The sequence below is a fragment of the Pseudomonas sp. 910_21 genome (assembly GCF_052850735.1).
Map to the genome: position 1 here is coordinate 284,372 of NZ_VXCY01000010.1, position 42,092 is coordinate 326,463.

A 42,092-nucleotide genomic window follows, 5' to 3' on the forward strand; every position below is an offset into this window, starting at 1 on the left:
CGATTCTCAATACCTGGAACCGCTTCTCGGTGCCGGCGTTCGTGCCGACCCTGCTCAACGTCAGCATGATCATCTTTGCGGTGTTCCTGACGCCTTACTTCGATCCGCCGGTCATGGCCCTGGGCTGGGCGGTGCTGGCCGGTGGCCTGGCGCAGTTGCTCTATCAACTGCCGCATCTGAAGAAGATCGGCATGCTGGTGCTGCCACGCCTGAATTTGCGCGATACCGGCGTCTGGCGGGTGCTGAAGCAAATGTTGCCGGCGATCCTCGGGGTCTCGGTGAGCCAGATTTCGCTGATTATCAACACTATCTTCGCCTCCTTTCTGGTGGCCGGTTCGGTGTCCTGGATGTATTACGCCGACCGCCTGATGGAGTTGCCGTCCGGTGTGCTGGGGGTGGCGCTGGGCACCATTCTGCTGCCGACCCTGGCCAAAACCTACGCTAGCAAGGACCGTCAAGAGTATTCGCGGATTCTCGATTGGGGCCTGCGCCTGTGTTTCATCCTGGTGTTGCCGTGCTCCCTGGCGCTGGGCATCCTCGCCGAGCCGCTGACCGTGTCACTGTTTCAGTACGGTGAATTCAGCGCTTTCGACGCGTCCATGACCCAGCGTGCCCTGGTGGCTTACGCCGTAGGTTTGCTGGGGATCATTGTGATCAAGGTGCTGGCGCCGGGGTTCTATGCGCAGCAGAACATTCGCACGCCGGTGAAGATCGCCATCTTTACGCTGATCGTCACCCAACTGCTCAACCTGGCGTTTATCGGTCCCTTGAAGCATGCGGGCCTGGCTCTGGCCATCAGTGCCGGGGCATGTATCAATGCCGGTCTTCTGTTCTATCAGTTGCGCAAGCAGCAGATGTTCCAGCCGCAACCCGGCTGGGGGGGATTCACCTTGAAGTTGCTGCTGGCGGTAGCCGTCATGTCCGCGGTATTGCTGGGCCTGATGCACTTCATGCCGGCTTGGGACCAGGGCCACATGCTCCAGCGTTTTCTGCGCCTGGGCATGCTAGTGGTGGCTGGGGTGGTGGCGTATTTCGGCATGTTGGCACTGCTGGGCTTCCGTTTGCGCGACTTCAATCGCAAGGCCTTGAACTGACGGCTGTTTAGCTACCAGGGCAGGGCAGGCATCGGTTTTGTCGGTTCAACCACATTGGGTGCGGTGCTGCCTGTCGTCGGCCGCCGGGTGTGGTTATAATCGACCACTTTATGAGCAAGAAGCGCGTTATGCAGCTGGTTCGAGGCCTCCACAATCTGCGCCCCCAGCATCGGGGCTGCGTCGCCACTATTGGCAACTTTGACGGTGTTCACCGTGGTCACCAGGCTATCCTGGGCCGGCTGCGTGAACGTGCGCTCGAGTTGGGCGTGCCCAGCTGCGTGGTGATTTTCGAGCCCCAGCCGCGGGAGTTCTTTGCCCCCGAGACGGCCCCGGCGCGTCTGGCCCGCCTGCGTGACAAGCTGCAGTTGCTGGCTGATGCCGGTGTCGACCGGGTGTTATGCCTGGCCTTCAACCAGCGCCTGAGCAAGCTCAGCGCCAGCGAATTTGTCGAGCGAATCCTGGTAGACGGCCTCGGTGTACAGCACCTGGAAGTGGGTGATGACTTCCGCTTCGGTTGCGACCGGGTCGGCGATTTCGACTTCCTGCAGCAGGCCGGCGCGACCCACGGTTTTACCGTCGAGGCGGCGCAGACCGTCGAACTCGATGGCCTGCGCGTCAGCAGCACCCAGGTTCGCAATGCCCTGGCCGCTGCCGATTTCGATCTGGCCGAGCGTCTGCTGGGCCGTCCGTACCGGATTGCCGGTCGGGTACTGCACGGCCAGAAACTGGCGCGCCAGCTGGGAACGCCCACGGCCAATGTGCAGTTGAAACGCCGTCGCGTGCCGCTTTCCGGGGTGTACCTGGTGAGTGTCGAGATCGACGGCAAGACCTGGCCCGGCGTCGCCAATATCGGCGTGCGGCCCACGGTCGCAGGTGATGGCAAGGCCCACCTGGAAGTCCATCTTTTAGATTTTGCCGGCGATCTGTATGACCGGCGTTTGACGGTGGTTTTCCACCACAAGCTGCGTGAAGAGCAGCGTTTCGCCTCCCTGGAGGCGTTGAAGACGGCGATCAATGCGGATGTTGCCGCCGCCCGTGCCCAAGTGGCACGTATCCATAGCGCCAATCGCTAATGAAGAGCCTTAAATGACCGACTATAAAGCCACGTTAAACCTTCCGGACACCGCCTTCCCAATGAAGGCCGGCCTGCCTCAGCGCGAACCACAGATTCTGCAGCGTTGGGACAGCATTGGCCTGTACGGAAAGTTGCGCGAGATTGGCAAGGATCGTCCGAAATTCGTCCTGCACGACGGCCCTCCTTATGCCAACGGCACGATTCACATCGGTCATGCGCTGAACAAAATTCTCAAGGACATGATCCTGCGCTCGAAAACCCTGTCGGGTTTCGACGCGCCTTATGTTCCGGGCTGGGACTGCCACGGGCTGCCGATCGAGCACAAAGTCGAAGTGACCTACGGCAAGAACCTGGGCGCGGATAAAACCCGCGAACTGTGCCGTGCCTACGCCACCGAACAGATCGAGGGGCAGAAGTCCGAATTCATCCGTCTGGGCGTTTTGGGCGAGTGGGACAACCCCTACAAGACCATGAACTTCAAGAACGAGGCCGGTGAAATCCGCGCCTTGGCCGAAATCGTCAAGGGCGGTTTCGTGTTCAAGGGCCTCAAGCCTGTGAACTGGTGCTTCGACTGCGGTTCGGCCTTGGCCGAAGCGGAAGTCGAGTACGAAGACAAGAAGTCCTCGACCATCGACGTGGCCTTCCCGGTCGCTGACGACGTAAAGCTGGCTGAGGCCTTTGGTCTGGCAAGCCTGCCCAAGCCGGCCGCCATCGTCATCTGGACCACCACCCCATGGACCATCCCGGCCAACCAGGCGCTGAACGTGCACCCGGAATTCACCTACGCCCTGGTGGACGTCGGCGATCGCCTGCTGTTGCTGGCCGAGGAGATGGTCGAGGCGTGCCTGGCTCGCTACGAACTGCAAGGTTCGGTGATCGCCACCACTACCGGTACCGCGCTGGAACTGATCAACTTCCGTCACCCGTTCTATGACCGTCTGTCGCCGGTGTACCTGGCTGACTACGTGGAGCTGGGTTCGGGCACCGGCATTGTTCACTGCTCGCCCGCCTACGGCGTGGATGACTTTGTCATCTGCAAGAAGTACGGCATGGTGAATGACGACATCATCAACCCGGTGCAGAGCAATGGTGTTTACGCGCCTTCGCTGGAGTTCTTCGGCGGCCAGTTCATCTTCAAGGCCGACCCGTCGATCATCGAGAAGCTGCGCGAAGTCGGTGCACTGGTGCAATCCGACACTATCAAGCACAGCTACATGCACTGCTGGCGTCACAAGAGTCCGTTGATCTACCGTGCCACCGCGCAGTGGTTCATCGGCATGGACAAAGAGCCAGTCAGCGGAGACACCCTGCGTGCGCGCTCGCTCAAAGCGATCGAAGACACCAAGTTCGTCCCGGCCTGGGGGCAGGCGCGCCTGCATTCGATGATCGCCAACCGTCCGGACTGGTGCATTTCCCGCCAGCGCAATTGGGGCGTGCCGATCCCGTTCTTCCTGAACAAGGAAAGCGGCGAGCTGCACCCACGCACTGTCGAGCTGATGGAAGAAGTGGCTCAGCGTGTTGAGCAGGAAGGCATCGAAGCCTGGTTCAAGCTGGATGCCGCCGAGCTGCTGGGCGACGAAGCGCCGCTGTACGACAAGATCAGCGACACCCTCGACGTGTGGTTCGATTCCGGCACCACTCACTGGCACGTGCTGCGCGGATCGCACCCGATGGGCCACGTGAACGGCCCACGTGCCGACCTGTACCTGGAAGGCTCTGACCAACACCGCGGCTGGTTCCACTCTTCGCTGCTGACCGGTTGTGCCATCGACAACCACGCGCCGTACCGCGAACTGCTGACCCACGGTTTCACCGTCGACGAGACGGGCCGCAAGATGTCCAAGTCGCTGAAGAACGTGATCGAGCCGAAAAAGATCAACGACACCTTGGGCGCCGACATCATGCGTCTGTGGGTAGCTTCGACCGATTACTCGGGCGAAATCGCCGTGTCGGACCAGATCCTGGCCCGTAGCGCCGACGCCTACCGCCGTATCCGCAATACCGCACGCTTCCTGCTGTCGAACCTGACCGGCTTCAACCCGGCCACTGACATCCTGCCGGCCGAGGACATGCTTGCTCTGGACCGTTGGGCCGTGGACCGTACCCTGTTGCTGCAGCGCGAGTTGCAGGAGCACTACGGCGAATACCGCTTCTGGAACGTGTACTCGAAGATCCACAACTTCTGCGTGCAGGAGTTGGGTGGTTTCTATCTCGACATCATCAAGGACCGCCAGTACACCACCGGCGCCAACAGCAAGGCACGTCGTTCGGCGCAGACCGCGCTGTATCACATCTCTGAAGCGCTGGTGCGCTGGATCGCTCCGATCCTGGCCTTCACCGCCGACGAGCTGTGGGAATACCTGCCGGGCGAGCGCAACGAGTCTGTGATGCTCAACACCTGGTACGAAGGCCTGACCGAACTGCCGGCCGACTTCGAGCTGGGCCGCGAGTATTGGGAAGGCGTGATGGCGGTCAAGGTAGCGGTGAACAAGGAGCTGGAAGTTCAGCGTGCGGCCAAGGCCGTCGGTGGCAACCTGCAAGCCGAAGTCACCCTGTTTGCCGAGGATGGTCTGACCGCCGACTTGGCCAAACTGAGCAACGAGCTGCGTTTCGTACTGATCACCTCGACCGCCAGCCTGGCACCGTTTGCCCAGGCACCAGCAGACGCCGTGGCTACCGAAGTACCAGGCCTCAAGCTCAAAGTCGTCAAGTCGGCCTTCCCTAAGTGCGCCCGTTGCTGGCACTGCCGTGAAGACGTCGGCGTGAACCCTGAGCACCCGGAAATCTGCGGTCGTTGTGTGGATAACATCAGCGGTTCGGGCGAGGTTCGTCACTATGCCTAACGCCGCAGGCCGTTTTGGCCGTTTGGGCTGGCTGTGGTTGAGCGTGCTGGTCCTGGTCATTGACCAGGTCAGCAAGCTGCACTTCGAAAGTTCGCTGACCATGTACCAGCAGATCGTGGTGATCCCTGAGTACTTCAGCTGGACCCTGGCCTATAACACCGGTGCAGCCTTCAGCTTCCTTGCGGACAGCTCCGGCTGGCAGCGCTGGCTGTTCGCCCTGATCGCGATCGTGGTCAGCGCGGTGCTGGTGGTCTGGCTCAAGCGCCTGGGGCGTAACGAAACCTGGCTGGCCATCGCCCTGGCCCTGGTGCTGGGCGGTGCCCTGGGCAACCTGTATGACCGCATTGCCCTGGGCCATGTGATCGATTTCATCCTGGTGCACTGGCAGAACCGCTGGTACTTCCCGGCATTCAACTTCGCCGACAGTGCTATCACTGTTGGTGCAGTGATGCTGGCCCTGGATATGTTCAAGAGCAAGAAAACCGGAGAAGCCGTTCATGACTGAACAGGTATTGACTGAGCAACGCATCGGTCAGAACACGGAAGTCACTTTGCACTTCGCATTGCGCCTGGAGAACGGCGATACCGTAGACAGCACTTTCGACAAGGCCCCGGCGACCTTCAAGGTCGGCGATGGCAACCTGCTCCCTGGTTTCGAGGCGGCGCTGTTCGGCTTCAAGACCGGTGACAAGCGCAACCTGACGATTGAGCCGGAAAACGCCTTTGGCCAGCCCAACCCGCAGAACGTGCAGGTCATCCCGCGTTCGCAGTTCCAGGACATGGAGTTGTCGGAAGGTTTGCTGGTGATCTTCAATGACGCGGCGAACACTGAGTTGCCGGGTGTGGTCAAAGCCTTCGATGATGCTCAAGTCACCGTCGACTTCAACCACCCGCTGGCCGGCAAGACCTTGACCTTCGACGTGGAAATCATCGACGTCAAAGCGCTTTAACCGTATCGCTGGCATGCCGTGCCCTATTCTGTAGGAGCCGGCTTGCTGGCGATCGGCTGTCTACAACGATCTAACTTCTTGCGCGCAAGACACGAGGCACAGCATGCAAATCAAACTCGCCAACCCCCGTGGCTTCTGCGCCGGTGTGGACCGGGCGATTGAAATCGTCAATCGCGCCCTGGAAGTCTTCGGGCCGCCGATCTACGTCCGGCATGAAGTGGTGCACAACAAATTTGTCGTGGAGGATCTGCGCAATCGTGGCGCGATCTTCGTCGAAGAGCTGGAGCAGGTGCCGGACGACGTCATCGTCATCTTCAGCGCCCACGGTGTCTCCCAGGCGGTGCGCAGCGAAGCCGCCGGCCGCGGTCTCAAGGTGTTCGATGCCACTTGCCCTTTGGTAACCAAGGTGCATATCGAGGTGGCGCGCTACAGCCGCGACGGTCGTGAGTGCATCCTCATCGGACACGCCGGCCACCCTGAAGTCGAAGGCACCATGGGACAGTACGACGCCAGCAACGGCGGCGCCATCTACCTGGTGGAAGACGAAAAGGATGTAGCCGAGCTGCAGGTGCAGAACCCCGAGCGCCTGGCGTTCGTGACCCAGACCACCTTGTCCATGGACGACACCAGCCGGGTGATCGATGCCCTGCGCACGCGTTTCCCGGCCATCGGCGGGCCGCGCAAGGACGATATCTGCTACGCCACGCAAAACCGTCAGGATGCGGTCAAGCAACTGGCCGACGAGTGCGATGTCGTGCTGGTGGTGGGCAGTCCCAACAGTTCGAACTCCAACCGCCTGCGCGAGCTGGCCGAGCGCATGGCCACTCCCGCCTACCTGATCGACGGTGCCGAGGACCTGCAGCGCAGCTGGTTCGATGGTGTCGAACGCATCGGTATCACTGCGGGGGCTTCGGCGCCGGAAGTCCTGGTGCGTGGGGTGATCCAGCAGTTGCAGGCCTGGGGCGCCACGGGTGCCGACGAGTTGGCCGGTCGCGAAGAGAACATCACCTTCTCCATGCCCAAAGAGCTGCGGGTTCGTTCCCTGCTCTGATCAGCCCACTCCCGCGCAAAGGGCCTGCTCAGCGGTTTCGCTGCGCAGGCTGACCCGCCCGCTGCGCGACAGCACCACTTGATGGCGACTGTGTTCCTGGTCGGCCTGGCAGATATGCAAGGTGCCGGCCTGGAAAGCGCCACTCGGTAGCAACGGATTGCCCTGGGCACTGAAACGCACGAAGTGCTGTACCGGACGGTTGCCCACAATCAGCACTTGCCCACCGCTCTGGCGTTCGATCAGCAGCGGATTCTTCGGGTCCTCCAAACCCTTGCCACTGACATCCAGAATGACGCGCCAGCCCTGGCTCCAGTCGTCGTTCAGGCTGTGTATCAGCGCGGTGCGCTGATACAGGATGGCCGCCGCCCGTGCATTGCGCAGGCCGCTGGCGAGTACCTGCGCCGCGTCCTGCTGTCGATTGGTACGCAATAGTTCACTGAGCGCAGCCGTGGACAGCGGCAGCAAAAGTGCCAGCAAGGCCAGCGCGGTCAGCAGTTCAATCAGGCTGAAGCCCTTTTCATGCATGGTGTCTCCTCCCTGGAGATGAGGCTTTCACGCTATCCGTGCGTAGGCGCTGAGCACATGATCAAAGCGCCTTTCTGGGATGGATCGAGTCGCAGCCCGTTATAGCCGATGCCTGTTCCAGGGCGGGTGGTGTATTTGCGTACAAAGGGTTTCAAGCCGTTGAAGCTGCTCGGCGCCTGGGCCGTTGCGGCTGTGTCTCAAGGGCGTGGGTTGTCGGCAAGGGGGCAGGGGGCAATGTATTGCGGGTTGTTCCGCGAGGCAGCCTGGGGCTGACTCTGGCACTAACCTTTGAAGTCGAGGGCATTGGCTTCCATCGTTTCTGCGGGCTCACACGAGCCCCCTTCATCGGCGATCGGTGGTTGCTTCCATGGACCGAGGGGCGTGACGGAGATTGAAAGATGAGGGAGCGGCATGCACAGGATGGCATGACCCTGATCGAGGTGCTGGTGGCGCTGTTGATTCTCGCGGTGGGGTTGCTGGGGGCCGCTGCGGTCCAGATCAAGGCCCTGCAGTACACCGACAGTTCACGGATGAGCACCCAGGCCAGCTTTATCGCCTACGACATGCTTGACCGGATCCGTGCCAATGCGCTGGCCGACTATGGTGTTGTCACGCCCACCGTGGGCAGCCCGGGCAATGTGCGGGATCAGGACCTGCATGATTTTACCGGCAACGTGGCGAACTTCGGTGGCCCGAGCGCCAAGGGCAGTATCGGTGTCAACCATCAGGTCTACACCATCCGCATCACGTGGGACGATTCCCGGGCCGAGGGTCATCCGGAGAGTGAGCGCAGTCTGGTGCTCAGCAGCCGTGTGGCCGTGGATTCGGGAGGTGTTCGATGAGGTCGGGCAGCCATGGCTTTGGCCTGGTGGAGATAATGCTGGCGCTGGCTTTGAGCCTGGTACTGGTGCTGGGTGTGGCTCAGGTATTTATCGCGGCAAAGGCTACTTACCTTAGCCAGAACGCCTCGGCCTACCTGCAGGAGGATGCGCGTTTTGTTCTGAGCAAGATGCTCCAGGAAATTCGCATGACGGGACTTTTCGGTTGCCTGCGCACCGTCAGTGATCGCAGTACGGCAAAGGAGTTTTCCCGCTACGCAGCCACCCCGATTCAGTGGAGCAATGTCGAGCGCAAGCTGACCTTGGTCACCGCCGACATCGGTGATGATGGTGGGGCGCCGACCTGGAGCCTGGTCACCGACTGTCGGCGCAGCGCCGTGGTCTATTCGGGGGCTCATCAAGGGGGTAGCGGGCAACAGGTCCTGGCCTTGCGTCGGCTTTTCTATAGCTTCCAGGACCATCAACTAATGCTGGGCAGCGGCTTGGGCAGGCAGCAGGCGGTGCTGTTGGATAATGTCGAGGCCTTCGATGTTAGTTTCGGCATGGCCCGTACCGCAACGGATAATGCCGCCTCCAGCTACAGCCGCAACCCGGTAGATCCAGCACGTATCCGCAGCGTGCGGCTGCAACTGATCTTGGCTGATCCCCAGAAGCGTGTGCGTCCACAGCGCTTTACGCTAGTGGCGGCCTTGCGTAACAGGTTGCCCTGATGCCTGGCGTCAATGGAGCAGGGCGCTCCAGGGAGAGAGGCATGGCGCTGTTGGTGAGCCTGGTGTTCTTGCTGCTGCTGACCATGATCGGCCTGTCATCGCTGCAGAACGCCATCCTCCAGGAAAAGATGAGCGCCAGCCTGACCTTGAACAACCGCGCATTCCAGGCTGCAGAAACCGCCTTGCGCCTGGGGGAAAACGCAGTGCGCATGGATGACTATCGTTTGCCGGTATGCGCCGGTCCTTCTCAATGTGTCCCTCCCGCTGAGTCTGCAGCGGTCAGCAGCGCAGGCTTCAACAGTGTTTCCGCCGTGACCTGGATCGCCACCGGAGAGGGTTTCTATGGGGTACAGAACCTGGGTGCTTCTGCGGATGCGGTCAACTTGCCGATCAATACCGCCGCCACCTTGTATCGAGTGACTGCAGTGGGTTTGGCCGGTCATTCGCGCAGCGTGTTGGAGAGCATTTATGCCAAGTATTGAACCCGGCTCGAAAGGTCGTCGGCTTTTGCTCGCCGTTGCCGCTACGTTGCTGGGCAGTTTGTGGCAGGGGGCACCTGCTCAGGCTTGCTGCCCCGCCGATAGCCCGCTCCCAGGCGCGGTTGCAGTGGCGCCTGAAGTCGTAACCAGCATTCCTTATGTTCGGCAGTTAACTGCGCCCGTAGCACGCAGACCGGTCTGGCCTTGTGCAGCAGTAGGTAGTACCGGCCAGCCCATGGGTGTGATTCCGTGGCGGTTGGAGCATGTTCGTGACACTAGGCGGGTGGCCTGCACGCCCCTGAAGTTCAAGGCCAGTGGCCCCGACTCAAACACTGGCGGCGGGAAATTGATCGAGCTGCAAGCGTTCAGCGGTAAGATGCTCGACGCTGCGGTTGCGGATACCCATGGCACCCGCAAGAGCATCCGCGATTCCAGTGCTGGCATCAGCGCTCGGGTGGAAAAAACCGGCGGTGGCAGCCGGCGCATCCTGTGGCGACAAATTCAGTAAGCGAGATTCTTGACCATGCGCAGATTCAACCAAGGGCTCACCCTGATCGAAATCATGATCGTGATTGCGATCATCGGTCTGGTCCTTACCTTGAGCCTTCCCAGCATCACCGAATACACGAAGAAGCCCCATCGCAGTGAAATTGCCGTGCTGCTCACCGAGCAGGCGCAGCAGCTTGAGCGCCACTTCTCCAAGACCGGTGCTTACAGCAACGCCCCGGATCTGAGTGCCGGTAATGATTACTACAGCATCACTCCGACTCTGAGCGACAGCGGGTTCTCGCTGACCGCGACGCCAAAAGCCGATGGAGTGATGGCGGGTGACAAATGCGGCAACTTCAGCATCGATCAGACAGGTGCCACCAGCATCAGCGGTCAGGCCGACGGTCTGGCGGCGAAGGATTGCTGGGGACGCTGAGTCCCTGTATCGGGGAGCTGCGGCGCCCACTGTCTTTCTCATGATTGGATCGGATTATGGCTAAGCAACAGCAAGTGCTGGTGGTGGGCGGCGGAGTGATCGGCCTGCTCACTGCTTTCAATCTGGCATCCCAGGGTCAGCAGGTGCGGCTTGTAGAGCGTTCGGACCTGGGACGCGAGTCGTCGTGGGCCGGCGGAGGCATCGTCTCGCCGCTGTACCCTTGGCGCTACAGCCCGGCAGTCACGGCGCTGGCTCATTGGTCCCAGGACTTTTATCCACAGCTGGCGGAGCAATTGCTGGGGGCCACCGGGGTCGACCCCGAGGTGCATACCACCGGGCTCTACTGGCTGGACCTGGACGATGAGGCTCAGGCCTTGCAATGGGCGCAGCGTGAGGGGCGGCCACTGAGTGCTGTGGATATCTCGGCGGTACATGATGGGGTGCCGGTGCTGGGCAGCGGCTACCAGCGGGCGATCTACATGGCCGATGTGGCCAATGTGCGTAATCCGCGGCTGGTCAAATCCCTCAAGGCCGCTTTGCAGGCTTTGCCCAACGTGCACATCGACGAGCAGTGCAGCGTCAGCGGCTTTATTTGTGAAGGCCGGCAGGTGGTAGGCGTGCACAGTTCGCTGGGTGAGATTCGCGCCGATCAGGTGGTGCTCTGCGCGGGGGCCTGGAGTGGGGAGTTGCTGGGCAGTCTGGGGCTTGTACTGCCGGTGGAGCCGGTCAAAGGGCAGATGATCCTGTACAAATGCGCTGCCGACTTCCTGTCCAGCATGGTCCTGGCCAAGGGCCGTTATGCGATTCCCCGGCGTGACGGACACATCCTGGTGGGCAGTACCCTGGAGCACGAAGGGTTCGACAAGACGCCGACTGCATCCGCTCTGGAAAGTCTCAAGGCTTCTGCTGTCGAGCTGATTCCAGCACTGGCGGACGCTGAGGTAGTGGGGCATTGGGCCGGGCTGCGTCCGGGGTCACCAGAGGGCATTCCCTACATCGGGCCAGTTCCAGGATTTGCCGGTTTGTGGCTCAACTGCGGGCATTACCGTAACGGCTTGGTGCTGGCGCCCGCTTCCTGCCAACTCTTCTGCAACCTGCTGCTGGGACAGGCACCGATTATTGATCCGGCACCCTATGCGCCCGAAGGTCGAATTTAATCCAGGCCGAGCTTTTTCATGCGGTAACGCATCGAACGCAGGGACAGACTCAGGCGTCGGGCCGCCGCTGTACGGTTCCAGCGATTTTCCTCCAGGGCCTGGAGCAGCAGATGGCGCTCCACCTGTTGCAGGTGCAGCGCGAGGTCCAGGTTGGGGAGGCGCGAGGGAGAAGGGGGGGCCTGGTTTTCACTGACAGGCAGATGCAGGTCGGCCAGTTCAATCCACGGGCCCTCGCAAAGGGTCTGGGCCCGTTCCAGTAGGTTCTCCAGTTCACGTACGTTGCCGGGAAAGTCGTAGCGCTCCAGGGCTTGCAGTGCTTGCCGGTGTAGTTGGGTGGCAGGCTTGTCGCTGGCGTCGGCCAGGCGTTGCAGAATGTGCCGCGCCAGTATCCCGATATCGTCCGGGCGCTCGCGCAGGGCGGGGACTCGCAGTTCGATGACATTCAGGCGGTAGTAGAGATCCTGGCGAAAGCGGCCGGACTCTACCTCGCACTTCAGGTCCTTGTGAGTGGCGCAGAGAATCCGCACATCGACGGCTCTTTCCTCCTGGCTGCCTAGCGGGCGCACGGACTTTTCCTGTAGCGCACGCAGGAGCTTCACCTGCATGGCTAGAGGCAGGTCGGCGACCTCGTCGAGGAACAGGGTGCCCCCCTGAGCGGCCTGGAACAGGCCGGGCTGATCAGTCAGGGCGCCGCTGAAGCTGCCTTTGCGGTGACCGAAAAACTCACTCTCCATCAATTCGCCAGGAATGGCCCCACAGTTGACCGGAATGAAGGGCTCCCTGGCCCTGGGGCCCAACTGGTGGATCAGGCGTGCCACTCGCTCTTTGCCACTGCCGGATTCGCCGCTGATGTAGACCGCCGCCAGGCTGGGGGCCAACTTGTCGATGTGTCGGCGCAGGTTGTCCATGGGCAGTGAGTCCCCCAACAACTGATGCTCGGGTAGGTTTTTTGTGGCAGTGGACAGCCGTTTCAGCCTGCTGCTTATCCATTCTCGGAGGCGCACGGGGTGAAGAGGCTTGTGCAACAGGTCGCAAGCCCCGGCTTCCAGGGCTCTGGCCTGCATGCCAGGGGCATCGCTTAAAAGCGCGACCGGCAGTTGAGGGTGGCATTGGCGAATATGCAGCAGCAGATCCAGTCCGCTGCCATCCGGCAGATGCAGGTCGGTCAGGCACAGGTCGAAGTGCTCTCGGGCCAGGTGAGCCCGGGCTTCCTGCAAGGTGCGGGCACTTTGGGTGTGCAGGCGCATGCGGCCGAGGGTGATTTCCACCAGGGCGCGGACTTCCGTGGCCTCATCGACCACCAGCACCCTGTGCATTGGGCTCATGGCGGCTGCCGTTTTCATTGGTGAGTCAACAGCGGGCAATAGCGCCCGTGTTGGGGGGCGAGAGTTCAGTCTAGGCCGCCAGGATGGGCGGCGCAGGGGGCTGGGGGCGGGTTATTTTGTCGCCAATTGTGCGGGCGATCAGGTAGGACTCAGCGTTGCTGGTTGTCCGGGCCCTGCTCCAGATGCGCCTGGCTGCAGTACCACTGTTGCGACAGGCTCAGCGCCCGGTCCTGAGGCAGATGTACGCCGCAGTGGGCGCAGCGCACCATTGGCGTGCTGGCCGGCTCGTGGGGTGTGCGGGGAGTTGCAGCGGGGCGCTTGAATTTGCGCCAGAACCATACCGCAGCGGCAATCAGAGCGATCCAGAACAGTAGACGAACCATGGTGACCAGCTTTATGGGAAAAAGAGCGAGCAGTTTATCCAAGCGCCCGGCGGGCGCACAGGCCCATAAAGCTGCGGGCATGAAAAAGGGAGACTTAAAGTCTCCCTTTTTTTACTGCGGCACTGTTCAGTCGAACACGCCGAAGGTCATGTAGCTGAACCAGGAGCGGTCACTGTTGTTGCCAGTAGCCTCGTGCTCTTCTTCCTCGACCACGTCGCCATTGCTGTCTTTAGGCTTGAGCTCCGACGGGATCGCGTCCTTGGCATCCTGGTACTGCTTCATCACGTCCTGGTTGGCGCGGGTTTCTCCCGGCGGCAGCGGTGGACGGGACTCGATCAGGCCCAGGGTGGCTTTGCTCAGCCAGGAGCGGTTGTCGGCTTCGGCCACTCGTGGCACGAACTGACCGTCAACCAGACTTGGGTGGTTCGGGTAGTTGAGCTTCAGGGTTTCCAGGCTGGTGGCAGCCAGTTCGTCCAGATGCAGGCGCTGATAGGCCTCGGTCATCACCGCCAGGCCGTCACCCACGGAAGGGGTTTCCTGGAAGTTTTCCACCACATAGCGGCCACGGTTGGCGGCGGCGACATAGGCCTGACGGGTCAGGTAATAGTCGGCCACGTGGATTTCGTAGGCAGCCAGCAGGTTGCGCAGGTAAATCATGCGCTGCTTGGCGTCCGGGGCGTAGCGGCTGTTGGGGAAGCGGCTGGTGAGTTGGGCGAACTCGTTGTAGGAGTCGCGGGCGGCACCCGGGTCACGCTTGGTCATGTCCAGTGGCAGGAAGCGCGCCAGCAGGCCTACGTCCTGGTCGAAGGAGGTCAGGCCCTTGAGGTAGTAGGCGTAGTCCACGTTCGGGTGCTGGGGGTGCAGGCGAATGAAGCGCTCGGCGGCGGATTTCGCGGCCTCGGGCTCGGCATTCTTGTAGTTGGCGTAGATCAGCTCGAGCTGTGCCTGATCGGCGTAGCGACCAAAGGGATAGCGCGATTCCAGGGCCTTGAGCTTGGCGGTGGCGCTGGTAAAGCTGTGGTTGTCCAGGTCGGTCTGCGCCTGCTGGTACAACTCGACTTCGCTCAGGTTTTCGTCAACGACTTCCTTCGATGAGCAAGCAGCGGTCAGTGCGAGGATGGCGATCAGCAGCAGGTGTTTCACTTGCATGGCGGCTTGCGTCCCTATGACGGCCGCTGTCTTGGGCGGGGCCGTCCTGTTATGATGAGCGCCCCGTTGAAAGCCTCGGGGCAAAAGACGCCGTATTTAACCACAAGCGCGCAGCCGAAACCAAAGGCTGTGCCGACGCCCAGTCCGAGCATGTCCGATAAAATTGAACTTCGCGCAGAGGTGCCGTCCGAACTGGGCGGTCAACGCCTCGATCAAGTCGCCGCCCAACTATTCGCTGAGCATTCGCGCTCGCGCCTTTCCGCCTGGATCAAAGACGGCCGCCTGACTGTGGACGGAGCGGTGATCCGCCCTCGGGACATCGTGCACGGCGGTGCCGTTCTCGAACTGACCGCCGAGCAGGAGGCCCAGGGTGAGTGGATCGCCCAGGACATCGAGCTGGACATCGTCTATGAAGACGATGACATCCTGGTGATCAACAAGCCTGCGGGCCTGGTGGTGCACCCGGCTGCCGGCCATGCCGATGGCACCCTGCTCAATGCCCTGCTGCATCACATCCCCGACATTATCAATGTGCCGCGGGCGGGTATCGTCCACCGTCTGGACAAGGACACCACCGGTCTGATGGTGGTGGCCAAGACCATTCAAGCGCAGACCCAGTTGGTGGCTCAGTTGCAGAGCCGCAGCGTCAGCCGCATCTATGAATGCATCGTGATTGGTGTAGTGACTGCGGGGGGCAAGATCAATGCGCCCATCGGTCGCCACGGCCAGCAGCGCCAGCGCATGGCGGTGATGGAGGGTGGCAAGCAGGCTGTCAGCCACTACCGCGTGCTGGAACGCTTCCGTTCCCATACCCACGTGCGGGTCAAGTTGGAAACCGGTCGCACCCACCAGATCCGGGTGCACATGGCGCACATCAATTTCCCGTTGGTGGGCGATCCGGCTTACGGCGGTCGCTTCCGCATTCCGCCGGCGGCCAGCCAGACCATGGTCGAGTCGCTGAAAAACTTCCCGCGCCAGGCCCTGCATGCGCGTTTCCTGGAGTTGGAGCATCCGACCACCGGTCAACGCATGAGCTGGGAGTCGCCGTTGCCGGATGACTTCGTCTGGCTGTTGTCGCTGCTCAAGCAGGACCGTGAGGCGTTCATCGGATGAGTGATTGGCTGATTCCTGACTGGCCCGCGCCGGCCGGGGTCAAAGCCTGTGTTACCACCCGCGATGGCGGCGTCAGCCTGGCGCCGTTCGACAGCCTCAATCTGGGCGACCACGTTGAGGATCAGCCTCAAGCGGTGGCCGAGAATCGCCGGCGCCTGACCGAGCACTTCGATATAGCCCCGGCCTGGTTGCAGCAGGTGCATGGGGTCGCTGTGGCCCACGCCGATCCTGGCGTAGTGGTCTGCGCCGATGCCAGCTGGTCTGCCACGCCCGGCGTTGCCTGTACGGTGATGACCGCCGACTGCCTGCCTGCGTTGTTCTGCAACCGTGCCGGAACCCGGGTCGCGGCAGCCCATGCCGGCTGGCGCGGGCTGGCAGCCGGCGTGCTGGAAGCCACTCTCGACAGCTTGGATGTACCGCCCGCTGAGGTACTGGTATGGCTGGGACCCGCCATAGGCGCACAGAGCTTTGAGGTCGGGGCGGAAGTGCGTGAAGCGTTCGTTGCCCAATTGGCGGCAGCGGAGCAAGCCTTTGTCCCTAGTGTCAATGCCGGGCGCTTCATGGCCGATATCTATCAGTTGGCGCGCCTGCGTCTGGCGGCCCGAGGTGTGACGGCGGTCTATGGCGGTGGCTACTGTACGGTGACCGACCCACGCTTCTTCTCTTATCGACGCAGCCCGCGTACTGGGCGTTTCGCCTCCCTTATCTGGCTTGAGCGCTAGACTAATCTGACTTGCGTCAAGCAGCTGACGCTTGAATCTCCCAGAATCGACCGCATCTAGAGAATCATCTGGCAGGTTTCTCTATTTAGGTGTGTCCATCGCTCCGGCCTGCTCAAAAGGAAGGTGACTAATGCGTATAGACCGATTAACCAGCAAATTGCAGCTGGCTTTATCCGATTCTCAATCCCTGGCGGTTGGCCTCGATCATCCAGCCATTGAACCGGCGCACCTGATGCAAGCGCTGCTTGAACAGCAGGGCGGCTCAATCAAGCCCTTGCTGATGCAAGTGGGCTTTGACGTCAACAGCCTGCGCAAGGAACTGAGCAAAGAGCTCGACCAACTGCCGAAAATCCAGAACCCCACTGGCGACGTGAACATGTCCCAGGATCTGGCGCGCCTGCTCAACCAGGCCGACCGCCTGGCGCAGCAGAAAGGTGACCAGTTCATTTCCAGTGAGCTGGTGCTGCTGGCAGCCATGGACGAAAACAGCAAGCTCGGCAAATTGTTGCTGGGTCAGGGCGTGAGCAAGAAAGCCCTGGAAAACGCCATCAATAACCTGCGCGGCGGCGAGGCGGTGAATGATGCCAACGTCGAGGAGTCGCGTCAGGCCTTGGATAAATACACCGTCGACCTGACCAAGCGTGCCGAAGACGGCAAGCTCGATCCGGTGATCGGCCGTGACGATGAAATTCGCCGGACCATCCAGGTACTGCAACGCCGGACCAAGAACAACCCGGTATTGATCGGTGAGCCCGGTGTGGGCAAGACCGCCATCGCCGAGGGCCTGGCCCAGCGAATCATCAATGGCGAAGTGCCCGATGGCCTGAAAGGCAAACGTCTGCTGTCCCTGGATATGGGCGCGCTGATTGCCGGTGCCAAGTACCGTGGCGAGTTTGAAGAGCGCCTGAAGTCCCTGCTTAACGAGCTGTCGAAGCAGGAAGGGCAGATCATCCTGTTTATCGACGAACTGCACACCATGGTCGGCGCCGGCAAGGGCGAGGGCTCGATGGATGCGGGCAACATGCTCAAGCCGGCCCTGGCCCGTGGCGAGTTGCATTGTGTGGGTGCCACCACGCTCAACGAGTACCGCCAATATATAGAGAAGGATGCAGCCCTCGAGCGACGCTTCCAGAAAGTGTTGGTGGATGAGCCGAGCGAGGAGGACACCATTGCTATCCTCCGCGGCCTGAAGGAGCGCTATGAAGTGCACCACAAGGTGGCGATCACCGACGGTGCGATCATTGCTGCGGCCAAGCTCAGCCACCGCTATATCACTGACCGGCAACTACCGGACAAGGCCATCGACCTGATCGACGAGGCTGCCAGCCGCATCCGCATGGAGATCGATTCCAAGCCGGAAGTGCTGGATCGTCTGGAGCGGCGCCTGATTCAACTGAAAGTCGAATCCCAGGCGCTGAAGAAGGAAGACGACGAGGCGGCGATCAAGCGCCTGGAAAAACTCCAGGAAGAGATTGTCCGACTGGAGCGCGAGTACGCTGACCTGGAAGAAGTCTGGACCTCGGAAAAAGCCGAAGTGCAGGGTTCCGCGCAGATCCAGCAGAAAATCGAGCAGTCGCGGCAGGAACTGGAGGCGGCGCGGCGTAAAGGCGACCTGAACCGCATGGCTGAGCTGCAGTACGGGGTAATCCCGGATCTGGAACGCAGCCTGCAAATGGTCGACCAGCACGGCCACAGCGAGAACCAGTTGCTGCGCAGCAAGGTCACCGAGGAGGAAATCGCCGAGGTGGTGTCCAAGTGGACCGGTATTCCAGTGTCGAAAATGCTCGAAGGTGAGCGCGACAAGTTGCTGAAGATGGAAAGCCTATTGCATCAACGGGTGATCGGCCAGAACGAGGCTGTGGTGGCAGTGGCCAACGCAGTGCGTCGCTCCCGGGCCGGCTTGTCCGATCCGAACCGGCCAAGTGGCTCGTTCATGTTCCTCGGCCCGACTGGGGTGGGTAAGACTGAACTGTGCAAGGCCCTGGCGGAATTCCTCTTCGACACAGAGGAGGCCATGGTGCGAATCGACATGTCCGAGTTCATGGAGAAACACTCCGTGGCTCGCCTGATTGGTGCGCCGCCAGGCTATGTCGGTTATGAAGAGGGCGGCTACCTGACCGAAGCCGTGCGTCGCAAGCCGTATTCGGTGATCCTTCTGGACGAAGTGGAAAAGGCCCATCCGGATGTGTTCAACATCCTCTTGCAGGTCCTGGAAGATGGCCGCCTGACGGACAGTCACGGGCGTACTGTGGACTTTCGCAACACGGTGATCGTCATGACCTCCAACCTGGGCTCGGCACAGATCCAGGAACTGGTAGGGGATCGCGAGGCGCAACGTGCGGCGGTGATGGACGCGGTGTCCACCCACTTCCGGCCGGAGTTCATCAACCGGGTCGACGAAGTGGTGATCTTCGAGCCTTTGGCGCGGGATCAGATCGCCGGTATCACGCAGATCCAGCTGGGTCGCCTGCGTAGCCGTCTGGCGGAGCGCGAGTTGAGCCTGGAGCTGAGTGACGAGGCCTTGGACAAGCTGATCGCCGTCGGTTACGACCCGGTGTATGGCGCGAGGCCGCTGAAGCGGGCGATCCAGCGCTGGATCGAGAACCCGTTGGCCCAGTTGATCCTGTCTGGTGGTTTCCTGCCAGGAGCGACAGTCACTGCGTCGGTGCAGGACGATGAAATCGTCTTTGCCTGATCGCACGGTGGCGTATTGATAAAGAGGCCTCGCATTACGAGGCCTTTTTTTTCACTAGGGCGTTGAACTGAAAGGAAAAGGCTTGTAAAGTGCGCCCCGCAGTCAGTCACCCCCAGGGTTTTTTCTGATCAGGAAGAAACCGGCAATGAAGTCGCAAATCATTGTCTTAAAAGCAATTTAAGGGGTTGACAGGGGTTTTTAAGATTGTAAAATAGCGCGCCTCAGAGACATGAACGTAGCGATACGGGCAAGTCGAAGAGGATGAAGTAAAAACGTTGTAGCTTGAAATATGTAGTTCCGTGATAGCTCAGTCGGTAGAGCAAATGACTGTTAATCATTGGGTCCCAGGTTCGAGTCCTGGTCACGGAGCCAATTTCAAACCGGGGTATAGCGCAGTCCGGTAGCGCGCCTGCTTTGGGAGCAGGATGTCAGGAGTTCGAATCCCCTTACCCCGACCATTTTTGGGTCGTTAGCTCAGTTGGTAGAGCAGTTGGCTTTTAACCAATTGGTCGTAGGTTCGAATCCCACACGACCCACCATTTTTGAAACCAGTTCGCTGGAATCGAATCTTAAGATCAGAGGCCAAAAGCGCTGATCGAGGAAGGCGCCTCTTGTAGGTGCCTTTTTTTTACCGGGGTATAGCGCAGTCCGGTAGCGCGCCTGCTTTGGGAGCAGGATGTCAGGAGTTCGAATCCCCTTACCCCGACCATATTCACGAAAAAGGGCACCTCTAGAGGTGCCCTTTTTCGTTTGTCTGCAAAAAAGCGCTGAATCAAGGGGCCGCCCGGGAGGCAGCCGCCTTGTTGTCAGCCGAGGGGCAGTTCTTCCCAGGCCTTGCGTTGTTCAAGCAGGCGCTGTTCGAGGGTGACGATGGCCTGTTTCACCTGTTCCACGCATTCCGTGACCATGTCCAGGGACAGGTCAGGGCTCAGGCAGGCATCTTCTAGCTGGCGACAGCTCTCTACCAATTGTTCGCCCTTGACCACGCGCGCAGCACCCTTGATGCGGTGCGCCAACTCTGCCAGCTCGGCTGTCGCCTGCTTCTGGAGCGAGGTGTCGAGGCTCTGCATGTCCGTGCGATTGTTGCTGAGCAACTCACTCAAAATGTGATGCAACATCGTCGGTTCGCTGCCCACCAAGGTATGCAAGGACTCCAGGTCGAATACCCGGGGAGAGCGGGCGCTGGCTGGCTTCGGGGGCTGTTGGTTCTCGCGTTCCCCCTCATCGGCCTGTCCCATGGACAGCAGACGTTCTTCCAGCTCGTCCAGGCTGATGGGTTTGATCAGGCAATCATTCATTCCCGCCTGGATGCAACGCTCCACTTCCTCCTGCTGGGCGTCGGCGGTCAGGCCGATGATCATCATTGGCTCGCAGGCGTTGTCCCGTTCCTCCTGGCGAATTGCCCGGGTCATCTGGGCGCCATTCATGATCGGCATGTGACAGTCGGTGATGATCACGTCAAAGGCCTGCTCACGCCAGAGATGCAGTGCTTCCAGGCCGTTCTCCGCCTCGAACACGTCATGTCCGAGAAAGCACAGTTGTTGCTGCAGGACCTGGCGGTTCACCGGATGATCGTCCACCACCAGAATCTGCAAACGGTACATGTGGCGCTTCCTGACCTGAGGCGGACGCTCAGAGGTGGCCACGCGCTCCAGTGCTTGCAGGCGCAGCTCCACATCCACCCGGGTGCCATGGCCCAGGGCGCTGCTCATCGACACCTGTCCACCCATCATTTCGCACAGGGAACGGCAAATCACCAGGCCCAGGCCTGTGCCCTCGATGTTCTGCACATTGCGCTCTACTTGGGCGAACGGTTGGAACAGATGCTGCTGGCTGCAGGGAGAAATACCAATTCCCGAGTCTTCGACACTGAGCCTGACCCGTAGCAAAGAGTTTTCCACCAGATCGCCGGAGATGGTCACCTTGATAAAGCCGGCTTCGGTGAACTTGATGGCATTGCTCACCAGATTGGACAGGATCTGCTTGAAGCGCATCCCGTCCACCAGCACGTCGCCGTTGATGCTGGAGTCGATCTCGAGGATCAGGCTCAGGCATTTCTGCCGGGCGAGTCCCTCGAATACCCGGGCCACCGACTCCACCAGTTCGCGCAGGTTGGCGCGTTTTGGCGAGAGGCTCAGGCGTCCGGACTCGATGCGGGCGATATCGAGGATATCGCCGATGAGCTCCAGCAGGCTTTTGGCCGAGCTGTAAGCGATTTCAATGCTGGAGCGCTCGATCCGATCGCTGTCGGCGCGTTTGAGCGCCAGTTCCAGAATGCCGATGATGGCGTTCATCGGCGTGCGTATTTCATGGCTCATGGTGGCCAGGAAGGTGGTCTTGGCCCGGCTGGCCTCGTCGGCGAGATTCTTCGCCTCCTTCAGCTCCTGGACCAGATGACGGTGCTTGGTAATGTCCAACCAGCCACAGATCACGCCCTTAGTGACACCGTTGGCGTCCTGGAATGGCTGAATCCAGTGCTCGATCCAGACGTCCTTTCCCTGCAATTGCACGGCATACACGGAGGTAATGGTCTTGCCGTCGTTGATCGCTTGCAGGTAGTTCTGGTGCAGGTCGGGCTCTGCTGAAAAGTGCTCATTGGGCAGTTGCTGCACGGTCTTGTTCAAGACTTCTTCGGCAGTCAGCCCGACGCTCTGCAGATAGCTGCGGTTGCAGGACAGCATGTTGCCTTCGATGTCCCGGATATAGAGGGCCGGAGGCATGTTTTCTGCCAGGGTCTCGATAAAGCGCAATTGTTCATTGAGGGTTTTCTCGGCCTTGACCCTGCGGCGCAGATAGACGACCCAGAGCAGCGACAGTAGAAGCAGCAACGAAGCGCCGGCAATGATCTCGGCGATCATCAACGCATAGTCGCGCCAGGTTTCGCTGCTCATGCCCGGTGGCGATCGCCAGTGGTTGGCGATGGCGTTCAAGTCGTCCGTCGGGAGGCTGATCAGTGCCTTGTCGAGGATGGACTGCAGTTCCGAATCGCTTCGTCGCAGGGCAAAGCTGGCGGTTGCCTGGCTGGTGTGAATCAGGTCGGCAACCGCCAGGCGATTCTGGAACAGGCGGACAATGTAGTAACGCGAGGCCGGTAATGACACCACTGCGGCATCGGCGCCGCCGGCATAGACCATGTTCATGGCGTCCAGCGAGGTACCAACTTCGATCACTTCGGCTTTCGGGTAGAGCTTGCGCACATGTTGCAGTGTCACGTGCCCGCTAGGGATGGCCAGGCGCTTGTCTGTCAGGTCCCCTGGCCGTTGTGCCTTGCCTTCTTTGTCGGTCTGGGTCACGAGGACGAAGGGGCTGGTCAGAAAGGGACGGGTAAAGCGCAGGTTGTCCTCACGTTGTGTACTGGCGGTCATGATGGCCAGGTCGGCCTCTGATTTGCGCAAGGCTTCAATCTGTTCCGGGTAGCCGCCGTTGCGAGCGGTGACTTGGAAGTACAGCCCGGTGCGCTGTGATATTACTTCCAGCAGTTCAGCGGTGACGCCCGAGAAAATGCCGTTAGCGTCGAAGAAGGCAATGGGCGCCAGGTCGTCATTGATCACCAGGCGTATCACCGGATTACGGGCGATCCAGCGCGACTCTTCAGGCGTCAGTGCCACCTTTTCGTCCGACGGAATGAAGCCGCTACCTACCCAGCGTCGACTCAGGCTGAGGAGCTTTTCCTTACCGATAGCGTCGATGCTCTGGTTGAGAATCCGCAGCAGGCGCTGGTTATCCTCTTGCAGCGCATAGCTGTAGCCGCCTCGGGAAAAGTCGGCGAAGCGCTCGAACTTGAGAAAGCCGTAGTAGGAACGATTGATACGGAAGTAGGCGCTGAGGACATCGTCCACGTACATGTCGGTATGACCAAAGGCGGCTGCGGCTATGGCCTCGTCATGGGTGGGATAGACCATCAAGCGGGCCAAGGGAAAGCGTGACTGCAGTTGCGCGCTGTGTTCCTGGGCCACAGAAACTCGTAATCCGGCCAGATTGGAGGGAGATTTGCGTGACTCGTCATTGCGTTTGAACAGCGCCAAACGACCCTCGGCGAAAGGTCGGCTGAACCTGATGGCGTCGGCAGGCGGCTCGGAGCTGAAGCTGCCCAGCAGGTCGATGTTGTCAGTCTGCAACGCCTGCATGGCCTCGGCCCGGGTGGCGAAGGGTACGATCTTGATGCGAACCCCGAGCATCTGCCCAATCAGAGCGCTGACGTCAGCGGTAATGCCCTCGTAGTGATTGTCGTTGTAGCTGACGTTGAAGGGGGGCGGTTCTGTAGTCACGGCGCCGATTTTCAGTTCCGACTTGTGGCGCAGCCAGCGCCAGTCTTCATCCTCAAGGGCGAGGTCGTGGTGATCGAGGCGTACCGTGCTGTACAGCGTATTGGGCAACGTCGGAGGCTGGGCCGCTGCCGGTTGAGCACTCAATATCGCCAAGCAGATAAAAAGCCAGAAAAGTCGTGAATGCATGATCGCTTCAGATAGTAGGGGGCCAGATGACTCTATCAATGAGTAACAACGCAATGAGCGCGGGGCGGACGGTACAGGAACCTGTGCGACGGGTCGCCACTTTGATCTGTTGTCACAAGGGACTAACGGGTGCAGTAGGCAATGAAATGACTTTCCGGCATCGGCCGTGCGAACAGAAAACCCTGGGCTACTTCGCATCCCAGCTCCAGTAGGCGATCCTGCTGCTCGCGGGTTTCCACTCCTTCGATAATCAACGACATGCCCAATGAGCGGGCGAGCGCCACCGTATAGCTGATGACGGCGCTGCGTCTGGGTTGATGCCCCATCTTGCGCACGAAAGTGCCGTCAAGCTTGATCTGGCTGAAGGGCAGCTCGCACAGGCGATCCAGGGAGGAGTAGCCCGCACCGAAATCGTCCATGGCCAGGCCGCAGCCCATCACCCGCAGGCGTACCAGGTTCTCCAGGCTACTGGCGGGGGCGCTGATCAGGCTGGTTTCGGTGATTTCAAAGGTGATGCTGCTGGGTGGAACCTGAAACAGCGTGAGCAGTGAGGCGATGGATTCGGTCAGAGTCTGGGACGCCAGCTGTGATGGATGCAGATTGAACGAGAAACCCAGGGGGATGCCTTTTTGCGCCAGTTTGCGGCGCAGGGCCAGGCCCTGGTCGAACAGCTGCCAGAACAGGCGGTCCAGCAAGCAGTGGTGTTCCATGATGTGCAGGAAGTGTGAAGGCGGCAGTACTCCCAACTGTGGATGATTCCAGCGAGCCAGCGCTTCCGCACCCTGCAGAGACGCGTTGTCGAGTGTCACCTTGGGTTGGTAGTAGGGTTCGAATTCGCCGTTGTCCAGGCCGCGAATCACGTCCGTCAGGGTGGGGAGTTCGGACTTTTTCAGCGTTGTGACCAGACTGTGGCGCTGGTTCTGATAACGCGTCAGCAAGGTGGTCAGACGCTCCAGATTGAAGGGCTTGCCCAGATCACCGAGGAAGTTCAAGCCCAGGCGCTTGATCATCGAGACGGTGGTGTGTCGCAGAACCGGATCGATCTGGCTGCACAGGATCACCGAGTGCAGCTTTGCGCTTTGGCTGGCATGGCGCAGAAATGCCAAGCCGTCCATTCCGGGCATTTTCAAGTCACAGATGGCAATGTCCATCCTTTCGCACTGCTCCAGCAGCGCGAGTGCCTCACTGCCACTGGCCGCCTCATGCACCTGCCCGGGCATCACTTTTTTCAATGCCGTGACGGTAACCAGGCGTTGCAGCGGTTCATCTTCCAGAACCAGAACATTTAAATGTCGCATTGCCGGCTCATGTCATTATTTGACGGTCATAGTGCTTAAGGCTCTTGAGTCGCGGCCATGAGGCAAATCCCCATGTACAGTAGGAAATTTCCTATTGAAAAATCAGACCGTCTGATTCCTTAAGGAGAAGTCATTAACCCCTTGTATCGTTGGTTATTTGCCAGGAATCTGAATTTTCTGGGGGGCATCAAGGTATTACACACGCAATACCTATATGACATCAGCGTTTTATACAGATACGTAAGTTGCAGCTGATTGAGGTGCGGTTACGTATATTTTCCGGGCGGTCCGGCTCACCCGAAGGCCGGGTTTTTAAGGTGAAGTGACAATATGCACAGCGTATTGATAGTTGACGATCATCCCGTTGTTCGGCTCGCCGTTAAGGTTTTGCTGGAAAAGAACAACATGCGGGTGGTGGCCGAAACAGACAATGGATTGGATGCGCTGGAGCTGGTGCGCGAGCATGGGCCGGATGTGGTGATCCTCGATATCGGTATTCCCAAACTGGATGGCCTTAAGGTGCTTGCGCGCATCAAGGCACTGGGCCTGCCTACTGAAGTGCTGGTGCTGACCTCGCAGTCGATTGAGAGCTTCTGCCGACGCTGCATTCAGCTTGGTGCTCGGGGCTTTGTCAACAAGGAGGAGGACTTGGGCAATCTGGTAGTGGCTCTGAATGCAGTGTTGGCCGGTTACACCTTTTATCCGTCCCTGGCTTTGGACGTTTCCATTCCCGCAGCGGAGCAGCAGTCCGAGGCCGAGCAGATAGGCCAGCTGACCGATCGGGAAATGATTGTGTTGCAGTACCTGGCACAGGGTTATTCCAACAAGGCCATTGGAGAAAAACTGTTCTTGAGCAACAAGACAGTCAGCACCTACAAGACCCGACTGTTGCAGAAGCTGGGGTTGGGGTCGCAAGTAAGCCTGGCGGAGTTTGCCAAGCGCAATGCGTTGATTCCGTGAAGTGAACAGGGTCGGCTACTTGTAATGTCTGGTTTCACTTAGTTGTGTCTGTATCGCAACTGAACCATGGGGGCATGCTGATTTTGTTCTTTCTGCATGACTTGAAAAGTGCCAGGGCAGGCACCTAAGTGAAATGGACGGCATATGTTTTGATTGGGTTTCAGGGCCCATCCTGGATAAGCCCTGAAAGCTCTTGTTGCTTAAGATTTTTCTTGTTGGATTTCAGCGGTAATCGCTGCACTCTTCACGGTTTTTTTGCTTTGCAGATGCAGAGTCATCAAGAGAGCATTGAATATCCGAGCCGGGCGGTTCTGATCGTCGCTTCAGCGGTCGATGATGTTGTGCTGTGGTCCATAGGGTAGCCGGGTGATGTTTTCCGCGCCCCGGGAACTGATGATCAGAATGTCGTGCTCCCGATAGCCACCGGCACCTGGCCTGCCTTCGGGCAACCTGATCATCGGCTCCATGGACACCACCATGCCGGGCTCCAGCACTGTGTCCACGTCCTCACGAAACTCCAGCCCGGTCTCGCGTCCGTAGTAGTGATTGAGGATGCCGAACGAGTGGCCGTAGCCGAAGGTTCGGTATTGCAGCAGGTCGTGTTCCAGGTAGATTTCGTTCAACTCTCGGGCAATGTCGCTGCAGCGGACGCCGGGTTTGATCAACCGCAATCCGGCCTCATGCACCTTGAGGTTGATTTCCCAAACCCGCAGATGAGCGTCGGGGCAATGGCCAAGGAACAGTGTGCGCTCCAGCGCGGTGTAGTAACCGGCGATCATCGGGAAGCAGTTGAGGCTGAGGATCTCTCCCGGCCTGATTCGCCTCGAGGTCAGCGGATTGTGTGCGCCGTCGGTATTGATCCCTGATTGAAACCAGGTCCAGGTGTCCATCAATTCGGCTGCGGGAAAGGTCCTGGCGATTTCCCGAACCATGGCCTGTGTGGCGTGCAGGGCCACATCGTACTCCGGCACCTGATCCTGCAGGGCGTCGATGGCGGCGGCCCCACCGATGTCGGCGATGCGTGCGCCCTGGCGGATCAGCGCCTGTTCTTCTGCTGACTTGAGCATGCGCATGGTCATGCACTGCGCGGCGATATCCAGTAGTTGTGCCCGGGGATAAAGCTCGACGAAGGCTTGGTGGCTGGGCAGGGTGAGCTGGTCGAACTCCAGGCCCAGCCGTGTTGCCTGGGGCAAGGCCTGTTTGACCGCAACGAAGAAATTGCCCCGTTGCCAGTCGGTGTAGACCACCTGAGCATCACAGACTGCGCGACGCCCAGGCTGCCCTCCGTCGATATTGGCGCTGATCAGCACTGTGCGCTCCCGGGTCACTACCAGGGCGTACTGGCGGCCGAAAGAGCAATACAGGAAGTCGGCGTAGTAGTTGATGTTGTGATACGAGGTGAACAGCGCCGCGTCGATATCCTGTCGGGCCATGTAGGCTCGCAGCGTGCTCAGGCGCTGGGCGTACTCCTGCGCGGAGAAGGTTGAAGGGACTTTTTCACCGTTGCGGATCTGAAGGGTCTTGGGCATCTGCATGGCACGGGTCCTTGTCTGCAATGAGCGATGCGCGGCGCCACACTCGGGTGGGCCATGAAGTGGCATTGCAACAGATAGGGGCGGTGCAGGCATGCGTGGTACCGACCTTGAGGTGGTCGCCAGCGCTGCTTTTCAAAGGGGCTGGGGGAGGGTGCAACATGGGCCTCGTTCATGAAGAGCACGTCGACGGCGGGTAGCACAACCTGGTAGTTCTTATAGGTTTTGCCTGGCCGGTTCCTATCGAGCGTGGCATTCTAGGCCCTGCTGTTAAGGATCAGACAGTAAGGAAACTGAACGGATGCAAAGCAGGCTCGCGGAAGTTAACACACGCCTTTTGCCAGGAAACTCATTGCATGAGCGAATGGCGGGGACCATGGACATGGCCTCGGCGCTGGGGTTCGATGCCCTGGTTTACGACTACAGTCCGGTGCCCTTTGATCAGCAAGGCGAGCTGATCATTCCCAGTGCAATGGTCTGCAATACCCCAAAGGACTGGCTGGAACTCTGGTGCGACGAGGGGTATTACCATATCGACCCGGTCCAGCAGGTGGCTCTGGACAGCACCTCTCCCTTTATCTGGTCCTACAGGCCCGAGGCGGAAACCGTCTTGCGCCAGGCCATGGGTCAGCAGCACGCGCCGGTATCGAGTTACCTGCAGCATCATCAGATGTCCCATGGCATGACCGTTCCCATCCACTTGCCTGGGGGTGGTTTCGCCAGCCTGACCGGTTTGCGCTCGGGCAGTACCCAGGTGGCCTTGCATGACCTGCAACAGGTCCTGAGGGATTTCACACTTCTTTCTCATGCGCTGCAGGAACACCTCTATCCGCAGCTCAGTAAAAGTATTCGCAGCTATCCGGTTCAACTGACCAGGCGTGAGCGCGAGTGCCTGAAATGGGCGGCCGAGGGCATGACCTCCGGCGAAATTGCTGAGCGCCTGCAGCGTTCCGTGGCCACCATCAACCTGCATCTGACCTCGGCGATGCACAAGTTGGGCGCCAAGAATCGGGTTCAGGCCGTGGTTCGAGCAGTTCACTATCGTTTGTTGGAAAACTGAAGCGAGCACAAGTGGCCCTGTCTTATCGCTGATGCTGGGTGCAGGCCGAAGATTGAAAGACACAGGGTGATCGTCATCAGGGAGTGATGCGCAATGAAAGCAAGTAAACCACCACAGGAAGGTTATGCCTCCTTTGGCTCCTGGCAGACCTGGTATCGGGTGACGGGGGATCTGCGGAATGGTCTGACGCCCCTGGTGATACTGCACGGTGGCCCGGGCTGCACTTATGACACTGTGGATGCCTTCAGGGATGTAGCTGCCAGTGGCCGGGCAATCGTTCAGTTCGATCACCTCGGCAGTGGATTCTCCACTCACCTGGAGGGCAAGCCCTGTTCATTCTGGAGCGTCGAATTGTATCTGGAGGAACTGAACAATCTTCTGGATCACCTGCGCATCAGTGAGGATTACGCCTTGCTCGGGCATTCCTGGGGTGGGGCTCTGGCCAGCGAGCATGCCGCGTTGGCCCCAGCGGGCCTGCGTGCCCTGATCATTGCCAATGCTCCGGCCGACATGCGGACCTGGCAGGCTGAAACCCTGGGTTTGCGTGAGGCTTTGCCAGAGGGGGTCTTGCAGACGCTGATTGGCCACGAACAGGCTGGAACCCTCCATAGCGCCGAATATGTGCAGGCCTCGCAAGTATATTTTGAGCGGCACGTTTGCCGGCTTCGGCCTTGGCCGGAAGAGGTGGTGCGAATCTTTTCCAGGGGATGTTGCGCTACCGCGATGGAAGGTGCGCCGCAGCGGGCTGAGAACTTCCCTCTACTGAGCAACCTGCAGGACTGGAGCATTGTCGAGCGCCTGCCACGGATCAAGGTGCCGAGTCTGCTGATCTCAGGACGTTACGACGAAGCGACTCCAGCAGTGGTCAAGCCCTATCTGGAGAACGTTCCGGACATCCGCTGGGCACTGTTCGAGAACTCCAGCCACATGCCTCATATCGAGGAGCGGGTTGCCTGTATGGGAACGGTGGTGAGCTTTCTGGATGAGTGCCTGTAGCCCGCCCATGCGCCCCGCTACCTTGCGTAGCGGGGCGTACGTTCAAGCGCTTAGTGCAACTTCAAGCGTGGGTCGGTGCCTCGTCCAATCCGGCTGCCGAGCATCAGCATCGCCGTGCGGAACACCCCGTACAGTGCCATCTGGTGCATGCGGTAGAGCGAGATGTAGAACATCCTCGCCAGCCAGCCTTCGAGCATCACACTGCCGGTGAGATTGCCCATCAGGTTGCCCACCGCCGAGAAGCGCGATAGGGAGATCAGCGAGCCGTAGTCGGTGTACTTGTAGGTCGGCAGATCCTTGCCTTCGATGCGCAGTTTCAGCGACTTGGCCAGCAATGAGGCTTGCTGGTGCGCAGCCTGGGCCCGTGGCGGCACATTACGGTCGCTGCCCGGTTGCGGGCAGGCGGCGCAGTCGCCGAAGGCGAAGATGTTCTCGTCACGGGTGGTCTGCAGGGTTGGCAGTACCTGGAGCTGGTTGATGCGGTTGGTTTCCAGGCCGTCGATGTCCTTGAGGAAACCCGGCGCGCGAATGCCTGCTGCCCACACCTTGAGGCTGGCGGGAATGGTTTGGCCATCAGCGGTGATCAGACTGTCGGCGGTGACTTCACTGACTGACGCGTTGGTCAGTACTTTGACCCCGAGTTTCTCCAGGGTCTTGTGCACCGGCCCGCTGATGCGCTCGGGCAGGGCCGGCAGCACCCGTGGCCCAGCTTCGATCAGGGTGATGTGCATGTTTTCTGGGAGGATCCGGTCCAGACCGTAGGCGGCCAGCTCATGGGCGGCGTTGTGCAGTTCCGCCGCCAACTCCACACCGGTGGCACCGGCGCCGACGATGGCTACGCTGATCTGTTCCACGGCATCTGTCTGCCCGGCGTGGGCTCGCAGGTAGTGATTGAGCAGTTGCTGGTGAAAGCGCTCGGCCTGCTTGCGGGTGTCGAGGAACAGGCAATGCTGGGCGGCACCCTGGGTGCCGAAGTCGTTGGTGGTACTGCCCACGGCGATCACCAAGGTGTCGTAGCCCAATTCACGGGCCGGCAACAGTTCTGTGCCTTCCTCGTCATAGGTGGCAGCCAGTTGGATCTTTTTCTGTTGACGATCGAGCCCGCTCATACGGCCCAGCTGGAACTCGAAGTGGTTCCATTTTGCTTGGGCAACGTAGTTGAGTTCGTCTTCAGAGGAGTTCAGTGAGCCGGCGGCCACTTCATGCAGCAGGGGTTTCCAGATATGGGTCAGGTTGGCGTCCACCAGCATCACACTGGCGGTGCCGCGCTTGCCCAGAGTCTTACCCAGGCGGGTCGCCAACTCCAGGCCGCCGGCGCCGCCGCCAACGATGACAATACGATGAGTCATGGGGATATCTCGCAAGGCTAAAAGAAATCGGTGCAGTCAACCGAGCGAGCGCGATGCAGCTCATAGCGTCAGGTAACTGATAAAACGGCTCAACAGGCCCAGGGCGACCGTCACCACGACCACCACCACAAGGAGCATCCACGGCCGAAAGGGCCGGCGCTCGACTCGGTGCTGGGGCAGTTGCAGGTATTCTTCGACATGGCGTTGGTCGTCGGGGTTCAGGCGGCTGCTCATAAAGGGCCTCGTCAGGTAGACGTCGCAACACAGGGGAATGTTACAGCGCGATGCAATCGAGCATTTACCGAGCATAGCCGCTGTCGCGTGGGGGCTCGATGACGAGATCCCGGCGTTGGCAGGCAAGAGCGCTTTTTTACCATTGCTCGGGATATTGCGCCATGCCCACGGGAGGCGGATTGACGGACTTTACAAACTGATGCCGACGTCGAAAACGATACTGCGGCCCAGGTTGCTGCGCAGAAACTCCGGCGCATCCGGGTGGGCGAACAGCACCCGGGCGAAGGTCGGTCCCACCAGCGACAGCGACCGCCAGCCCTGGCGCAGGTATTCGGTGGGCGGTGGGAAGTGGCTGTTCAGGTCCAGCACTTCGCGCTTGAGGGCGGCGAAGGCAATGATGTCCAGTTCCCCCAGGTCCATCCCCCGCTCCTTGTAGTTGTGGGCCTTTTTGCGCAGGGTCGGCGCCAGGCGCAGCAACAGTTCGTTGGCCGGGATGCGCTTGGGCTTGGCTTCGCGCCGTACCAGTTGGCTCAGGGAAAATGCGCTGCGCCGGCGTTGCAGCTCGTCGCGCCATTCATCATTGAGTCGGCGGCCTTCATCAAGGACGAAGAACACCTCGAAGCTGGCATCGCGAAACAGCACATCCGGCGGCTCCTGCCCAGCGGCGCTGAATTCGTCGTTGCGATAGGGAATATTCAGGCCTTGCAGCAGGCGCTGGCAGACCCAACGCTCACGCTCCCATTTGCGGGCATTGGACAGAAACGCGTTGGCTTGTTCGGCCTGAATGGTGAGCAGGCGCAAAAAATCTGAGTCATCCATATCCCCAAGCTTAGCGCTCAAATATGACCTTAAAAACTACGCTTCTCGAAAAACCTCTGCACCCGGTCTCCGGCAGTGCCTGCTGGAGGCTGCCAAGGGGCGGTGTAGACTGTTTGCCGTCCTACCCCTCGATAAGGAGTGTGCAGTGAAGCGCTGGTCAATTCTGTTGCTGGGCCTGTTGCCCTTGTGGGCCCAGGCCCTTGAAGTCGGTGAGCGTCTGGCACCCTGGACCTTGCTGGATCAGTTCGATCAAGCCTACAGCCTCGATTCCCAGGCGCAGATCCTTCTGGTGGCGCGAGGTATGGACGCGGCCAAGGTGGTGAACGGGGCGCTCAAGGACAAGCCCAAGGATTATCTGCAGGCGCGTCACGGGGTGTTTGTCGCGGATATCCAGCGCATGCCAGCGCTGATCGCCAAGCTGTTCGCGGTGCCGGCCATGCGTGACTATCCCTACCGGGTGATGCTCGACCGCGAAGGGCGTGTGGCCTCTCGTTACCCTGCCGCCGAGGACAAGGTCCTGTGGCTGCAACTGCAGGATGGCCAATTGGTGTCTCGGCAGGAATTCGCTACCGTCGAGCAACTGCAGGCCGCGCTGGAGAAAGTCCGGCCATGATCAGCGCGGCGCTGCTGTCACCGGAAAGCCTGAGCATCGGTTGGCTGCTGTATGTGGCGGTAGTGATCTGGGCGGTGCTGAGGGCGCCCTGGGTCGAGCTGTTCACCGATAGTCGCCGTCAGCATTTACTGTTCGGAACAGTGTTTGCGCTGTTTCTGCTGTGGTTGGTGCGCCGGGATTTCGACACAGGAGTGTCCTATCACTTCATCGGCATGACGGCGGTGACCTTACTGCTGGACTGGCCTCTGGCGATTGTCGGTGGCCTGATTGCGCAACTGGGGTTGCTGGCCCTGGGGCGGCAGGACCTGGCGGCGCTGGGGGTCAATGGCGTTTTGCTGATCCTGTTGCCGGTGGCGGTAACCGAGGCCTGTGCCTGGCTGGTGGAACGGGCCCAGCCGCGCAACCCCTTCGTCTATATCTTCTGCTCCGGGTTCTTCGCGGCGGCCCTGTCGGCGCTGTTCTGCCTGCTTTGCGGCCTGGGGCTCTTGTGGCTCGACGGGCGTTTTGTCATGCCCGAATGGCTGGAGGATTTTGTCGGTTACCTTTGGCTGATCATCTTTCCGGAGGCATTTATCAACGGCATGGTGATCAGTGCCCTGGTGGTGTTCTGCCCGGAATGGCTGGAAACCTTCAATCGCACCCGCTACCTCTCTGCGCCCTGGAAGGATGAGGACCCGCGCCCTTGATCCATATCAACTCCGAGCCTGGGGCCGCGCTGCATGCTCGGCAAAAATCTCAGGAGTGCGGTCATGAGTGTCTATCAGTGGGCTCGGCAGGAAGTGTGCGACAGTCTGCACAGTGCCCAGCAGGAAGGATTTGAAGCGGGGTTGAGCCTGCGGGCGCTGCTCAGTGCGGTGGTGCAGCAGAGCAAGAGTGTACGTAGCATCGAGGATCTGGCTGACGAGTTGCAGTTCCTCGCGGAGAACCTCGATGACGATCAGGACTACAGCTTCATGCGGCCCTGATCGGCGTCGGTTCGAGCACTCAGTGAGCGCGGGGCGGCAGTTCTTCCGAGAACAGTTCGTCCTCGGCATCCGGGCTCACTGGAATCTTGTGTTCCTCGGCAGCCCAGGCCCCCAGATCGATCAATTTGCAACGGTCGGAACAGAACGGCCGGTTGGTGTTGGCCGCGGTCCATTCCACGGGGGCGCCACAGGTTGGGCATTCAACGGTCAGGGGTTGGCTCATGACTGGCCTCCACGCAAAGTTAGGTAAAAGTGATGCAGGCGTTCGACCTCACTGCGCAACCAGGCCTGATCGCGGTCATTGACCAGCACATCGTCGGCGTGACGCAGGCGCTCCTCGCGGCTGGCCTGGGCCTGAAGAATCGCCTGGACCTGCTGTTCGCTGATCTGGTCGCGCTGCAAGGTGCGTTCGATCTGCAATTGTTGCGGCACATCGATCACCAGAATCCGTTGGGTCATCCGTGACTGGCCTGACTCGATCAGCAGTGGCGACACCAGAATCGCATAGGGCGATTCGGCACGGGCCAGATGGCTGACGATCTCCTCGGCAATCAGCGGGTGCAATAGCGCCTCCAGCCAGCGTCGCTGTTCGGGGACTTCGAAGATCAGCTTGCGCAGGGCCGCACGATCCAGTTGGCCATCGGCCTGCAACACGCCGTCACCAAAGTGCCGGGCAATCTGTTCCAGGGCCGGGCGCCCGGGCTCCACCACCCAGCGAGCGGCGTGATCGGCATCGATCACATGCACTCCCAGGTCGATGAAGTGCTGGGCGGCAGCGCTTTTGCCGCTGCCGATGCCGCCGGTGAGGCCGAGGGTCCAGGGTGTGTTTACGGAGCGAGTCATTGGAAACCGACAAACTGCAAATAGAAGTCGGTTATTTGACCACTCCAGAGCAAGGCAATCCAGCCGGCAATGGCCAGAAAGGGGCCGAAGGGGATGGGCGTCGAAGTTTTGGCCCGGTTCAGGCGCAACAGGACAGTGCCGAGAATCGCTCCCACCAGGGAAGACAGGAGCAAGGTCAGCGGCAGGATCTGCCAGCCGCCCCAGGCGCCAAGCATCGCCAACAGCTTGAAGTCGCCGTGGCCCATGCCGTCCTTGCCGGTCAGCAGTTTGAACAGCCAGAACACCGACCACAGGCACAGATAGCCGAGCACTGCGCCCCACAAGGCATCCTCCAGGCTCGCCAGCAGCCCGAAGCTGTTGGCGATCAGTCCCAACCACAGCAGTGGCAACACCAGCACGTCCGGCAGCAGTTGGTGATCGGCGTCGATCAGGCTCATGGCCAGCAGCCCCCAGCTGAGGATCAGCAGCAGGCCCGCGGGCCAGCCGAAACCGAAGTGCCAGGCGACGAACGCCGAGATCAGCCCGCAAGCCAGTTCGGTCAGCGGGTAGCGCGGGCTGATGGCGGTCCTGCAGTGAGCACAACGGCCCCGCAGCCACAGATAGCTGAGCAGGGGGATGTTCTCCCAGGGCCGGATCGGTTGTGCGCAATGGGGGCACTGGGAGTGGGGCAGCAGCAGGTTGTAGGGCGCCGTCACAGGCTCGGGGGCCAGTCCCAGCACTTCGTGGGCCTGAGCCCGCCAGTCGCGTTCAAGCATCTTCGGCAGACGCCACACCAGCACGTTCAGAAAGCTGCCCACGAGTAGCCCCAGCACCAGGGCGGCAGTCACGAAGGCCATGGGGTAAAGGGTCATGACTTCAGTCAAGGACATGTTCAGATCGCTGTACCGAGTTGAAAGATGGGCAGGTACATGGCTACCACCAGGGCGCCGACGATACTGCCCAGGAGGACCATGATCAACGGCTCCATGAGGCTGGTCAGGCTGTCGACCAAGTGGTCCACCTCGACCTCATAATGCGCTGCGACTTTTTCCAGCAGATGATCCAGCGTTCCGGATTCTTCACCGATGGCGGTCATCTGGATCGCCATAGTAGGGAAGACGCCGCTGGCGCGCATGGCAAAGTTCAGTTGCATGCCACTGGCCACCTGTTGGCGGATGCGCTCCACCGCTTGCCTGTAGACCTTGTTGCCACTGGCTCCGGCCACTGAATCCAGGGCCTGAACCAGGGGCACGCCAGCCGCGAAGGTGGTGGCGAGTGTGCGGGCGTAGCGGGCCACTGCGGACTTGTGCAGCAGGGGGCCGGCCAAGGGCAGGCGCAGCAGTCCCTGATCCACAGCGTCCCGCAGGCGCGCTGAGCGCCGATAGGCCTGCCTGATCCCGCCCCCCATCAGCAGGCCGGCACTGAGCAACCAGCCGCCGTGGCTCTGGATGACGTGGGAAAGGGCGATGACCCATTGGGTCAGTAGCGGCAATTGGGCATTGAACCCGGCGAACAGGCTCTGGAATTGGGGAACCACCTTGAGCAATAGAATGCTGCTGACCAGGATGGCTACGCCGATCACCGCCAAGGGGTAGACCATGGCCTTTTTTACCCGGGCCTTGAGGTTCTCGCTTTTTTCCCTGTAGGTGGCGACCCTTTCCAACAGGGTATCCAGGGCTCCGGCCTGTTCGCCGGCATCCACCAGATTGCAGTACAGCTCGTCAAAGTGGCGCGGATGCCGGCGCAGCGCCGTGGCCAGGCTGGAGCCGGCCTCGATGTCGCGCTTGAGGCTGGCCAGCAGTTGGCGCATCAACGGCTGGACGAAACTCTCGGCAATGATTTCCAAGGCTTGCAGCAGGGGCACGCCGGCCTGCATCAGGGTTGCCAGTTGCCGGGTGAACAGGGCGATCTCCCGGGCCTTGACCCGCTGACCCAGTCGCAACCAGACCCTGGGTTTGCGGCGTACCCGAGTTGGAGTGATGCCCTGCCTGCGCAATTGGGCTCGGATCAGCGCCGGGTTTGCAGCGCTCAACTCGCCGGCCATCTTGTGGCCCTGGCCGTCGGTGCCTTGCCACAGATAGACGCTGGCAACGGGTGCTTTTACCGCCATGGTTCGATCCTTGATGCAGGGATGAGCTTCCTGAAGCCTAGCTGCCGGGCACCTGCCGCATAGGGTCACGAGATGACGGAATTTGTCAGTTTGTGCGACTCCTTGCGCTCAAGGCCATGGGCTATCACCGCTGCAGCCCTTGAATTCCGTGGGGGCGACCCTGGCACAGGGCATGCTTCAAGCCTTGCTGATTATCCAAGGTGCATTCTTGCCAGGAGGCAGCCCATGAAACATCAATCCGCTTTTACCCTGATCGAATTGCTGGTGGTGGTAGCCATCATTGGCATTCTCGTCACAGTGGCGATGCCGCTGTATGCCAAGTACCAGGTGCGGGCCAAGATGATTGCCGCGCTGGCCGAGGCGTCGGCGCTGAAGGTCAATGTCGAGGACCTGCTCAACCAGGGGACCGATCCGACTCTGGCCCTGGTCGGTGGCACGCCCCTGACGTCGAACTGCCGAATGAATGCCGAGGGCACGGCAGCCACCGGTGAAGGCAGTATTGGCTGCACCCTCCTCAATGCTCCGGGCCCGGTGTTGAACAAGACGCTGGTACTGAGCCGTTCGCCAGCTTCCGGATGGACGTGCACCACCACAGTGGAGGCCGATTATGCGCCCAAGGGCTGCGTTACGGACGACGCCTAAGTCTCGGCAGGCTGCTGTGCAGCGGGCTTGATGGACCGCATCGAAAAAGCCGCAACTTGCATGCAGATTGTTGGGCGGTCATGCATTTTGCATGATGTCGATTTTTCGGCTTTATTATAAGTTATTGTTTTTTATGGATATTTTATGGTGTCTAGACTTGGCACAGCACCTGCAATATCCCTCATAACCCTGTTGCCAGGACACGGCGCAGGCTTTCTAAAAGAACAGGAGTTACTCGTATGAAGAAGTTCGCTATTGCTGCTGCAACTGCTACCGCTCTGACCCTGACCATGGCCAACGCAGCATTTGCGCAGACCACTCAAAGCACCCAGTCGCCTATGGTTGTGGCTGCCGGTGAAGTGACCAAGGCCAAAGAGGCCACCTCCGATACCTGGATCACCACCAAAGTGAAAAGCGATCTGGTAACCGAGAAAGGCATTCCTGGCACCGACATCAAGGTTGAAACCAACAAGGGCGTCGTATCGCTGTCGTCCACCGTGGCCATTACTGAGTCGCAGAAAGCCACTGCAGTGGCAATCACCAAGAAAATCAAAGGCGTTAAAGCGGTCTCTGCCGACGGCCTGAAAGCCGAGTAAGACCCCAAGCTTCTCGCCTGGACAGGGAGAGGGTGCGGTAGACGAGCCAAGTGATACGTCTGCCGCTTCTTTCAAGGGTTCATGCGGAAGATCACAAGGATGTGATCATTACAGGCCCCGGCACATTGTGTCGGGGCCTGTTCTATTAGGCGGGGGTACGCCGCTCAAGGCGGCGCGGGCCTTACTCGCTGTCCAGGTGCAGCGGGGTGACCACCTTGCCGTCGCTTTCGGCCTGGCCGAGGTTGGCATCAATGAAGTAGACCCGGTCATCGGCCAACTGGCCCTTGTCCACCAGGAAGTCCTTGATACTGCTGGCCCGTTCCTGGCCCAGTTGGCGCAGCAACACGTCGCTGCCGCTCCAGAACTTGATCAGCCCCTCACGCAGTTTGGCACTGCGCTCGTCGCGGCTGAGCTGGGCCCATTCGGCTGGAGGTTGCTGTTTCAGGCGGGTGCGGTAGATGCCTTCGAGCAATGGCGATTTCTCGCCCTCGGGAACCTGCAGCAAGGATGCCTGGGCCGGAACCTTGTCGCCGCGCCGTTGCAGGATCTTGTAGTAGTTGTACTGGTATTCACGCTCCAGACGCTGTTCGGCGATCAGTGGACCGTCGCTGCTCTGGGCGCTAGTGCCTTCGATCTCCAGGCGCAGGGTCGGACGCTCCTTGAGGGCCTTGGCCAGGGTGGTGAGGGCCGACTCGGACTCCTTGCTCAACTCGCTGGAGCCCGGGGCGAAGGACACATTGCTCAGGTCTTCGGAACCGCCGCCAGTGACCAGGCCGCCAATGAACTTGAAGGGTGCCTGGGCTGCTCGCAGCACCAGATTGCGCAGGGTCTGCCAGACGATTGGCATTACGCTGAACTGCGGGTTGTTGAGGTCGCCGGAAATCGGCAACTCGATGGAAATCTTGCCGTCGGTGTCTTTCAGCAGGGCCACGGCCAGGCGGATCGGCAGGTCCACGGCGTCCGGGCTGTCGACCTTTTCACCCAGTTGCAGTTGTTCGACCACCAGTTTGTTCTCGGCCTTGAGCTGGCCCTTGGTGATCATGTAGTGCAAGTCGAGGTTGAGTCGGCCCTTGCGAATACGGAAACCGGCGAACTTGCCGGAATAGGGCGTCAGGGTGGTCAGCTCCACTCGCTTGAAGCTGGTGGCGATATCCAGTGCGGCCATTGGATCGAAGGGGTTGACGCTGCCCTTGATGGTCACTGGAGCATAACGGTCGACCTTGCCCTTGACGTCCACTTCCGCCGGCTTGGCCTGGCGGCTGTCGATGGTGCCGATATGCCCGTTGAGTTGCTGGACTGCGGTGGCGAAGTTCGGTGTCAGGCTCAGGTCGGCGAAGTTGGCCGAACCATCGTTGATGGCGATTTCACCAATGTGAATACCCAGTGGCTTGCTGGAGCTTGGGGCGGGCTTGCCCGAGGATTTGCTGCTGCCACCTGCGGGTTGTGGAATCAGCAAGTCGTCGATATTGGTGGTGCGGTCATCGTTGATGATGAAGCGCGCATAAGGCTGCATCAGGTTGACTCGGCTGATGGTCAGGCTGTCACCGTGCTGATAGTTCAGGCCCTCCACCACCACTTGTTTCCACTTTACGAAGTCGCGGGTCTTGAGGGTGTCCAGGGTGTGCAACTGATCCACTTCGGCCCGGCCGGTGATGCTGAAAGTCAGCGGCTCGACTTTCTTCAGGTCCACCGCCAGGTCACTGCCGAGCATGCCGCTACGCAGTTCCAGGCGAATGAACGGGCTGATGTAGGACTGGGCGACCCGCAGGTCGATGTCTTTGGTCTGCACCTTGAGTTTGGCGGTGATGGGGTTGAGGTTGACCTCGCCGGTGGCGCTGACCTTGCCTTGTTTACCCAGGCCGGTATCGAGCTTTAGGGTGAAAGGCGACTGGTTGAGGCTGTCGAAGTTCTTCAGGTCCAGGTTCAGCGGGCCCACATCCAGGGCCACGGCCGGTTTGGCCTGGCGGTCGGCCAGGTGCACCTGATAGTTGCGCAGCTCCACGTCCTTGAGCAGAACCTGCCAGGGCTTGCCGGGGGCTGCGGGATCCTTGGGGGTGTCGGCTGTGGCTGGCTGAGGCTTGGCGGCCGGCTTGGCGGGTTGGCTGGCGAAGAGCTTTTGCCAGTCCAGTTGGCCATCGGCTTCAAGGGCGGCCCAGGTCTCCAGCTTCTGGCTGCGGATCTTGCCGACTATTACGTGCTGCTTGGCCAGGTCCACCATTGCTTCGCTGATATCCAGGCGCTCCAGGCGCGCCAGGGGGCGACCGTCCGGGGCCTTGATGGCAAATGGAGCAATGCTGATGGAGGTATTGTCCAGGAGCAGTTCGGTTTCCTTGGTCAGGCTGAATTTATAGTGGGTGCTGAGGTTTACCACGCCGTCTTCCAGCACCAGCGGTACGGCATCACGTACATAGGGCCACCAGGCTTTCATCTTGCCGTCGGTGACTTTCAAGGTGCCTTCGGAAGTCAGCGGGGTCACGCTGAAGTTGCCGCTCCAGTCGATCTGTCCGCCTTCCGGGCCGGTGGCCACCAGGGTCATGTCGGCGCTGTCATCCGGCAGGGTGCTGAGGTTCTTCAATTCAAAGTCGAGTTTGTTGTAGAGAAACTCGATGGGCTCGCTGGGGCGCAGGTCCTTGAAGTGCAGATAGCCGCCCGCCAGCTTGATGCGTTCAATGCGAACGGGAAACGGCTTGGCGTCGGGATCGCTCGGGGTCGGTTCGCTGGCAGGCAGCTTGAACAGGGCCAGGAGGTTGAGCTTGCCTTCCTTGTCAAAGAGGATCTCGGTCTTGGGCTGGTCCAGTTCGACGTCCGCCAGATGCAGGGCGCGTTTCCACAGACTGTCCAATTGCAGATTGGCGTAAAGGCGCTCGAAGGCAATTTGCTCCTTGCCCGGTTCGCCGATGCTCAGGCCCCAGAGGGTCAGTTCCAGGCTGAAGGGGTTGAGTTCGATACGCTGAATATGAGCCGGAGTCGTGGCGTAGTTGGCCAGTTGCTGGTTGGCCACCCGCAAGGCAATGCCCGGCAAAATCAGAAAGCCCAGCAGACTGTAAAGGGCGAGAGCGGTCAACAAGGCGCAGAGAGCGCGAATCAATCCTTTGGTCATGCGAGGCTTCATCTATCTGAATCGGAAGTGCCTTGGAGTATGGCACGCGTTTACGGTTCCGAAACCATCACAGTCTTCAGGATTGTTCAGATTTTTTGCCCTTGATCAAAGTTGCAGGATCAGTGTTTTCAGCGGCGGTTGTCCGTCCTGGGAAGGGAAGTCCGCAGCAGGGGCAAGGACCTGGCAATCGCGCACAGGCCGCCCGGCTTTCTCGGCACAGCGCAACACTTGCTCTCGCCAGTCCTGCAACGACACCTTGGCCAGGTTGTTACAGCAGATCAGCACACCCTCTTCGGCGGTGGCCAGCAGTGCCGGCTTCAGCAGGCTCTGGTAATCACGCAGCAGGTCGACGGTGCCGAAGGCACTCTTGGCCCAAGCAGGAGGGTCCAGCAGGACCAGATCGTATTGGCGTTGTTCAAGACGTGGGTAGCTGGGGAGCTTCTGTCCGCGTCGCTGACTGATGGGCAGGCCCGCCAGTTGGCGGATCGCTGGGAAGTAGTCCGACTGCACGAACTGCATGCCGGGTAGCTGCGGGTTGAGTTGGCCGTTTTCCCGACCTACCGCCAGATTGCCTTCGGCGAAGTCCAGGTTGCAGACCTCCCGGGCGCCTCCGGCTGCAGCGCTGAGGCCGACGCCACAGGTATAGGCAAAAAGATTGAGCACGCTTTTCCCGGCACTGTGCTGCTTGACCCAGCCGCGAGCGTTGCGCAGGTCGAGAAACAGCAACGGGTCTTGCCCGGCATGACGGCCACGGACTCGATAATTCAGTCCCCATTCGTGGCCGACCAGATCCGCCAGGGCGCTGTCCTCGGCGCGGTACACCGAGTCTTCACGGTCGATACGCGAGTTGCCTCGGGAGCGATCGTTGTAGACCAGCAGGGTCGACAGGTTCAGCTGTTGATTGATGGTCTCGTGCAGTTGCAGCAGGGCATCGCGTTCCAGCGTCTGGTGAAAGCTCTGTACCAGCAGTTGCGGCCCATAACGGTCGACGGTCAGGCCACCGGCACCTTCCTGGCTGCCGTGGAACAGGCGATAGCAGTCGGTACCTTGCTGGTGCAGTTCGGCGAGCAGGTCTTGACGGTGATCGAGGGCGGCGCGCAGCGCCTGATTCAAGGAAGACATGCAGGGCGCCTTGGAGAAGAGGAATAAGGCGCCGCAGTTTACCAGCGTCCCGCCAGTTGTAGGAGCCAGCTTGCTGGCGAAAGCGGCCTCACGGGTGCCTTCGCTGGCAAGCCAGCTCCTACAGGGGGCGGTTGTTGCGGGGGTGGTCCGCGCCGGTTAGCGCTCGATGGCCAATGCCACGCCCTGACCGCCGCCGATACACAGGGTCGCCAGACCTTTCTTGGCATCGCGCTTGAGCATTTCATGCAGCAGGGTCACCAGCACCCGGCAGCCCGACGCGCCGATCGGGTGGCCGATGGCAATGGCGCCGCCGTTGACGTTGACCTTGCTCGCGTCCCATTCCAGCTCCTTGGCCACGGACAGGGATTGTGCGGCGAAGGCTTCG

Annotated in this window: 39 protein-coding genes, 4 tRNA genes and 1 pseudogene (1 of these 44 cut by a window edge); 27 read left to right on the forward strand and 17 right to left on the reverse strand. The window is 60.3% G+C overall.

Annotated elements, in window-relative coordinates:
- From murJ to ispH, 6 genes are all read left to right on the forward strand, one after another.
- On the forward strand, positions 1-1,094 hold the 3' portion of the coding sequence (gene murJ, locus FW796_RS28135) for a murein biosynthesis integral membrane protein MurJ (protein WP_346635989.1). Its footprint begins 445 nt before the window's first position; the window shows 1,094 of its 1,539 coding nt (coding positions 446-1,539); its start codon lies off the left edge, out of view; its stop codon occupies positions 1,092-1,094.
- A gap of 128 nt (positions 1,095-1,222) precedes the next feature.
- On the forward strand, positions 1,223-2,167 hold the full coding sequence (ribF, locus tag FW796_RS28140; RefSeq protein WP_346635990.1) for a bifunctional riboflavin kinase/FAD synthetase: 945 nt from the start codon (positions 1,223-1,225) through the stop codon (positions 2,165-2,167).
- A gap of 13 nt (positions 2,168-2,180) precedes the next feature.
- Positions 2,181-5,012: an isoleucine--tRNA ligase gene (gene ileS / locus FW796_RS28145; RefSeq protein ID WP_346635991.1), complete on the forward strand. Its 2,832-nt coding sequence runs from the start codon at positions 2,181-2,183 to the stop codon at positions 5,010-5,012.
- Positions 5,005-5,517, forward strand: coding sequence for a signal peptidase II (lspA, locus tag FW796_RS28150; protein ID WP_123724474.1), 513 nt, complete (start codon positions 5,005-5,007; stop codon positions 5,515-5,517). Before ileS ends, lspA begins: the two co-directional genes overlap by 8 nt.
- Positions 5,510-5,962 carry an FKBP-type peptidyl-prolyl cis-trans isomerase gene (gene fkpB / locus FW796_RS28155; RefSeq protein WP_446440431.1) on the forward strand — a complete coding sequence of 151 codons (453 nt, stop codon included), beginning with the start codon at positions 5,510-5,512 and terminating at the stop codon, positions 5,960-5,962. Before lspA ends, fkpB begins: the two co-directional genes overlap by 8 nt.
- Before the next feature lie 103 nt (positions 5,963-6,065).
- Entirely contained in the window at positions 6,066-7,013 is a 948-nt protein-coding gene (ispH, locus tag FW796_RS28160; protein ID WP_102865452.1) for a 4-hydroxy-3-methylbut-2-enyl diphosphate reductase, read from the forward strand.
- On the opposite strand, the gene FW796_RS28165 is transcribed toward ispH, so the two are convergent.
- Positions 7,014-7,538: a GspH/FimT family protein gene (locus tag FW796_RS28165; RefSeq protein ID WP_346635992.1), complete on the reverse strand. Its 525-nt coding sequence runs from the start codon at positions 7,536-7,538 to the stop codon at positions 7,014-7,016. It abuts the gene before it with no gap.
- Positions 7,539-7,936: 398 nt separating this feature from the next.
- Here FW796_RS28165 and pilV point away from each other — a divergent pair, with 398 nt between their 5' ends.
- The 6 genes from pilV (at position 7,937) to thiO (ending at position 11,648) form a co-directional block, all read left to right on the forward strand.
- Positions 7,937-8,380, forward strand: a complete 444-nt coding sequence (pilV, locus tag FW796_RS28170) for a type IV pilus modification protein PilV (RefSeq protein WP_446440432.1) — start codon at positions 7,937-7,939, stop codon at positions 8,378-8,380.
- On the forward strand, positions 8,377-9,087 hold the full coding sequence (locus tag FW796_RS28175; protein ID WP_346635994.1) for a PilW family protein: 711 nt from the start codon (positions 8,377-8,379) through the stop codon (positions 9,085-9,087). The genes pilV and FW796_RS28175 overlap by 4 nt, the downstream gene beginning before the upstream one ends.
- A 41-nt stretch (positions 9,088-9,128) precedes the next feature.
- The gene (locus tag FW796_RS28180) at positions 9,129-9,569 is read left to right on the forward strand and encodes a pilus assembly PilX family protein (protein ID WP_346635995.1); all 441 of its coding nucleotides are present in this window, start codon (positions 9,129-9,131) and stop codon (positions 9,567-9,569) included.
- Between the two features lie 232 nt (positions 9,570-9,801).
- The gene (locus FW796_RS28185; protein ID WP_430962753.1) at positions 9,802-10,074 is read left to right on the forward strand and encodes a hypothetical protein; all 273 of its coding nucleotides are present in this window, start codon (positions 9,802-9,804) and stop codon (positions 10,072-10,074) included.
- Between the two features lie 15 nt (positions 10,075-10,089).
- Positions 10,090-10,491, forward strand: a complete 402-nt coding sequence (locus FW796_RS28190; RefSeq protein ID WP_346635996.1) for a type IV pilin protein — start codon at positions 10,090-10,092, stop codon at positions 10,489-10,491.
- 56 nt (positions 10,492-10,547) lie between these two features.
- Positions 10,548-11,648, forward strand: coding sequence for a glycine oxidase ThiO (gene thiO, locus FW796_RS28195; protein WP_404937697.1), 1,101 nt, complete (start codon positions 10,548-10,550; stop codon positions 11,646-11,648).
- Here thiO and FW796_RS28200 read toward each other — a convergent pair.
- From FW796_RS28200 to FW796_RS28210, 3 genes are all read right to left on the reverse strand, one after another.
- Positions 11,645-12,973 carry a sigma-54-dependent transcriptional regulator gene (locus FW796_RS28200; RefSeq protein ID WP_346635998.1) on the reverse strand — a complete coding sequence of 443 codons (1,329 nt, stop codon included), beginning with the start codon at positions 12,971-12,973 and terminating at the stop codon, positions 11,645-11,647. The two genes, thiO and FW796_RS28200, sit on opposite strands and share 4 nt — an antisense overlap.
- A gap of 149 nt (positions 12,974-13,122) precedes the next feature.
- On the reverse strand, positions 13,123-13,356 hold the full coding sequence (locus FW796_RS28205; RefSeq protein ID WP_346635999.1) for a PP0621 family protein: 234 nt from the start codon (positions 13,354-13,356) through the stop codon (positions 13,123-13,125).
- A gap of 126 nt (positions 13,357-13,482) precedes the next feature.
- The gene (locus tag FW796_RS28210) at positions 13,483-14,505 is read right to left on the reverse strand and encodes an outer membrane protein assembly factor BamD (RefSeq protein ID WP_346636000.1); all 1,023 of its coding nucleotides are present in this window, start codon (positions 14,503-14,505) and stop codon (positions 13,483-13,485) included.
- 150 nt (positions 14,506-14,655) lie between these two features.
- On the opposite strand from FW796_RS28210, the gene rluD reads away from it, so the two are divergent.
- The 7 genes from rluD to FW796_RS28245 all read left to right on the forward strand — a co-directional run bounded on the left by rluD (position 14,656) and on the right by FW796_RS28245 (position 19,744).
- On the forward strand, positions 14,656-15,618 hold the full coding sequence (gene rluD, locus FW796_RS28215) for a 23S rRNA pseudouridine(1911/1915/1917) synthase RluD (RefSeq protein ID WP_446440433.1): 963 nt from the start codon (positions 14,656-14,658) through the stop codon (positions 15,616-15,618).
- On the forward strand, positions 15,615-16,340 hold the full coding sequence (gene pgeF / locus FW796_RS28220) for a peptidoglycan editing factor PgeF (protein ID WP_446440434.1): 726 nt from the start codon (positions 15,615-15,617) through the stop codon (positions 16,338-16,340). Before rluD ends, pgeF begins: the two co-directional genes overlap by 4 nt.
- Before the next feature lie 130 nt (positions 16,341-16,470).
- On the forward strand, positions 16,471-19,035 hold the full coding sequence (clpB, locus tag FW796_RS28225) for an ATP-dependent chaperone ClpB (RefSeq protein WP_346636002.1): 2,565 nt from the start codon (positions 16,471-16,473) through the stop codon (positions 19,033-19,035).
- A gap of 296 nt (positions 19,036-19,331) precedes the next feature.
- Positions 19,332-19,407 (forward strand) — tRNA-Asn (locus tag FW796_RS28230).
- Between the two features lie 9 nt (positions 19,408-19,416).
- Positions 19,417-19,493, forward strand: a tRNA-Pro gene (locus FW796_RS28235).
- Between the two features lie 5 nt (positions 19,494-19,498).
- A tRNA-Lys gene (locus tag FW796_RS28240) sits at positions 19,499-19,574 on the forward strand.
- Between the two features lie 93 nt (positions 19,575-19,667).
- Positions 19,668-19,744: transfer RNA gene (locus tag FW796_RS28245), tRNA-Pro, on the forward strand.
- A 97-nt stretch (positions 19,745-19,841) separates the two neighbouring features.
- Here FW796_RS28245 and FW796_RS28250 read toward each other — a convergent pair.
- On the reverse strand, positions 19,842-23,489 hold the full coding sequence (locus FW796_RS28250) for a transporter substrate-binding domain-containing protein (RefSeq protein ID WP_346636003.1): 3,648 nt from the start codon (positions 23,487-23,489) through the stop codon (positions 19,842-19,844).
- Between the two features lie 122 nt (positions 23,490-23,611).
- Positions 23,612-24,787, reverse strand: coding sequence for an EAL domain-containing response regulator (locus FW796_RS28255; protein WP_346636004.1), 1,176 nt, complete (start codon positions 24,785-24,787; stop codon positions 23,612-23,614).
- Between the two features lie 330 nt (positions 24,788-25,117).
- Here FW796_RS28255 and FW796_RS28260 point away from each other — a divergent pair, with 330 nt between their 5' ends.
- The gene (locus FW796_RS28260) at positions 25,118-25,747 is read left to right on the forward strand and encodes a response regulator transcription factor (RefSeq protein ID WP_346636005.1); all 630 of its coding nucleotides are present in this window, start codon (positions 25,118-25,120) and stop codon (positions 25,745-25,747) included.
- A gap of 323 nt (positions 25,748-26,070) precedes the next feature.
- On the opposite strand, the gene FW796_RS28265 is transcribed toward FW796_RS28260, so the two are convergent.
- Positions 26,071-27,282: a M24 family metallopeptidase gene (locus FW796_RS28265; protein ID WP_446440435.1), complete on the reverse strand. Its 1,212-nt coding sequence runs from the start codon at positions 27,280-27,282 to the stop codon at positions 26,071-26,073.
- 298 nt (positions 27,283-27,580) lie between these two features.
- Between FW796_RS28265 and FW796_RS28270 the strand changes: the two genes are divergently transcribed.
- Together FW796_RS28270 and FW796_RS28275 are read left to right on the forward strand one after the other, a co-directional pair.
- Positions 27,581-28,339, forward strand: coding sequence for a LuxR family transcriptional regulator (locus tag FW796_RS28270; protein WP_346636007.1), 759 nt, complete (start codon positions 27,581-27,583; stop codon positions 28,337-28,339).
- Between the two features lie 93 nt (positions 28,340-28,432).
- Positions 28,433-29,335 carry a proline iminopeptidase-family hydrolase gene (locus tag FW796_RS28275; RefSeq protein ID WP_446440436.1) on the forward strand — a complete coding sequence of 301 codons (903 nt, stop codon included), beginning with the start codon at positions 28,433-28,435 and terminating at the stop codon, positions 29,333-29,335.
- Positions 29,336-29,385: 50 nt separating this feature from the next.
- Here the strand turns inward: FW796_RS28275 and FW796_RS28280 are convergent, their stop codons facing one another.
- The 3 genes from FW796_RS28280 to FW796_RS28290 all read right to left on the reverse strand — a co-directional run bounded on the left by FW796_RS28280 (position 29,386) and on the right by FW796_RS28290 (position 31,737).
- Positions 29,386-30,684, reverse strand: coding sequence for an NAD(P)/FAD-dependent oxidoreductase (locus FW796_RS28280; RefSeq protein WP_102865469.1), 1,299 nt, complete (start codon positions 30,682-30,684; stop codon positions 29,386-29,388).
- A gap of 60 nt (positions 30,685-30,744) precedes the next feature.
- Positions 30,745-30,918 carry a DUF3094 family protein gene (locus FW796_RS28285; protein ID WP_043274580.1) on the reverse strand — a complete coding sequence of 58 codons (174 nt, stop codon included), beginning with the start codon at positions 30,916-30,918 and terminating at the stop codon, positions 30,745-30,747.
- 189 nt (positions 30,919-31,107) lie between these two features.
- The gene (locus FW796_RS28290; RefSeq protein WP_123724495.1) at positions 31,108-31,737 is read right to left on the reverse strand and encodes a DUF1780 domain-containing protein; all 630 of its coding nucleotides are present in this window, start codon (positions 31,735-31,737) and stop codon (positions 31,108-31,110) included.
- A gap of 145 nt (positions 31,738-31,882) precedes the next feature.
- On the opposite strand from FW796_RS28290, the gene FW796_RS28295 reads away from it, so the two are divergent.
- From FW796_RS28295 to FW796_RS28305, 3 genes are all read left to right on the forward strand, one after another.
- Complete coding sequence (locus FW796_RS28295; RefSeq protein WP_346636009.1) at positions 31,883-32,350, forward strand: FAD/FMN-containing dehydrogenase; 468 nt, start codon at positions 31,883-31,885, stop codon at positions 32,348-32,350.
- Complete coding sequence (locus tag FW796_RS28300) at positions 32,347-33,036, forward strand: energy-coupling factor ABC transporter permease (protein WP_346636010.1); 690 nt, start codon at positions 32,347-32,349, stop codon at positions 33,034-33,036. Before FW796_RS28295 ends, FW796_RS28300 begins: the two co-directional genes overlap by 4 nt.
- A gap of 63 nt (positions 33,037-33,099) precedes the next feature.
- Positions 33,100-33,315, forward strand: a complete 216-nt coding sequence (locus FW796_RS28305; RefSeq protein ID WP_446440437.1) for a hypothetical protein — start codon at positions 33,100-33,102, stop codon at positions 33,313-33,315.
- Positions 33,316-33,334: 19 nt separating this feature from the next.
- Here the strand turns inward: FW796_RS28305 and yacG are convergent, their stop codons facing one another.
- From yacG to FW796_RS28325, 4 genes are read right to left on the reverse strand one after another with little or no spacing between them, the layout of a single operon-like run.
- Entirely contained in the window at positions 33,335-33,538 is a 204-nt protein-coding gene (gene yacG, locus FW796_RS28310; RefSeq protein ID WP_060841142.1) for a DNA gyrase inhibitor YacG, read from the reverse strand.
- Positions 33,535-34,158 (reverse strand): dephospho-CoA kinase, encoded by a 624-nt coding sequence (coaE, locus tag FW796_RS28315; protein ID WP_346636012.1) that lies wholly within the window; start codon positions 34,156-34,158, stop codon positions 33,535-33,537. Before coaE ends, yacG begins: the two co-directional genes overlap by 4 nt.
- On the reverse strand, positions 34,155-35,027 hold the full coding sequence (locus FW796_RS28320) for a prepilin peptidase (RefSeq protein ID WP_404937692.1): 873 nt from the start codon (positions 35,025-35,027) through the stop codon (positions 34,155-34,157). Before FW796_RS28320 ends, coaE begins: the two co-directional genes overlap by 4 nt.
- A gap of 2 nt (positions 35,028-35,029) precedes the next feature.
- Positions 35,030-36,247, reverse strand: a complete 1,218-nt coding sequence (locus FW796_RS28325) for a type II secretion system F family protein (protein ID WP_446440438.1) — start codon at positions 36,245-36,247, stop codon at positions 35,030-35,032.
- A 225-nt stretch (positions 36,248-36,472) separates the two neighbouring features.
- Between FW796_RS28325 and FW796_RS28330 the strand changes: the two genes are divergently transcribed.
- Both FW796_RS28330 and FW796_RS28335 read left to right on the forward strand, forming a co-directional pair.
- Positions 36,473-36,889, forward strand: a complete 417-nt coding sequence (locus tag FW796_RS28330; protein WP_446440439.1) for a pilin — start codon at positions 36,473-36,475, stop codon at positions 36,887-36,889.
- Between the two features lie 239 nt (positions 36,890-37,128).
- Positions 37,129-37,485 (forward strand): BON domain-containing protein, encoded by a 357-nt coding sequence (locus FW796_RS28335; protein WP_346636016.1) that lies wholly within the window; start codon positions 37,129-37,131, stop codon positions 37,483-37,485.
- Between the two features lie 181 nt (positions 37,486-37,666).
- On the opposite strand, the gene FW796_RS28340 is transcribed toward FW796_RS28335, so the two are convergent.
- The 3 genes and pseudogenes from FW796_RS28340 to FW796_RS28350 all read right to left on the reverse strand — a co-directional run.
- Complete coding sequence (locus FW796_RS28340; RefSeq protein ID WP_446440440.1) at positions 37,667-40,585, reverse strand: DUF748 domain-containing protein; 2,919 nt, start codon at positions 40,583-40,585, stop codon at positions 37,667-37,669.
- 105 nt (positions 40,586-40,690) lie between these two features.
- Entirely contained in the window at positions 40,691-41,707 is a 1,017-nt protein-coding gene (locus FW796_RS28345) for a class I SAM-dependent rRNA methyltransferase (protein ID WP_446440441.1), read from the reverse strand.
- A 156-nt stretch (positions 41,708-41,863) separates the two neighbouring features.
- Positions 41,864-42,092 (reverse strand): annotated as a pseudogene (locus FW796_RS28350) (acetyl-CoA C-acetyltransferase); the annotation flags it as partial.

Bases quoted from the DNA above. Each gene is read 5' to 3' on its own strand.
- fkpB (WP_446440431.1), top strand. From the start codon at position 5,510: ATGACTGAACAGGTATTGACTGAGCAACGCATCGGTCAGAACACGGAA.
- FW796_RS28290 (WP_123724495.1), bottom strand. From the start codon at position 31,737: ATGGATGACTCAGATTTTTTGCGCCTGCTCACCATTCAGGCCGAACAA.
- FW796_RS28250 (WP_346636003.1), bottom strand. From the start codon at position 23,489: ATGCATTCACGACTTTTCTGGCTTTTTATCTGCTTGGCGATATTGAGT.
- clpB (WP_346636002.1), top strand. From the start codon at position 16,471: ATGCGTATAGACCGATTAACCAGCAAATTGCAGCTGGCTTTATCCGAT.
- FW796_RS28320 (WP_404937692.1), bottom strand. From the start codon at position 35,027: ATGTCCTTGACTGAAGTCATGACCCTTTACCCCATGGCCTTCGTGACT.
- FW796_RS28345 (WP_446440441.1), bottom strand. From the start codon at position 41,707: ATGTCTTCCTTGAATCAGGCGCTGCGCGCCGCCCTCGATCACCGTCAA.
- ribF (WP_346635990.1), top strand. From the start codon at position 1,223: ATGCAGCTGGTTCGAGGCCTCCACAATCTGCGCCCCCAGCATCGGGGC.
- FW796_RS28200 (WP_346635998.1), bottom strand. From the start codon at position 12,973: ATGAGCCCAATGCACAGGGTGCTGGTGGTCGATGAGGCCACGGAAGTC.
- rluD (WP_446440433.1), top strand. From the start codon at position 14,656: ATGTCCGATAAAATTGAACTTCGCGCAGAGGTGCCGTCCGAACTGGGC.
- FW796_RS28185 (WP_430962753.1), top strand. From the start codon at position 9,802: ATGGGTGTGATTCCGTGGCGGTTGGAGCATGTTCGTGACACTAGGCGG.
- FW796_RS28275 (WP_446440436.1), top strand. From the start codon at position 28,433: ATGAAAGCAAGTAAACCACCACAGGAAGGTTATGCCTCCTTTGGCTCC.
- FW796_RS28255 (WP_346636004.1), bottom strand. From the start codon at position 24,787: ATGCGACATTTAAATGTTCTGGTTCTGGAAGATGAACCGCTGCAACGC.
- FW796_RS28330 (WP_446440439.1), top strand. From the start codon at position 36,473: ATGAAACATCAATCCGCTTTTACCCTGATCGAATTGCTGGTGGTGGTA.
- FW796_RS28265 (WP_446440435.1), bottom strand. From the start codon at position 27,282: ATGCAGATGCCCAAGACCCTTCAGATCCGCAACGGTGAAAAAGTCCCT.
- FW796_RS28165 (WP_346635992.1), bottom strand. From the start codon at position 7,538: ATGCATGAAAAGGGCTTCAGCCTGATTGAACTGCTGACCGCGCTGGCC.
- FW796_RS28285 (WP_043274580.1), bottom strand. From the start codon at position 30,918: ATGAGCAGCCGCCTGAACCCCGACGACCAACGCCATGTCGAAGAATAC.
- FW796_RS28300 (WP_346636010.1), top strand. From the start codon at position 32,347: ATGATCAGCGCGGCGCTGCTGTCACCGGAAAGCCTGAGCATCGGTTGG.
- FW796_RS28325 (WP_446440438.1), bottom strand. From the start codon at position 36,247: ATGGCGGTAAAAGCACCCGTTGCCAGCGTCTATCTGTGGCAAGGCACC.
- ispH (WP_102865452.1), top strand. From the start codon at position 6,066: ATGCAAATCAAACTCGCCAACCCCCGTGGCTTCTGCGCCGGTGTGGAC.
- FW796_RS28180 (WP_346635995.1), top strand. From the start codon at position 9,129: ATGGCGCTGTTGGTGAGCCTGGTGTTCTTGCTGCTGCTGACCATGATC.
- FW796_RS28210 (WP_346636000.1), bottom strand. From the start codon at position 14,505: ATGCAAGTGAAACACCTGCTGCTGATCGCCATCCTCGCACTGACCGCT.
- FW796_RS28175 (WP_346635994.1), top strand. From the start codon at position 8,377: ATGAGGTCGGGCAGCCATGGCTTTGGCCTGGTGGAGATAATGCTGGCG.
- thiO (WP_404937697.1), top strand. From the start codon at position 10,548: ATGGCTAAGCAACAGCAAGTGCTGGTGGTGGGCGGCGGAGTGATCGGC.
- pgeF (WP_446440434.1), top strand. From the start codon at position 15,615: ATGAGTGATTGGCTGATTCCTGACTGGCCCGCGCCGGCCGGGGTCAAA.
- pilV (WP_446440432.1), top strand. From the start codon at position 7,937: ATGAGGGAGCGGCATGCACAGGATGGCATGACCCTGATCGAGGTGCTG.
- lspA (WP_123724474.1), top strand. From the start codon at position 5,005: ATGCCTAACGCCGCAGGCCGTTTTGGCCGTTTGGGCTGGCTGTGGTTG.
- yacG (WP_060841142.1), bottom strand. From the start codon at position 33,538: ATGAGCCAACCCCTGACCGTTGAATGCCCAACCTGTGGCGCCCCCGTG.
- FW796_RS28280 (WP_102865469.1), bottom strand. From the start codon at position 30,684: ATGACTCATCGTATTGTCATCGTTGGCGGCGGCGCCGGCGGCCTGGAG.
- FW796_RS28205 (WP_346635999.1), bottom strand. From the start codon at position 13,356: ATGGTTCGTCTACTGTTCTGGATCGCTCTGATTGCCGCTGCGGTATGG.
- FW796_RS28335 (WP_346636016.1), top strand. From the start codon at position 37,129: ATGAAGAAGTTCGCTATTGCTGCTGCAACTGCTACCGCTCTGACCCTG.
- FW796_RS28340 (WP_446440440.1), bottom strand. From the start codon at position 40,585: ATGACCAAAGGATTGATTCGCGCTCTCTGCGCCTTGTTGACCGCTCTC.
- ileS (WP_346635991.1), top strand. From the start codon at position 2,181: ATGACCGACTATAAAGCCACGTTAAACCTTCCGGACACCGCCTTCCCA.
- FW796_RS28260 (WP_346636005.1), top strand. From the start codon at position 25,118: ATGCACAGCGTATTGATAGTTGACGATCATCCCGTTGTTCGGCTCGCC.
- coaE (WP_346636012.1), bottom strand. From the start codon at position 34,158: ATGACTCGCTCCGTAAACACACCCTGGACCCTCGGCCTCACCGGCGGC.
- FW796_RS28190 (WP_346635996.1), top strand. From the start codon at position 10,090: ATGCGCAGATTCAACCAAGGGCTCACCCTGATCGAAATCATGATCGTG.
- FW796_RS28305 (WP_446440437.1), top strand. From the start codon at position 33,100: ATGAGTGTCTATCAGTGGGCTCGGCAGGAAGTGTGCGACAGTCTGCAC.
- FW796_RS28270 (WP_346636007.1), top strand. From the start codon at position 27,581: ATGCAAAGCAGGCTCGCGGAAGTTAACACACGCCTTTTGCCAGGAAAC.